Consider the following 57,671-nt stretch of genomic DNA (forward strand, 5'->3'; position numbering starts at 1 on the left):
GGAGAGAGATATGCATCCACTACGGTTGTTTCCCCTCTACTTACTAGTTTTATTAACGGACTTGCCTGATGGGAGAGGGACACCTGCGTAAAACCGATTTCTCTGGCAAGCTTCCCGAGTTTGAGTTCATGCTCAGGGTACCTGTATGCATGCATAAGTACGATTGCAGCCGAACGAATTCCGGCTTCAAAAGCCGTTTCAAGCTCTTTTTTTGCGTTTTCAAGGTCAAGAGGTACAAGCTCTATTCCGTCGGCTCCGACCCTTCCAGAAACTTCAATAACTCTTTCATAAAGCTGCTCCGGAAGTTCGATCTTCTGAGCAAAAATATCCGGACGGTTCTGGTACCCGATTCTCAAAGCATCTCCGAACCCCCTGTTTATAACAAGCACAGTTCGTTCCCCTTTCCACTCAAGCAGAGCATTTGTGCCGACTGTTGTTCCCATTTTCACGGATTCTACGATTTCAGCAGGCAGGGGTTCATTTCCGGGCAGCCCGAGAATCTGCCGGATCCCGTGCATGGCTGCATCTTTATAGTGACATGGATCGTCGGAAAGAAGCTTGTACGTGATCAGTTTTCCATCAGGGCTGCGGGCTACGATATCAGTAAACGTGCCTCCGCGGTCTATCCAGAACTGCCATCCGGCTTTGGGGGACATGAAGGGAATAATTGTAGAGGTGGTATTAATTGTTAATCAGGAGTTTGAGGTTTCAACCTGATTTCACTAAATTTGGAATTTATTTTTCAAAACGACTGCGAGAGATTTGTATTTTTGATAAGGAGATTCAAATAAAATAGAAAAGCTTTTGGAGTTAAAGTATAAAGAGAAAGAAAGCTTGGCAGAACTTATAATAAATTTGCCAAATGGCTTGCGATGCCTCAGGTTCCAGATTTATTTCTTGGGAAATAATTTGTTCTATTTTCACAGGTCGACATCAAAAATCTTCACCCAAGTTCAAAAGTCGTGACCCCGTAAACCTTTTCAAGGTTTATATCAGGTTCTTCCCGGCTGTACATCCGGATAGTTTTGAACATTACAGTCATTCCATATTTATTGGCAATTTCCATTGCTTTTTTATTTGGTTCCGGAACATCCAGATATATGGCTTCATTCGAAGCAGAAGCCTTGAGAGCCAGGAAGATTTTCTCTGCTATTATCGGGTCATCTGCGAAAAGAGGGCCTATCTTGTATCCGTTCTGGCATTTCCTTATAACGCCGTATCCTTTTAGCTTTCCAGCTTCAACGGCTGCAAAGGCATAAGAATCAGGTTGTTTAATCCAGTTTTCCAGAAAAGTAGACCTTGGAGCTGGAAACATTTCCCTGTCGTACTCCAGCAGGCTTTCAAACGGCACGTCTGAAATTTTCACAAGCCCATCCGGAACTTTTCCGCCACCTTTTCCTTCAAAACGCAGGTTGCTGTAAAAGGACTTGAACTTCATAAGTTCCTGGTACTTCTTTTCGTTTTCCACTACCCCATCAAGCCCGATATTCCTGTTTCCCAGATGTTCCAGGCATTTTTCAGTTAATTTAATCCCAACTCCTTTTTCCCTGAATTCGGGTTTAACCACATAGAGGCCAAGAAAACCGAAAGAATCATCATATGCGACAGCAGAGGCACAACCTATGGGCTCTCCTTCAATTTCTGCAATAAAAAAACCGTCAGGATCGGTTTCGTAGAAAATTTCCCCGTCATAGATTCCAGGGTTCCATCCTTCGCCGGCTGCCATTTGGATAGCGAATTCGGCCTCATCGCGTTTCATTTTCCGAATCTTTAGCCCTTGGATCTCCATATGACTTTTTCTCATGTATTATTGTACTTTTGGATTCTATTTATATCTCATTCATCAACTTATTTGAAAAAATTTATAAATTTACCTTGCAATGAATCACCATGCAAAAGTACCAGGGAATTATTGTTGATGCAGTTTCCAGGCGACAGTTCAAAGGTGAAATCACCGTTGAAAATGGGAAGATTCTCAGTATAGAGGAAAAGGAGCACGATAGTGAGCAGTATATCCTTCCAGGGCTTGTAGACGCCCACGTGCATATTGAGAGTTCGATGACCGTGCCTTCGGTTTTTGCCCGGATGGCGGTTGCAAGAGGTACGGTTGCAGTAGTTAGCGACCCTCATGAGATTGCAAACGTTATGGGAGAAGAAGGCATTGATTATATGCTTGAGGATGCCAGAAAAGTGCCTCTGAAGGCCTTTTTCGGAGTACCCTCATGTGTACCGGCTACTCCTTTTGAATCCGCTGGGGCGGTGCTGGACGCAGAGGCTGTTGACCGATTGCTGGCAAGAGAAGACCTTCACTACCTTTCGGAGATGATGAACTTCCCGGGTGTGATCCTTGAATTCCCTGATGTAATGGCAAAACTGGAGTCCGCTAAAAAGTACGGCAAAGTTATAGATGGACACGCTCCTGGTTTGAGGGGAGCCGACCTTCAGAAATACGTGTGTGCAGGAATTTCCACAGACCACGAATCTTTTACTTATGAAGAAGCAGTTGAGAAAATAAAGCTCGGTATGAAAATACTGATTCGAGAGGGAAGTTCAGCCCGGAATTTCGACACTATATACATTTTGATAGACGAATATCCCGAATCGGTTATGCTCTGCACCGACGACTCTCATCCTGATACTCTGATATATGAGGGGCATATCGACAAGCTTCTCAGGCGGGGACAGGAAAAAGGACTTGACATTTATAATCTCATAAGGGCAGCTGTGATCAATCCGGTGGAACACTATAGGCTTAACGTCGGGCTGCTGCGCGAGGGAGACCCTGCCGATTTTATTATTGTGGACGACATCAAGTCGTTCAATGTGCTGAAGACCTTTATTGACGGAAATTGTGTTTGCGATAACGGAAAAGTCCTTTTTTCAGTTGAAAAAACTCCTGCAAAAAACGTGTTCAACCGAGGCAAAATTTCGATTGGTGATGTAAAACTGTTCTTGCCTGCTTCTGAAAATAACGAGGAACAGATGGAAAAACAGATGAAAAAAATCCGGGTAATAGTCGCTCAGGACGGAGAACTGGTCACAGGCCAGGAATTGGCCCTTCCAAAGATAGAAAAAGGAAATCTGGTTTCGGACACTGACCGGGATATTTTGAAAATGGTTGTCCTGAGCAGGTATGCTGATGATCCTGTTCAGATTGGTTTCATAAAGAATATAGGCCTGAAAAATGGGGCTATTGCGAGCAGCATTGCCCACGACAGTCATAATATTATTGCAGTCGGAGCAACGGATGAGGACATCGTTAGAGCTGTCAACAGATTGGTGGAAAATCGAGGAGGGATCGTTGTTGGGACCGCAGAAAATCTTCTTGATCTCCCACTGGAGGTTTCAGGTCTCATGAGCACTCTGGACGGAAAAGAAGTAGCTGCAAGGTACGAGCAGTTAAATGAAGAAGCTAGGAAGTTGGGAACTTCGCTTACGTCGCCTTTTATGACACTTTCATTTATGTCGCTTCTGGTAATTCCTGAACTCAAATTGAGTGATAAAGGCCTGTTCAATGTGACAAAATTTGAATTTGTTGAGCTTTTTGCAGATGAATAAGCAAAGATGCAGGCAGAAAGTCCTAGCAGGGAGATCTTCTGCCTTTTTCAATTATTTCCTCTGCTTTTTCAGTTATTTCTTTTACTTACTCAGCTATTTCGGTCCTTTGTTTATTTTCTTCACTGCATAAACGTCTACTAAATATCATTTTTAACATTAATTTATCTTTTTAACATTAAACTTATTTTTCTATTGACTTTTTGCTTATATTAATATATGAGAAGGTGCAATAATAAATTGGGGTGAATTATTATGCACAAAAGCACGAAAATGGTGGGTTTTATCTTGGTAACAGCAGGGCTTGCTTATGCTATAAAAAAGATGATGCATAACAGAGAAGATTGCTCTGGTTGGCATAAAATAAAAGTGGAAGATGAAAAAAGAACTGGTTCAAGGTATGGTTCCAATCCAGTTAAATACTAAATTAACATAATATATTTACTTTTACTTTTTTAAAATCTATATATTTAGCATTTAGACTTAAATTTCATTGAGTAGCATAACTAAACATGTTTCTGTTTTTTGTAGAGAATCAGCATGTAAAGCAGCTTTGATTGAAATTACCTGAAGTACTAAGTTAAATAACAAAAGCGAGAAAACTTAGAGGAACTAATTGTTTTTTCTATTTTTTTAGTCTTGTCGATCCTTCTCTACAATTTTTAAAACGTCAACGTTTGAAGTAGTCTGAATCAAAAAGAACTGCTTGCTCACAGAAGCAGTTTTCCTGGCTGCGGTTTCCATGCAGAGCATGAGAATTTTTACGGCATCCTGGAAAGTGCTTTTCTTCGTCCAGTTGTCCTTGAAGCATTTATTGGTTACCTGCTTCGTGAAATCATTTCCGAGAACTATCAGGTTGCTTCCCTTTGCGTGTGAGGTTAAGGTTATTTCGGAGTCCCTTAGCTCGGCAATAGCGTAATTTCCGGCTGAGGCATAAAGTCTTCTTTTCTTAACTACCCCGCCTTCAATTGAGGAGACTTCTCCTATTAAAATGCCGTCTCTCTCCGAGATTTTGCTCTTGCAGTCAGTGACCGTTATGCCGACCCCGAATTCTCGAACTTTTTTTGCGAGTTCGTCATCTGTGACAATTATCCCGCTGTAAAGCTCCTTTTCAAGCTTTTCCCTATCCGGCTTCTCTCCTTCAAATGTTATTTCACGCAGGTCTCCAGTCATTACTGCACCGTTTTTCCCAATAAAAGCTATAACAAGGGTCATTTTTCAGGTTCCTGTATTTTGATATTTCTCGTCTCTTAATATTTCTCACTTTGACTTAGTTCAGTTTTTGAGTAAGATTTATCATTGTACAAATTAATGTCTACTCCATAAAAAGCTATCAATTAAATATTACATAAACTCAAGAGCGGTTAATTATATCCAATAATAATTGACATTTTGATTTTATTAAAGGTCAACTATATACAATTTTCAGTTCCAGTCCTATTATATATGAAATTATTCTTTTTAGATCAAGCAGAAAGAATATAAATTTTTAAACAATCAATATATTTACATTTGTACGTCTTTCAGGAGAAAAATATGGAAAATATACTGATTACCTTTAGGAATGTCTGGAAAACTTATCAGATGGGGGAAGTCCAGGTCAATGCCCTGAAAGATGTGAACGTGAAATTCAAGAAGGGAGAATTCGCCGCAATAATCGGGCCCTCAGGAAGTGGGAAATCCACAATGATGAACCTAGTGGGCTGCCTTGATACTCCTACAAAAGGTGAAATTTTCCTTAAAGGCCGGAATATAGCCCGGCTTGAAGAATCAGACCTTGCGGCCCTGAGAGGTAAGACAATTGGGTTTGTTTTTCAGCAGTACAACCTTATTCCTGGTATGACTGCACTCGAAAACGTGCTTTTACCTCTTGAAATCCAGGAAATTGACGATCGAATGGCAGAAAAAAGGGCAAAGAAATTGCTTACACTTTTAGGGCTCTCGGATAAAATTCAGTACAAACCCTCTCAACTTTCAGGCGGACAGCAACAGAGAGTTTCGATTGCAAGAGCTCTGGCCTGTAACCCTGAGGTTATCCTCGCAGACGAGCCAACAGGGGCTCTGGATAGCGTTACCGGAAAAGAATTGCTGGCAATTCTATACAGGCTCTGGAAAGAGGAAGGTAAAACAATAGTTATGGTTACGCACGATCTGCACCTTGCAAGGTATGCAAGAAGGCACATCGAACTAAAGGATGGAAGAATCATCAGGGATGATGTGAATGAAGAAAAACTTGACCCAGAAACTCATCACGAGATACCTGAAAGCGAAACCTGAAAGAAAAGCTATGGGGACGTTTTAATAAACAACTAAGATCATATCCAGACTAAGTCTTGGTTATTCATATTAATTCAAGATTACTCAGATTAACTTTAACATATCATGACAAATTATGATCATTTAGACTAAAATATAATTATTAAGGCTAAATTTAGGTCATTTGAGATTATTTCAGGCTATTTCAGTATAAACTGAGGTTATTTAAGATTATTTGATATTATTGGATCATTTCGTTAATCGGATTTATCTAAACTCTATTCGAACCATATATACCCGATAAAATCTTTTTGGACCTTCTTTAGAGGTATGAAATCAGTAAAATGAGGAATTTTAAATGGGTTTTAAACTTACAGGTTTTATTTGCTTGCTCTTACTGCTTGCTTCATGCGTTCAACCTGTCCTTGCAGAGGATAGTTCTGAAACTGAGAGCACTGAGGATGAGAGCACTGAGAATAAGAGCACTTCAAATATTGGTTCGGGTCTTGATAAAGGCTTAACTCTTGACCTGCTCAACCAGGACCCTGATCCGGTAAAACCAGGGGATGTCCTTGAAATCAGGCTCTCAATTCAGAATACTGGATATGAGGACCTGGATAATTGTGTTTTGGAGATCAAACCAGAATATCCTTTTAAGGCTATTGCCGGCGAGAAACTTGTACAAAATATAGGCACTTTGGGAAAGCGCTATGAGGACAACCGCCAAAAGGTCGTAAAATTCAAACTCGGGCTTGATAATAACATCAACGAAGGCAAATATCCTCTTAAAGTGTACGTTTACGCAGATGGAAATAAAAACAGGTTTTCCCTTACAAAAGATTTCGATATAGAAATTGATAGCGAATCAAATGCTGAAATTGAATATATCAGTGTCGAAAAAATGGTACCAGGGCAGAAAACCGATCTCGTTTTCGGCATAAAGAACGTGGGAAATTCTCCCCTGAAAAATGCGATGTTTTCCTGGGAATCTACTAATGACGTAATCCTGCCTGTGGGTTCAAGCAATGTTAAACACATTAACCTGATTGACATTGGAGACACTGAAAATGCCAGCTTTGAAGTCCTGACAAACGTCAATACAAAGCCAGGCCTGTATAAGCTGAATATGGTGCTCACTTATGATGATGTTGAAGAACTCCAGACTATCACTGAGGCAGGCACTGTAGAAAACCAGAAGCGAAAAGAGATTAAAAGCAAAGCTGGAATCTATATCGGAGGCACGACGGATTTTGATGTCGCGTTCATGGAAAGAAGCCAGACCGGTGCATACACTTTTTCAATCTCGAACATCGGAAACAATGCGGCAAATTCAGTGAAGATTTCTATCCCCCAACAGGCAAACTGGACTATTGCGGATGGCAGCAGTAACTCCGTAGTTCTCGGAAACCTGCAAAAGGGAGACTATACAACCGCTGATTTCAACCTGAAGCCGGCAAAGATCGGAGAAGATCTACCTATAAAATTTGAAATCAGCTACACCTCAAATGATGGAATCAGACAGGTTGAGGAAATAGAGCTCTCCCTTTATTCCTCAACTTTTACCCCATCAACCGAGGCTGGCATTTCGGAAGAGAGAAATTCGAGCTCACTGGCATATAAAGCCGGATTCGCTATGCTTGTCTTTGTAGCGTGCGGCGCCGTGATCTATAAAAAGCGTCAAAAGAAGTTAAAAATGGAAAGCGCTCAGGAAAATGAGCTTAATGAGATGAAAGCCGAGGATCGGGACAGGTAAATCGAAAGAATGCGGAAATGGGGTAACTGTTCCATGAAGCCGGGAAAGATTTTAAAAATCGCCTTTAGTATGGTCAAAGCCAATAAACTTAGGAGCTGGCTGACCATTATAGGAATAATAATAGGCATTGCCTCGGTAATGGCGATTGTCACTACAGGGGAGTACTTCGAGAAAGAGGTGACTGAAACTCTCGAAGGCTTCGGGGGCGATACTATTACAATCGTAGCTTCAACCCCTTTCGAGTTAATGAACGATGAAAACTTCATAGTAGAGTACTCGGAAAATTCTGAGGAAAATTCAGAAATTTCGCTCGAGAATTCGGAGACGAATGCAGAAGCCAAAGAGGACAAAGACGAAGTTAAGACCGAAACATCCGAGCCTGTCGAATTTGAACCGGTGACTGAGAGTCAACTCACAAGGATGGATGTATTTGCCCTGCGAAGTATTCCTGCTATCGAATATATCAATGTCAATGTTGAAAAGGATCCAGAACTAAAGCTCGGAGGCAAAAGTACCACTGTCTGGGTTACAGGCGTGGACCCTGCAGTCTGGTCAAAAATGACAAAAAAAGATTTAGAGCAGGGTAGAATGCTACAAGCCGGGGATAGGAACGTTGTTGTTCTTTCAAACGAGCTTGCAAAGGGGACTTTTGACAATGAAATTCGGCTCAACCAGATAATTCTGTTAAACGACAGGTCATACAGAGTCGTCGGGATTCTGGCAAAAGGTGGTGGGCTCCTTGGGGGCCTTACCGGACTTTTCGGGAGCAGTATCTACATGCCTTACCAGAATGCATATGACCTTTCTAGCAACGAGGATTCTTCTGAGACTGAAACGGATGTCTATAGCACAATAGAAGTGAAACTTTACAAAGGGGCTGATTACAATTCGACTCTTCAGGAAATCGAGAATAAATTGAGGATCTCAAGAAGAGTCAATGAAGATACCCAGGACTTCTATGTTAATTCCAACAAAGAAGTAATAGAAAGTACCAGAAAGATGATTAATGGTCTTACAATTTTCCTGGCATTTATTGCAGGGATTTCACTCCTTGTAGGTTCTACAGGGATTGCTAATACTATGTTTACATCTGTCCTCGAAAAAACGAAAGAGATCGGAATCATGAAAGCCATAGGAGCAAAAAATCGGGATATAATGCTGATCTTTCTTTGCAATTCCGCAATGATAAGCCTTGTAGGTGGAATTATAGGCATTCTCCTGGGTACAGTTGCAGTGCAGGCAGTGCTTTTCTTCATATCTATTAAAATGAACACTCCCTTCGAATTCGCCCTTAGCCTTAAAGCTACCTTTATTTCGACCTTCGTTTCCATTGTTGTAGGCTTGATTGCAGGTCTAGTGCCTGCAAAGAATGCCTCGGAACTGAAACCCGTGGATGCATTGAGATATGAATGAACTGTTAGAAAGAAGAATATCGCGAACCTCTCGCTGAATTCTTCGCCTTTCGGTTCAGTTTCAAGGGAGAAGTTTCCTGGTTCATCCCTCTCTTTTTTGAGAACAAGTCCCCAAGCCCCGAGTTCTACAGGTGTCAGATAACTATAAGATTTTGATCTTGAAGTGAGATTTTTGATATTGATTGCAGCATTGATGTCCTATCATTTTTTGTTTTACAATCAGAGCATTCCCTTCTCTAGCATCAAGAGTCAGGTTAGAGTTATAATATCCGCAAACGCTACAAAGTTTAGAAGAAGGCTCAAACACTTTCCGGATTTCGCCGGAAAGTGTAGAGGAAGGGAACTTCCAGCCTTAGAGTTAAATAGGCCATTTTACCTGAAAGGATCGTCTCAGAAAATATAGAGGGACAGGAAAGGAGATAATTGTAAATCAAGAACTATATTTCTTGAATAAATCCTAAGAATTATATGAAAAACTATATATAGGGTCTAAAATATGAGAGCCAGTGGATTAGGAGATAAAATGAACAGTATTAAATTATTTAAGAAAGTCACTGATAGTATCAGTATAATCTTTCTTTATATACTACTTCTGGCTCTAGTTATGGGAATGGTAAAGACCTTGCTGGATATCCGTTCCATTATTTTTGAGTCTCTTGAAAGTGGATTCAGCCACATAGTAACAAGTGTACTGACTGTCTTTATTGTAATTGACCTTTTCAAAGTTTTTGTTGATTACCAGGAGAATGACAGGATCAGGCTTACGGATCTCACAGATGCCACAATTTTTATAGTCCTGCGTGAAATTGCTGTAGGCCTCTATTCAAAGGAATTCGGGTATGAATTTATTATAAGTCTGGCGGCTTTACTGTTTGTACTCAGTATAATGAGAGTGCTTGCCATCAAATATTCCCCCGCAAAACCTAAGGGATCTGGATCTTCGACTGCTGTGCAGAGTGAAGGACAACCTGTAAAACAGGGCGTTAGCGCCATTTTAGATAAGTGCAAAACTGCTTCTGAAAGCAATTAATTCCTTTTTGAAAGCATTTGAACAATTTTCCTCTGTCTCTAGAAGACAGAAAAAATATTTTTTTCTTTTTAATTACACAGATAAAGACCAATTTGAAAATAATTTTTGGTTATGCAGACTAAGTAAAGTTAGCAAAATTAGTAAAGTTAGTAATTTGATAAAGTAAGTAATTTAATAAGGTAACTAAATTAGTAAAGTAACTAAATTAGTAAAGTAACTAAATCAGTAAAGTAACTAAATTAGCAAAATTCACAAAGTTCGGAAAATGAAAATGTATAAAGGGTAATCCTGAAATAAAAAAGTTTTAAATTATTCTTGAGTATGAGATGTTTTAATGAAAAAGAGTGCTCAAAATATCAGTACTGAAGAAAAAACGGTCAAAAAAGTGGCCAAGCCTGTTATCATGAAGATATACGATTGTCTTCTTGCCTCCTACGGTCCTCAGGGCTGGTGGCCTTTAATTGAACTTCGTGACGCCGGCGGGACAAATCCTACAAAAACCGGCTCTGTCCAGGGATATCACCCTGCAGATTATAGCTACCCGCAGACCAGAAACCAGCAGTTTGAGATTATCTGCGGAGCTCTGCTTACGCAAAATACGAGCTGGATACAGGTTGAAAAAGCTCTCCTGAACCTTAAACAGATAGATTCACTTTCCTCTGGATCTATTCATTCTCTTGACCCTGAAACCTTAAAAGAAGCTGTCAGGCCGGCAGGTTATTACAACCAGAAAGCAGTACGACTGAAAACTCTTGCCTGCTGGTTTTCGGAACTTGGAGGCCGGATTCCTGCTCGGGAAGAACTCCTTTCTTTAAAAGGCGTGGGCCCTGAAACTGCTGATTCGATCCTGCTCTATGCCTTCAAACAGCCTTCTTTTGTTGTTGATGCGTATACTAAAAGAATAGTAACAAACCTGGGCCTTGCTGATGAGAAGGCAAGTTATAATGAAATCAAAGCCCTGTTTGAAGAAAATTTGCCTGAAGACTTGGCTATCTACCAGGAATATCATGCTCTGCTCGTGGAGCATGCCAAAAGATATTATCAGAAAAAAAGCATTCAGGATAATGATATTTTACTAAAGGATATCTTATTAAATTAATATATAACCTTTAATTATATTTGACATCAGACGACACTCTATTAAACTTTTTATTGAGCTCATTCTAAAACCAATTTTATCCTCTGTAATATTCAGAAACTTTTTTCTAGCCAGAAAATCGAATTGATTATTTCAAATTCGGGATTAAGAGATAAATGATTTAGAGTTTTGGAATCGGTTCGTTATAATATTTACCTTAAAAAAGCTATATTTATACATAAGTTAAGTGTAAAGTTCAAGGAATATTCGCAAAAATTATTCAACCTTTAGTTCCATGTTTAGCTCTATGAACCGTTTCTGCAGAAATTCAATATCTTGGCTTACCAGATCTAACAATTTTTTAGATCCGCTTTTAGATCCATCGTGTGTTTGGATATATTTTTCAAAGATAGATCGCACCTCTGGTTCAGCTAGATGTTTATGACCATTTATTTCAGCTATCCTTCGAGTCTTTATTCGACTGATGACATTTTCATCATATGAAGCTAGTAGATCGTGAAGTGGTAAATAAAACAGATCTATGCTCTGTTCAATATGTTTAAGTTCTTCCTGTTTTTGTCTGATTTTATCTTCTGTTAAATAATTAATAAGATTTTTATAATTATAAATAACTGAATTTAAAATAATAACAGTTACTAGAAAAAATAACAATATAACCATAATTGTTCCTGAATCCATTCCTTTATATACCGCATATATAAGAAACAAAGCTTCAATTACAAACGTTAAACCATACAAGTATAGCATTTTTTTATAACTCTTTATGTCATTGTTAATATTTCTATGATAGATAGCCCGCAAGCCAGTCACAAATAATCACCACTCAAACAATAAAAAACATCTACTTGATGAGAAATAGTTTTAGTATTTTTAATAATGTGGATATTTTTCCCTTAATAACCATAGATATATATCAGGGTTATTTGAAATAGATATGCACTACAAGGAGACGCTTTCAAACTTTTTTAATAGACCTTCTTCTAAAAAGCTCACTTATATCATGAAGGCATCCACTGATCCAGTGTCTTGAAAATTTAGTCATTAGTCACATGTTGACTCTGAATCGCCATAATTAATGAGAAACTATCAAAGATTATGCTCAATAATTAAATTGCCATTGCACTAGCTAACTTTGTCTATTAGTGCGAAGTCATTTCCAGCACATCCTCGAGCCATTCACGAGTGGTTGTGTTTTTACTATGATAAATAAAACTTTACTTTAATTCCAATAAGGTAAATTAAGTTCTAACAATAAAGGCCTGAAACCTGTTAAGCTATAATCGTTTTTTTGGCTTTGGCGATTTAAGTTCCTCTAAGATAAGAACAAATTTATTTTAGTTGGCTATTTTGTGTGTTCGACCTCAGTACATTGACCTAGAGATATTTATGATACTAAAAAGAAGTTTATGATGATACTGTTTATAATAGTTTATTGTGGTGTTATGGACGAGATAGATACGACGGATGTGTATGTCTGTGCAGATCATAAAAAACGCTGAACAGCAAATGTATTGAAATCGATTATAGAGAAATATTCGAGAACAGCAAACTTGCGATTGTGGCTCAGAGCTAAACAATGACACTGCGAGAGTTGTGCTTAAAGTAGTCTCTCGGGCATCTGATAAGTCGTCGGCGACTGGCATTGAAACTGTACATATGCTATGTATTGTAAAAACGAAATGTAAGAAGTGTGAGAAAGAATATATTATGGAATTCACACAATCGATAGAGGAGCAAATACAAACTGAGTTCAGCGACTGCAAATATCGGATGTGCAAAACGTTTGATAAATACCTGAGCCGCATTGAAATTGATAAACGATATGAGCTAAAATATGTTCGCCGTGATTATACACTAGCTGCCGAGGGCGAGATTACACAGTTGGATACAACAACGGACTTACATTCAGAGCCTATCCCAAAATCTGTTTCATTCTAAGTCATCATGAGTTTTCAGATCAGAAACGATTAGGAAATAAATTCTACATTTTTGTACATATTAAAGAAAATAAATTTTACATTCTTGTACATATTGAGTAAAGATATAATTTTAGAAATTCTTTCGAACTCAAGTTTAAAATATTAATTGTTTAATTTTATAGAAATAAAACGGAGTTTTTCCATCATGCAGTCATCTTTGAAAATCGGAAATATAATGGACATACCTATCAAACTGGACACATCCTTCCTTCTGGCACTTCCGATATCTGCATATTTTTTCGCGATCAATTCACAACCATATGGTTTTGCGGGAGTTGAGCCAACTGTAGTTAGATATTCTCTTTCTACTCTTTCTGCCATCTTCCTTTTTGTCTCAGTACTTTTACATGAACTTGCACACTCTTATCTTGCAAAGCGTTATGGGGCTAAAATTGCCAGCATCACTCTCCTCCTCTTTGGAGGTGTAGCCTCTATGGAAATCCCGCAGAAACCTGAACAAGAAGCAAAGATAGCTTTTGCAGGGCCTTTAACGAGCCTCATAATAGGTTTTATCTGCCTGTTCACATACAATTACGTAATATCCTCTAACCCTGCGCTTTCTCAAAACCCCATATATCTTATAATCTGGGTTCTTGGATCAATGAACTTATTGCTTGGGATCTTTAATTTACTGCCTGCTTTTCCTATGGATGGGGGCAGGATACTCCGTTCATTTCTTGCCATAAAAATGTCTTATGTAAAGGCGACTCACAGTGCAGCTTCCATCGGGAAGTTTATTGCTATTCTCATGGCGATTTATGGAATTTATGTAGGTGATCTCTGGTTTCTCCTGATTGCTTTCTATATTTATGGCAGCGCATCTAATGAGGATCGATTTTACTCAGAATCAGGCAGATCTGTGTAATATTTAATTAGGAGTTAGTGGATTTTGTCTTAAGCCTGGAATATATGTGTTGAGATGGCTAAAGGTTAGCCTATGTACTCAAGGCCCAACTTCAAGCTTTATCAAGAGGTTATTAGAGGGCTTTTCGAATTTATTATTTGTTTTTTCTAGCCATGACTGAGTTTCGCGGCCCAGTTGCTGGAATGTTTGTGCATATAATATGCCAAAATTTAAGTTAAGTAATCAACATATTTTGTTATAAATTTAATAATAGTGCTATTGTTTGTTATATTAGATGATAAATATGGAAGGTTTGGATTGTAATAATCATTTTGTTCCTTTATTTCCTTTCGGCGCACCGAATCAATCGACGATCATTGCAAATGAGAAAGTAGTGATTAAGGACAAAGATGATAATGCTCTACTTTCTGGCAACGCAGAAGTTCGTCTCGATTTACTTCCACGTCCTCGAATTCGTGTGCATATTATTAATATAGAATTATCTGACCTTGAGGCAGTTAGATTATCCAAAAGAATATGGTCTGGCGAGTTATTTACGCTAGACTTGAATAATAAAAAACATGTTGAAGGATTTATAACATCTTTTCGCTCTTCATATAATGAAAATCACTCAATAATCTTTTCTTCATCTTCTGAGCCAATAATTGGACTTGGAGACGACGACACTCAGATGCAATACGCCGTTTTTCATTTATTTAACTTCAAGGAAACACTTGTAAATAATGGGAATCTTTCTAAGCATGTCCACTTAGAAGCTGATAACTGGGTAGTAGAGCTGAAATCTTTAGCAGATGATGTATTCGAAAAATTAAGAAGCGAAGGTGGCTATGGTCTAACGCATGTAGGTTGTTTGAGAAAGAAAGACGACACTCCTATTTCGGGTAAAGAAGTTAAAGAAATGCTTTATGCGCTAGAGCACTTTTTCTCTTTTGCAAAAGGAGCTTGGTGTAATCCTGTATGTGCAGTAGGGTTTAACTCTTCAGATAGAGTATGGGAATCATGGTCATCACCGAAAGTATCTGGTTTCTCTCAACTAGGCTCATGGTTTGATGGACAGCATTCTGAACAACTCGAGAATCTGTTCCCTGGTTTTATAAGTAAATGGAATGATGCAGACTGGAATGATACTCTCCATAAGGTTATATATTGGTATCTTATTGCCAATAATTCTAATATAGACGCTGGGATTGTTTTAACTCAAACTGCACTTGAAAGGTTATATTACCAGAAACTTAAGGAAAACGCTAAATCAAAGCCTAAAGATCCAGATAGGACTTCGTCGAAGCTGAATAATCTCTTTTGTGAGTTAAATCTTCCTATAGAACTTATTGAAGAGAATACACCTAGACTAAAGAAGTTAGCAGATGAAATTAATAAATATGTAGATGAACACATAACAGAAAAGAGAAAAAAGACAAAAATGGTGTGGAATGATGCTCCCAGTGCTTTAACTGGAATGCGTAACTATTTAGTTCACCCTGTAAATGAATATGATTCTGTAACTTTTGGGCCTGCTATCTATGACGCAAATAAGCTGGGACTGTGGTACCTTGAGCTTTCTTTGCTTAAAGAATGTGGATACTCAGGAACATATTATAATCGTTTAACTGAAAAGCTGATAGAGAATGCCGAAGAAGTTCCATGTAAAAGTAAGTTGTAGATCTATAAAGCGTTTTCGAAACCTGAAACCTCTATGCATCAATGAGTCTTTTACTTGTTCTGGGTGAAGAAATCCCACCAATTGCTTAGTCTCAGGATGTTTAGCGCATCTTTGAGGCAACACCAACCATATCAGAGTCTTTTGCTCTTTGGTATATGTAAACGATAAAACAGAATACTTCAGCTATTGAATTATTGGCGAAGTAGCCATACACGTCAATTTCATTGACGCATTCACTCTTTATTAGGGAAGTGAATCCTAAACTGCCCTTTCGGGAGAACAATCGGGCACGGCAATCCTTTAAGAAACTGCTAGCATTACCACGAGTAAAGCTAGTACTTTATTTCTTATCAAACTCTTCACCGATTTTGTTTATGTTAATCTTCTACATATATCTGCCTATACTTCGGTAATCTGCTCCGCCTCGAGGATATTGACTTCGCCGGTATAATTAGCAATACTTATATCATGATTTGCGATAAATATTCTTGAATAGTCATTGTCACTCGTTTAATATTAATTAGTAAGGACGGAGTATCGTGCCAAGATTTAAAGAAGAAAAGAAATGTGTCGCAGTCATACTCACCGCTCTTCCTGTAGAATATCTTGCGGTTCGTGATCATCTGACAGATATTGAGGAAAAAACACATCCACAAGGAACTATTTATGAATGTGGAATATTTTCAACTAATGGTCAGTTATGGAATGTCGCGATAGGAGAGATTGGCGAAGGCAATGAACAGGCAGCTTTGGAAGTAGAAAGGGCAGTTTCATATTTTGATCCGAGCATTATAATTTTCGTAGGAGTGGCTGGCGGAGTCAAGGATGATGTAAAACTTGGTGATGTGGTAGTTGCTAGTAAGGTTTATTGTTATGAATCAGGTAAAGCTGGGAATAACTTCAAAACAAGACCTCAAGTGAGTTCGCCAAATTATAAAGTGATTAATAGAGCGAAAGCCGAGGCTCGAAAGTACGACTGGTTACAATATCTTGACGGGATAATACCTGATCCACAACCTACTGTATTTGTCAAACCCATTGCTGCTGGTGGAAAAGTATTAAGTTCATCTTTATCTGAGGCTTATAAATTGATTAAGTCTGGTTATGGAGACACACTGGCTGTAGAGATGGATGGATATGGTTTTCTCAAAGCTGCTTATGCTAACCCACAAGTAGATGCACTGGTGATTCGTGGTATTTCTGATTTAATTGACAATAAGGATAGCGCAGACAAGGCTGGCTTTCAGAAAATAGCTTCTCGTCACGCGAGTGCATTTGCTTTTCAAATTTTAGCGAAGTTATGCATTGAAATACAAAAACACGTAGATAGAGCGTTTATATGGGATAAATCATTGATTAATAACGAAGTAGATATAACTAGAGATAAGAATTTAGTTAATGATGATTTCTTGGGATTTATTAATGACTGTAAATCTTATTCGACAGTTGATCACATATATGCAAACGAAGATTCTCAATACATTATAATATCAATCAATCTTGGGATAGGTGGTGTAAGGGAACTGGGTGAGGAATGGAAGAATACTATATCTGGTATAGAAGTAGAAGTTAGCAATAAAGGAAAGCGAGATGCTCTAAATTGTGAGGGTTTAGTCACTTTTAAAAAGTTGGATTCACTTACTTTATATCCAACTGAAAAAGGAAATGTGTTGCATAACACTAAAAAATTTGATCTTCTTGTAGGTGAAACGAAAACACTAGTAGCTGCATGGGGTTTTTCGGGAACAGCTATTGAAGGATCTGCTGGATTCAGTAAAGGTGATTTTGTAGATAAAACTCCACCTATTGAAGTGATAATCTATTATGGGGATAAAACTGTAAGAAAAAGATTAGAAGAAGAGGATATTGATAAGCTCATAAGAGAGTTTGAAGAGCAAAACCATAGACTTAGTTGAGATGATAATCACTAAAATATCATCATATGTTGGTAGGATTTTCTTCCATCCACCTTCGACTAAGTTTCACGACCCAGTTTCAGGGATATTTAGGTACATCCTCAATGTGACAACATTGTCACATCGGTAATCATCCGACTCAGGGATATTAGCTTGACTGGCAGTTTACACCAAGTATATCCTCAAAACCAGCTACATTGGCTCTACATAACGTACAGTAGAGCTTGGCAGCCTCATAGATTATTGTCAATAGCCTTCTGGGGTAAGTGGTTTAGATTCGATCTCTGTTCCCCAATTCTATTAATAAATTATCACGCCTTTTGCCTTCTATATAGTACTCTGCCGCGAGCACTGATGCAATCACTAGTATCAGTGCATCGTTCTGTTCTGGCTCTATTTCCACTGTATAGATTTCCCAGATAGTACCCGATGACCACACTTTTGCAATTCGTTTTCCGTTTGACTTAATTTTAAAATCTACACCATAAATAAGAACTACCATTTACTTTCATTTCAGGTGCATCTGGAATTTCGATATTCCAATCAGAAAGACTAAGATGAAGTAGACCTCTTTTCTTTATTGTTGCAGATAGTTACCATCCTTTTGTTTGATATAAGTTGTCTCTCTAAGAGAGAAAAACTTACTAGGGAATCTTTTAAAAGGACATTTCTCTGTGCATCGAGTAAATTCCCTCCTCCATCATAGAAAACTGTCTCACCCGTTTCATTTTCAATCCAGGATTTACTGGAGAGAAACTTACTTTTTATTCTGTAAGTGGTGTGCTTGCATTTAGTTCCTTTTCCTGACACGGTACCCATCTTCTTTAGAATGTTGATGTATATTAATACCTTTAATTTTCAGTGTACTTAAAAACAAAATAGTAGGTCTGTGCATAGTAAACTCTATAAAATATTATACAATGTATATGTTTTATTTTATAAACAGTTATTAAAATTTTAAGGATGACCTTGAGACATTTGACACAACTCGACTGTGGTTACTTAAACTCAAGCCAGAAAAAACATTACATGAAGCTTGCCATCAACCTATTGTCCTTAATCTCACTGCAATCGATGACCTTTGGGCCAGTAAATCTAAAAAAGTCATCTTCGGGCTGTCAAAAAAACCCTTCATTTTATAAACATTTTAAATTAATAATATCGCTAACTCAAATGTAGTATCACAAAAAAGCAGCTATTCAAAATGTCTATTTCTTAAAATTATCTAAGATTAAAAAAGGTTTTTGGGAAAAAGAATCTAGCTACCTGCGAAACTTCAAATGAAATTATATCTGTACGGAAGTTTTCGCTGTATGTTATTTCTTTATCCGATTTGGACACCTATGATTTGGTGTGCAAATACTTAACTAAGCGGCTAAATATCAGTTTAATCCTTAGATATTCAGTCCAATTTATAATTTCTCAGTTAGTCCTTTTTGTCGTCGTGCGGTGTTTTGTGATTACTATTTATTTAATATCTGCTCGAAAGGCAGCAAGCTCATTATACGAGCTTTATTTCATACCAGTCCGAGAGTTCTGCATCAAGAACTCCTTCATGGACCATCTTCTCGATCTCGTTTTCAACCTGTCCGTAAGTGAACTTATAGTCGTGTGAGATTGCGGAGATGACATCCGGACTATGGCAGAATCTGTTCGGAAACGCCTCATTGAATATTGCTACGTTTTCGAGGATCAAATTCCTTAGTCTTTCCATTTTTTATCACCTCTTTTTTATTGTGTTTAGTTTTTCATTCGGGTTCGATTTCTCTTTTCCTCAACCACTATATTTACACGCCAAGTATATAGATATTTCCCTAATACACTATATAGTTAGAGTATCTTTAGACGCTAAACCATATCTATATAGTAAAAGTTGACAGGCCGAAATTTATCACCTGGATGTTTCAGAACTGAGAGTTTTAAAAATGGACTTTTCAAAATTGAAAATTTCGTCTTTGAAATTTTCATGATTGAATATTTTAAATCTGTTTAGAAAGAAAAGAGAAATGAAAAAGATGGGGCTTTACTGTAAATCTTCAACGTAGGCCATCCTCCTAGAAGTGCTTAAGCGTTACCTATCAGGCATGCAGCATACTTTCCCTTGTCTGTTATGACAATAATATTATTTCTACCCCTTTTTTCAACACGTATGTAACCGTTATGTTTTAACTCATCAAGGAGGCCTCTATTTATTCTGACAAGTATATTACTGGATGTCCTTTGTTTTCCACCTATATTCTCGTTAAGATCCTCAAAGCCTTGAAGCCTATTGTCTTTGATCATTTTAATTATGTCATTAGTTGTCATTTTTTCTTTTTTGTGGAGTTCCGTGAGGAACACGCTTCTTGCTCCAGTAGGAGTGTCAATAGTAAAATTAGTCAAAATGTAATACCTTAACTTATTAACAATGGACAGGCCATGTTCCAACAATTCTTCTTCATTTTTTGAATAGCCTCCATCGGCATATACGTAGTAAACTTTAACATCGTGATGCATGGCAGCAAAAGTCGATGCGACTGCGGTCAATTTTCCCGATGCACTCATATTAACATAGACAAGATTATTCTCTTTTTTCTCCTGGACGATCAAGTTACTTATAGTCGACAAAAGAGGAAGCGGATCAGACATCTCACTTCCCACAGTAATAACCTCTATGTTCTTCTCTTCAAGGCGCTTTTTGACTTCCTGTAAAAAGTATTCACGGCACTTTGAACTGAACTCTTTACTTATGGGTTTAGTATGTAAAAGATAGACTTTATTAGCCCTCATTTTGTCAAATGGCCTGACAGCCATATCGATTTCAGAGGCAAGAGGTATAATGTGTACAATTTCTTCCATGATATCACTATATTAACACTCTCATATATTAACGATATTAAAAATATTAACGTTATTTACGTAGAAATAGTTATATCTGGCTCGTAGAATAAGAATTCAGTTTAATAAGAAACCGCATGAATAGCTTTACGCTCGGCCTTTGTCGACGAAATGAAGCGGTTACAGGTCTATAATACCCAATGATGAATTATTTTTGTCATATTATTGTTGTCACTCCGAGAACCAGGTCTAAATAACATAGTCAGCTTTGCCACTGCAAACCTTGCCAATTTACCCGCCGGCAGCAAAAACGAGGTAATAACTTGAATAAAAATAGTAATTTAATAGATAAAGAGAATATATCTATACAAAAAAAAGGCATTGCATACAAATGGGTTGCACTGTTCAATGTGACCTTAGCATCATTAATGGGCTCTATCAACGGCAGCATCATCCTGATCTCGCTGCCTGCGATATTCAAGGGCATCCAGATGGACCCGACGGATCCTGGTGCATTTCAGTATCTTCTGTGGCTCCTTATGGGCTTTGGTCTGATCACGGCTACACTGCTCCTCACTATTGGTCGGCTGGCGGACATGTATGGTCGGGTAAAACTGTTCCGGCTGGGCTTCCTTATATTCGCCATCGGCTCAATTCTGCTTTATCTGACACCTGGCACAGGCAACACTGGTGCACTGGAGCTAATTATTTTCAGGCTTATACAGGCTGTGGGTAGCGCATTCACCATAGCTAACAGCTCAGCCATTCTCACTGACGCGTTTCCTGTCAGTGAGAGGGGAAAGGCACTGGGCATAAATATGGTAGCCTTTATGTCCGGCCAGTTTATTGGCTTACTACTTGGTGGCATACTGGCGACGTACAACTGGCGCTATGTGTTCCTTGTCAATATTCCCTTTGCTATCCTTGGAACGGTGTGGTCTTATTGGAAAATGAAGGATATATCATTCAGGGCTTCTAAGACCAGTCTTGATATTGTGGGAAATTTACTCTTTGTCGGCGGGCTGACCTCGCTTCTGATCGGTGTCACTTATGCCCTGATGCCTTACGAGCATGATGGTATCACCGATGCGATGGGCTGGAACAACCCATGGGTAATGGCAGCCTTAAGTATCGGAATCATATTGTTGGTCGCCTTCCCATTCATCGAGAGCAAGATGAAGAACCCTATGTTCAAGCTGGAGTTCTTTAAGATCAGAGCCTTTACCTATGGTTGTCTTGCCAGTTTCACTTCAGCTATTGCCCGAGGCGGTGCCATGTTCATGCTTATTCTTCTGCTGCAAGGGATCTGGCTGCCGCTCCAAGGTTATCGCTTTGAGGACACGCCTTTATGGGCAGGTATCTATATGCTTCCCATGACTCTTGGCTTTATGATCATGGGACCGATCTCCGGGATGCTCTCGGACAAGTATGGACCTCGATGGATCGCCACTGCTGGAATGAGCATCGTAGCGCTGGTGTTTCTTGGGCTCGCTCTGCTTCCCTATAACTTCGACTACTGGGAGCTAGGAATATTGATCTTCTTCATGGGCATTGGCAACGGTATGTTCGCCTCTCCTAATAGCTCCTCGATAATGAATTCTGTGCCGCCTCAAAACCGGGGTATCGCGTCAGGCATGCTATCCACACTATCTAACTCGGCCAGTACGCTGAGCATGTCCATATTCTTCACCATCGTGATTGTAGGTATCCAAAAATCGTTTCCAGATGCGGTATACAGCTCGTTTGCCAGCCTTGGATCTGCACAAATTGCTCCTGCTTTGCAACAACTAGCGAATCAGCTAGCATTAATGTCGCCTACAAATGCGTTGTTCTCTGCCTTTCTAGGCTATAACCCAATGAGCTCGATTCTGAACTCTATAGATCCGAGTATCGTCAGCTCAATACCTCAACAAATCTTGACCACACTGACAAGCAACTACTGGTTCCCACAGACACTGCAGCAGGCGTTCATGCCAGCGCTGCGTATTTCGTTCATAATCGGGGCTGTACTCTGCAGTATAGCAGCAGTGCTATCGGCAATGAGAGGACAACGGTACGTGTACGAGGCTTACAACCCAGTCGGCGATGTGAGCAAAGCTGATATTACGGAAGGAAAAGAAAGGGCACTCTAATATCTGACATCTATCTGGCATCTGGCATACTGTCCAATCTAGATCTCAAAAAATTTCTTAGACAGTATTGTCAATAAGGTCTTTGTACTGTGCCTGATAAATACCTGTCTTAAGAATGAATGCTGACTCAAAGTGCTGTCAGCATTTTAGTCTTTGGACAGGCATACTCTTGAGATACGTTTTTGAACAAACTTTCTATAGAAAGATTATTGTCAAGTCTTTGACAAAATCTTTGATCATGTAAATTCGAAAGGTGCTGAAGTCTACTTACAGAAATTCGAGACAATGATAATAATTTTAAGAGAAATTACTCATCGATGGATTTAAATCGGAACAGTGTTTTTGGAAAGTAAACTTAGATTAATAAATCCATTAGTTATTTTAATAGTAATTTTAAAAAGATAATGGGAGGAATTCACCATTCAGACATTTTTTGAAAAAGTTGGTGTATTCATTCACAACAATCATTTTTCCATACTCCTGGTAGCTTTCCTGTTCATAATACTATCAATACAGGGAGCACAGCTTATTGAGATGAAATCAGGAACAGAAACCTTTGTTGGGAAAGATTCTCCTCTCTACCAAGATTACGATCACCTTTATCAAAAAATATTCCAGACGCAATCTATTGTGGTAATGGTAGAGGGCAACGAGGTAAAGAGTGCTGACCTGATGAAGGCTGTAGACAGGTTAGAACACCAGATCCAGGCAACGAATGGAGTGACTGAGACTACAAGCCCTGCTTCACTGATCAAAACAATCAATTACCAAATGACAGGGAGGTATGAACTTCCTGATACTGATGAAGAAATAAAAGCTATAGTAGATGGAAACCCTAAGGTTTTCGGACAGATTATTCCTGACAATACTCATATGATGATTTCGGTAGTCATGGCTGGTTCGGCTAGCGAAAAAACACAGGAAGACATCCTTACTGCCACTGAAGGTGCAGTTTCTTTTGCGGACTTTCCACCTTCTTATAATATTATTGTTACTGGCGATCCGGCATTCGGTATTTCCATGAACTATGAGATGAGCTCAAGTATGGGTATACTGCTGGGGCTTTCAGCCGTTTTCATGATTATTGTACTGCTTCTCGTATTCAGGCACGTCCGCTGGTGCCTTCTCCCTCTGCCGATAGTTCTTCTTGGTATTGTTTACACCTTCGGAGCTATGGGTTATATAGGAATTCCTATGTCCATGGTTTCCATGGCTGCATTCCCTATCCTTATAGGCGTAGGGATTGACTATGCCATTCAGTTCCATAACCGACTTGAAGAGGAGCTGCAAGAAAAAGGGAACAAAACAACGGCAGTTATAGAAACCGTAAAGCATACTGGGCCTGCAGTTCTCACAGCTTTAGCAATGACAGCCCTTGGATTTTTCTCCCTTTTTACATCCACCGTGCCAATGATCCAGGATTTTGGAAAATTGCTAATGATAGGCGTTTTAATGTGTTACTTCTCCTCTATCTTCGTGGGGGTTATAACGATTTCTTTATTTGATAAATACTCGGATAAAAACCCCCTGAGAAAAATAGCAAATAAGATAAAACCTGCAAATCCGGAAAGGAAAAGAGAGATTGAGAAAAAGGAAAAAGCTGAGGACGGAAGTGAAGGCGACCGTCTAATAGGGAGAGTTCTCAAGAAAACCACTGATCTAACTATCAAATATGATGTTATCGTATTGGGAGTTGCACTCTTGCTCTGTTTTGGCGGCCTTTACCTCGACCGGTCCGTACCTATTCAGACTGACGTTGAAACCTTTGTGCCTCAGGACATGCCTTCACTTGTGGATCTTCGCCACATGGGAAATATCATGGGCAATAGCGATGAATTAAATCTTATCATCAAGGTTAAGGATACAGCTAATCCGGATGTCCTTAAGTGGATTGACCAGTTTTCCAAACATGAAGTAGCGACCAATAGCCACATTTACAGCGCTTCGAGTATCGTGTCACTGGTAAAGGAAAGAAATGGTGGGGTAATTCCCGATACCAGTCAGGAAATAGAGAATATTTACTCCGAAATTCCGGAGACACAGAAAGACCGCTATATGTACGGGAAGAATATGCTTCTCCTGAACTTTGATATAGGGAATGCGGTTTCGGACATAAAGGTAACAGGTATCGAGGAACTCACGAATATTGTCAAGCAGGATATGCAATGGATGCCGGCTCCAGCAGGCACTGATGTCACGATTACCGGAAATTCTGTTGTATATATAGAGGTTATCTCTGCTCTTACCAGCGGAAGAATAGCAATGACTTTCCTTGGCCTGATTCTTGTGCTCGGAGGGCTTCTTGTTGTATACAGAGACTGGGTCAAAGCCCTGGTTCCTGTAATCCCAATGTTAATAGTTATTGGCTGGTCAGGAGGAGTCATGAGCTTTCTTAATATCAGCTATACTCCCCTCACAGCAACCCTGGGAGCTCTGATACTGGGAGTTGGGTCCGAATATGCTATCCTCATGATGGAACGTTACTTTGAAGAAAAGGACAAAGGAGCAAGTCCTTTAGAGGCTATCGAGATGACCAGTTCCAAAATAGGAAGTGCAATTGTTGCTTCAGGAGCCACTACAGTATTCGGGTTTATGGCCTTGCTTGCTTCTCCTTTCCCTATAATAACTGACTTCGGTACAGTTACAGTTATCGATGTCTTGCTGGCTCTCCTAGCAACATTTGTAGTCTTTCCTCCGCTTATTATTACTTTTGATACCTGGCGAGATCGAAGAAAAGGTCTCAGGACGGCAAAGACAGAGACAAAAAAACAAACTTCGGAGACCAAGATATGATACAAGTGCCCATAAAACTAAGGCAAAAAATAATTAGAAAAACAGCTATACTTGCGTTAATCCTGTTAATATTGTCAGTGACCTCATTTCCAGCCCTCGGAGATGACGAAAATGACGAAACAAACTTCCTTATTCCGGAGCATGGGTACACTGTAGACTACTACAGGAGTTACGGGGAGCCAGATATCAACGCTTCAATTACAGGAAATCCCGAGCTCAACAGGGGAGATACTGCAGACCTGCAGATAAAAATCGCGAATGATGGAGTGATAGATGGTTTCCAGAGACTTAACGTAAACCAGAATAAGATTCCAGACTCTGCTGAGGAAACGATTGCACTAGAAGAGATGGGAGAAGAAAAAGAATGTACAACAGCAAAAAATATTGAAGCTACTCTTCAGTCGGGAACTGAGTACATTGAAATCGAGCCTACAGCCAGTTTTCAGAGTTTGGAAGAACTTGAAACCGGACACACGGCAACCCTAAACTACACTCTAAAAATCGACGACAACATACCTGCTGGGAATTATGAACTTTTTCTGCCTGTGAAATATCAATATCAGGCAAACGTCCTAACTGTAACTTCGAATGCAATAAACCTGGGAATCATGGATATGGATTATACCAGAGATTACAAAACGAAAAACCAAACTCTCAGAATCCCGGTTTCCATAAAGAGTGAACCTAAATTTGAAGTGACCAATGTCTCTGGAAGCCTTATGCAGGGAGAGAGCAAAGTCATTGAAGTTACCTATAAAAACACCAGAGAAAACGTAGCAAAGGATGCCTTGGCCCGGATAATTGTTATGAGTCCCCTGAGTACTGAAAAGTCTACAGTAAGACTCGGGGATATAGGTCCAGGGGAGAGCAAGACTGCTAAATTCCAAATTTTGGCAAGCCAGAAAGCCGTTGTGAAAAATTACGGCATAAATAGCGAAATAAAGTATATTGATGAGGATGGGGAAACTTCCTTTTCAGAAAATATGAAAGTGAACTTACCCCTTGAAGCCTCAGAGAAGAAATTTAGCATGAAGGGTGTAGCAATCATACTAATTTTCCTTATCGCCTTTTATCAGATAGTAAATGTGCACCGGAAAAGAAACAAGAACAACGAGAATACTTCAGGTGATAAGAATGATTAAAAAAGGGAGTATCGCTGCAATTGCAACCGTTTTTATGATGTTGCTTGCAACTGTGCCTGTAGAGGCAGCCATATCTGAAAATTTTGATCTTGATGACAACTACTACACAGTCTATGGAGGACCTCAGATCGAAGCCAGTGTGATTGGAGATAACGAGTACTCCAGAGGAGATACGGTTACCTTGAACTTTGGACTTGTTAACAAAGGAGTTATCAGCGGTTTTGAATCTGAAAAGGACGCTGACACTGCCGTTGATACTGTTCTTCAACAGTCTGAAATGAAGTACGAAACTCAGGCTGTGACAGCTGTTGGGATTCTTGCAACTCTTGAATCTGACAATCCATATATAAAAGTAAAATCTGGTCCTCAACAGGCAGGTACCCTTGAGCAGGGTAAACAGGGAGCAAGCCCTACTAAGTTCACCATTGAAATTAGTAAAAAAACTCCTGCAGGTACATATCCCTTGAACCTGAATCTTTCGTACAAATACCAGAACAACGTGCAGGTAAGTGGAGATGAGTACGATACTTCCACTGGTCTGGTGACTAATCAGGGAGTAGGTATCTGGTACGAAAACTCAACCGAGAACCAGACCGTATTTGTGCAGGTAAAGAATGAACCTTACTTTGAGGTCACAAATGTAACAGGCAACCTTTACCCTGATGAAGGTGGTATGCTTGAAGTGACCTATAAGAATGTAGGTGAAGAACCTGCAAATGATGCAACTGTAAGAGTCAGTGCAAGCGACCCCTTCAGCACAACCGACGACCAGGCTTACCTCGGAAACCTGAAACCTGGAGAAAGTGCTGTAGCAGTCTTTGATATGGATGTGGACGAGACCGCAACCCCGAAACCTTACTCATTAAACAGCGAAGTCCTCTATGAAGATACAGAAGGTCACGACCAAATTTCCGATAGTGTTAAAATAAACACTGAAGTCTTGCCTGCTGAAAAGAAGCTTCCGGGATACCAGCTTGGAACAGGAATTACATTCATAGCTCTTGCAGCTCTGTTTGTAGTCTTCAGGAAAAGGAAACAGGATTGAAGTTAAGTTTTGAGTTACAGGATACAGAAAACCTGAAAGTAGCCTTTTAACAGGGCTACTATTTTTTTGGAGATGACTGAAATCATTTTTCTGTCAAATCATTTTTCTGTCAAATCATTTTTCTGTCAAATCATTTTTCTGTCAAATCATCATTCTGTTACATATTAATTATCTAAAGCGTTCTATCTCATACAGTTCCAATATATCCGCATCACTTCACATTTCCACCAATCCATAGCTGTTTTTTGATTTCAGGAAACTGTTTAAATATTTTTCCTGCTGTAGTACTTATTATAGTTTGCATGGTTTTTGAAGAAAAGAAAATCAAGATAATATGCTATAAGAGATAATATAGACCAAAGATATATCCACGGAGTCAGAGGAAAATCTATAGAAGCAGAGAAAAGGGATAGAGGTAGGGAGCAAATAGGAGTTACATAAGAGTTACAATCATTATTAATTTGCCTCATTAACAAACAGGACAATGCCTGGCTTCAGAGTTTGGGGTTTTAGAAGTCAGGCGGTTTGAAATCCAGGTATTTCTTTTTAATTCTTATCTCCAGAACATGAGACTTAAATGGGTAAAGTCTGAAGAGAAGATGAGGGAGAATAAAAGTGGAGAGATTTGTTTCTCAGAATCCTGATCCTGTACTGAGGATCAATGGTGATGAAAGAGTTATTTATTCGAATAAGGCAGGTGAGCTCTTCCTTCATGAATGGAACATAAGAGTAGGGGAGAAAGTACCTATATCCATTGGAAACCTTTCAAAAAGAGTAATTTCCCGAAAGTATCCCGAAAAAATACAAATCAAGGTTGGAAAAAGAATTTATCTGGCCTCATTTTACCCTCTCGAAGAAGATAAACAGGTGGAAGTCTATGGATTTGACATAACTGACTATAATAAACTAAAAGAAAAACTTCAGATCAAAGAGAAACAGTATGATGCATTAAACCAGATGGGAAGAATAGCTCTCAGGCGTGAAAGCCTGCAAGCTTTCATGGATGAAAGTGCAAATCTGACTGCAAAATCTCTTGATATCGAATATAGTAATATCCTTGAATATCTACCTGATGGAAATTTCCTGCTCAGGGCAGGAACAGGCTGGAAGCCGGGTCTTGTAGGAGAAGCCATTATCAATGGGAGTAATAAATACCAGGCAGGGTACACTTTATTTTCAAAAATCCCGGTAATCGTAAGAGATTTCAAAAAGGAAGAACGATTTGAGGCTCCAACTCTCCTGAAAGAGCACGATATAGCCAGTGGAGTAAGTGTTGTTATAGGCAAAATAGAAAAACCCTTTGGGGTATTGAGTGTTCACTCAAAAAAACCGAGAAGATTTACTACAGATGACACGTATTTCCTTAGCTCGGTAGCTTTCCTTATTTCTGAAGTAATCGAGCGGAGACGTGCTGAAGAAGAATTGCGCCAGTATAAGGAAAGACTTGAGGAGCTTGTTAAAGAAAGGACTTCCGAACTTGTAAGAACAAATGAAAGGCTTATTGAGGAGATCTCAGGGCGTAAGCGGGTAGAGAAAGACCTTCAGAACAATGTGTATTTTCTGGAGACCTTCCTTGATGCCATACCTTCTCCGGTATTTTACAGAAATCTCGAGGGAATCTATCAAGGCTGCAACGAAATGTTTGCCCATATACTTGGTTTTCCCAAAGAAAGAGTAATAGGACACTCGATGTTTGAGTTCAGGGATCAGTTTTCAAAAGCTATCGAAATCTCTACTTTTTATGACAGGCTACTTCTTGAGGAAGGCAAAAGCATATCTCACGAATTGAAAGTCAGGTCCGCCATAGATGGAAATGAAAGGGATTTTCTTGTCCACAGGGCTACTTACAGCAATATATCAGGAGAGATAATCGGGATAGTCGGTGTGATGCTTGATATTACCGAACGTAAAAAAGCCGAGCAGGCCCTTACCGACTATGCAGCTGAACTTGAGCGGTCTAATAAACGTAAAGAGGAGCTGGAAATGGTAATTAATAGTAGTCCTGTAATCGTTTTTTTATGGAAATATGAGGAGGGCTGGCCGATTGAATTTGTTTCTGAGAATGTTACCAGATTGGGGTATGAGGTGAAGGATTTTACCTCAAAAGGGCTTCTTTATAGAGATATCGTGTATCTCGAAGATCTGGAAAAAGTAGCTGACGAGCTTAATATGTATGTTGAAGCCGGCTACTCGGATTATACCTCGGAATATAGGATTTTCACAAAATCCGGGGAGATCCGCTGGGTTGACGAAAGGACGGTTATCCAGCGCGATGAGAATGGGGAAATCCATCTTCAGGGCATCATCTTGGACATAACCGAACATAAAAAAGCCGAGAATGCGCTTCTCCAGATGGAGGAAATTCGCAAAAAAGAAATTCATCACCGCATCAAGAATAATTTGCAGGTAATCTCCTCCCTCCTGAGCCTCCAGGCCGAGCATTTCAGTGACAAGAAGGTAAGGGAATCTTTTCAGGACAGCCAGAACCGAGTTATATCGATGTCTCTAATTCATGAAGAGCTATATAAAACTGGCGAAATCGGGAATTTTGAAACCTTTGATTTTAAAGCGTACCTCCAGAAACTTGCAAATGAACTTTTCAGATCATATCTGGTAGGCAATCAGGATATTCACTTAAAACTGGACATAGAAAGTATTTTTCTTGGAATGGACACCGGAATTCCATTGGGAATTATCATTAATGAACTTGTATCCAACTCATTAAAACACGCTTTTCCTGCAGGACGAAAAGGAGAAATCCAGATTAAGCTCCATAAGATAGAGGACAAAAAAATCATGGGTGAGGATAGAGATACCGGCAGGCGCGAAAGCTCTGAATTTTTGCTGGTTGTCTCGGACAACGGAGTGGGAATTCCAGATAACATAGATTTCAGGCATACCTCCTCTCTCGGGTTTCAGCTTGTAAGTATACTTGTAGACCAGATAGAAGGTAGTATTGAGCTTGTAAGAGGAGCAGGGACAGAATTCAGGATAAAATTCAGGGAAGATATCTATTAATAAAGTTCTTATTATTTGCCATAAACGTTATTATATCAATCTGTAAGCTCGGACAGAATGATCTAGATTCTTTTGTTAATTCTGTGTTTTGTTTCAAGAACTTTATGATTAATTCTGAGTGGATAAGGGTTCTTTCTCGCAATAAGAAGTACCATCGATAATGATAACATTAAAATCGGAATATGCAATCTGATCCTTTGATAATATAATTTAAAGGAAAAGACAAAGAATTTTAACTCTTTTCGTTATTTTTACTTCTTATTCAGTTAATTTAAATAATATTAAAGCTTTATTTATTAAATGGGAATATATAATAAACAATCTTATGAAATCATGGATGGAGTAAGTATTAAGAATCGCGTTTTTCCACTGCGTTTCTTATCATGGTTCGTACCATTGTTTTATTGAGCTTTAAATGGGGAGAGCTTTTATTCAATAAATGCACGGAAACTCAGGTTATATGCGAAACTCATATCTTTTCAGGCTTTTTTGTAATGAAAGCCTGTAAGACTTTTAATAAGCAGACCTTTACGAAATCAAAAATTTCACAGCGAACATTATAAAATAATTGATCAAAGGAAAATTCTCAAAACCTGCTCTGGTAATCGAGAATCCGTGCGTCACTATCAGACTTATTAGTTAAAGTCAGGTAAGAGCATGAGATCAACAAAATCTATTTGCCCTGAATGCAAAAAAATAATTACGGCCTCAATTTTTGAGGAAAATGGAAAAATAATTATTGAAAAAAACTGTTCCGAGCATGGAAACTTCAGGGACATATACTGGTCAGATGCTGAACTCTACAGAAGGTTCGAAAATTATTCATATGTTGGAACCGGAGTTTCGTGTTTCCAAACTGACAATTCTACAAATTGTCCTTTTGATTGCGGGCTCTGTCCTGCTCATGAAACTGGAACTTTGCTTGCAAATATTGATGTCACCAATAGATGCAACCTTGCATGCCCAATCTGTTTTGCAAACGCAAGAGAGAAAGGCGCTATCTATGAGCCTGACTTTGAGGAAATCCGGAAGATGATGGAAACGCTCAGAAAAGAAAGACCCGTTCCCTGCCCTGCCATTCAGTTTTCAGGTGGAGAACCAACAATAAGGAACGATCTTCCTGAGATCATTGAACTGGCAGAAGAGCTGGGTTTCTTGCAGATTCAGCTTGCAAGTAATGGAATTCGCCTTGCAAAAAGCCCCGAATACTGTAAAAAGCTTAAGGAGGCCGGGCTACAAACTATTTATCTTTCTTTTGACGGAACTACTCCAGACCCATATATCAAAACTCGGGGTTTTAACGCCTTTCCTTTAAAGAAAAAAGCCATTGAGAACTGCAGGGATTTTGGACCGGATAGCATTGTGCTTGTGCCTACTCTTGTAAAAGGTATAAACGATTCCCAGGTCGGAGACATCCTCCGTTTTGCAGCCGAATATCCTGACATTATAAAAGGAGTAAACTTCCAGCCTATTGCATTTACAGGAAGAGTTGACCAGTCCCAGCGAGAGGAGCAAAGGATTACTATACCCGATGTGCTGAAGCTTGTAGAAGAACAAACAAATGGAGAAATCCCCTGTAATGCTTGGTATCCTGTTCCTTCTGTGGTCCCCATAAGCCGTTTTTTATCAGCCGTGAAGAAAGTTCCGTTCCCGGAGTTTACAGTCCATCAGCACTGCGGGGCTGGAACTTATCTGTTCTTTGAAGAAGGACATTTTATCCCGATTACAAATTTTATTAATGTTGATGGCTTTTTTGAGTTCTTAGATAAAATAACCTCCGGGATAAATGGGAAAGGAAGCCGAGTCCTAACTCTTGCAAAAGTCATAAGGGAAATACCAGGATATATTGATGAAAGCAGGGGGCCAAAATCGATAAATATAACTCGCATGATTCTCGATGTACTTAAATCCGGGGATAAAGAAAACACAGCTCGTTTCCATAGAAACGCCCTGTTTATAGGAGTAATGCACTTTCAGGATCTCTATAATATAGACCTTGAAAGGATCAAAAAATGCGGAGTTCATTATTCTACACCAGATGGTAGGATAATTCCTTTCTGCACATACAACACGCTTTATAGGGATTCGGTTGAACTTAAATTCTCAATACCTTATACTAAAGAATAAATCGGATAGCAGTAATGTAAACACAGAGGAAGAATAAGAGTCAGCGGGAAGAATAAGAGTCAGTGATTGGAATCAAAGATGAGAAAAGTGCTACAAATCATCGAATGGTTGTTAAAATAATGACCAAGAAGGTTATCAAAAAAGGGTTATCAAAAAAAGGTTATCAAAAAAAGGTTATCAAAAAAAGGTTATCAAAAAAAGGTTATCAAAAAAAGGTTATCTAAAATCGTATGCTAAGAAGCCTTTCAGATTTTTAAGTGATCCATAAGGCCTGGTCCAAATTTAATGTAGTTTAGTTCTGTACTCATTTAAGTGATTACCTATTTAATCAATTTACTTAGTTAAGTTACCTTAGTCAAGTTTAGTCAAGTTACTACTTATTTAAATTACATATTTATTTAAAAGTTACTACTTATTTAAATTACATATTTATTTAAGTTACATATCTTCTTTGTACGTCTTCTTTATACATCGGGACTCGACCCTATGGACCATTCATAATTATGTAAGTAATGCTATAATAAAACAACGATATAAATTTAATTTTTAGCAGTACTGCTAAAAAGGTGCACCCTAATTTTAGGTTTGAGTTCAGGCTGAATGCAAACTGCAGGCAGGCTATTAAAAAAGGTTACAGATAAATCTCCGGCAAATTGCCCTTGATAGAGGGCAGACCTGCCTGATAAAGTGAAATAATTACTTGATCCAATTACTGGTACGGGCTGACCAGGCAGATTTCTAAGGGTTAACACATTCCCAGGGCTGTGAAAAGCTTCTTTAAATCCGCCTTTGACCTCTCAACAAAAACCCCTCTCGTTCCCGAAATCATGACGGTCCAGTCACCGCCGCTGTACATCCAGTTTTGCTGAGGTACCCAGTTCATCTTGTAGAGCTGCGTGTAAGCACTGGACAATGCATCAAACATCAGATTTACGGCTCCGCAGAATTTGGCGGTCATCTCGGCCATTTCTTTTGGCATTTCATCCTTGGATTTGTATTCCACAAGCTTTCCCTCTGGATTGAAAATCCCTGCTGCCATTACCCCATCAAACTTCAGAAGTTCATCTAATGATAGATTACACTCTTTTCCGTTCACTTACTAACCCCCAATTAAATTCGGTACATACCAATCAACTGTTTATACCGGTGGACTTATACAGGTAAGCTGTTCGCTAAATTTAATGATCTCCACGGCTTCCGTTTTCATCCTTCGAATTACTTTTTATACTTCGAATTATTTTTTTATATTATCTACAGGCTTTCCCCCTTGCCTGTGCATGAAATCAGTTAAGCGATATTGTCCCTTCAAGTTTGGTTTTTGCATAAAGGAGTAAAAAGGCATTGGCATGATATTATATAAAAATATCAAATTAAAAAAATAAAATTGAAAACTTAATTTAAGATTTCTAATGAGTTATAATTCTCTCAGGTTAGATAAATTCACGAGAACTCCAGTTTCAATTTCCTTTTCCTCTTCTCTTAGCTGATAAGACCCTGTTATCAAGTTCTTCTCTTATAATTCGGGTAAACCAAAAATAGATCTGCCATCAGACCGATATACAAAAGGGGACTATATGGAGGCATTTGTAGGTACAAGCGGCTGGTATTATGATTGGAATAGAAAGAAAAATCTTGATTGGTTTATCCAGAATTCCGGACTGAATAGTGTCGAACTCAATGCCAGTTTTTATAGATTTCCTTCACCTGACCAGGTTGAAGGCTGGAACAGAAAAGGAACGGGACTCCGATGGAGCATAAAGGTACACAGATCCATAACTCACTGGCGCCAGCTCAGTGAAAGTTCCCTGGAAATTCTGGAAAATTTCCTTGAACTCTTCAAACCCATGGATCATCTAATTGATTTTTATCTTTTTCAGGTGCCTCCAAAGTTCGATGATGTCGGAAGGGTACTCAGGTTTGCAGAAGCCACAAAGCTTGGGAAAAGGTTCGCCCTGGAGATCAGGAATAAAGAGTTGCTCGGAAATGAGGAGGCATGCTCAGAGCTTATGAAGAAAATCATCCTGGCATCCGTAGACTCGCCAGACTATAGGAACCGGATTTTCCCCGGAAAAACTGTGTATATGAGGATGCACGGAAGGGACAGATGGTATAGTTACGATTATTCTCAGGTAGAAATTAGCGAAACTCTCAGGAAAATCCGTGAATCCGGGCCTGAAAAAACTTACATTTATTTCAATAATGACCATAATATGCTGGAAAATGCAAGAATGACATTGAAAGTCTTCTCTGGTTTGTAAACCTTGAATTATCCTATTAATTCAAAAGAACCTGAATTTTCAGGCAAGAAAAATTTGATCCAATGGCGATAACTCTCATTTTTCTTTCTGACTGAGTAAACTCTATTTAAATTGTTAACCTTTATTATGAATAAATTATTATATTAAGAGGTATATTCAAGTCTAATGTGGAGATTCTGAGGAGTTAAAAATCAGGTGCCTCGAAATCAAAAACGAATTTTTGAGAATCCAACCAACAACAAAGAAATCATATTACCCAGAATTCCCTATATATATAAAAAAGAAGTGAAATATATGTTCTGGAGTAAGGACTATATTGTAGAAAGGCTGAGCAAAATCCCTAGAACCCTGGAAGACATCTCAATAGAAGTTTTTGAAGGTGTGTCCCCAACAAATGATTTTTTGCAAAAAGCTGGCCTTTCAAGCGAGAACTGCATAGATGCATCCTACGTCTGCAGAGACTCCCACACAAATGCGGGCATAGAGCAGGTAGGTATGGAAAAGGAACTCATGTACCCCTATGTAGACGACTCTATTTCGAATGAATTTGCAGTTCAGTCTACTCAGTACCAGCTTATGCTGCCTTATGAAATTCTCGACAATAATATAAGGAAAGAATACAGGATATTTCAGCCCGAGGAACTGAAAGCAAGGTTCCCTATAGCTTATAAGCAGATAACGGAAATTAAACAACAGTCTGAGAGCGAAAAACAGGAGTTTGTCTCTGCTGATTACCGTTTCGAAAACGAAAGTTTCCTGCGGTATATAAACACGCCTAAAATCATCGTTACCAACAACTCTCGCCTGCAGGCTTCGTACGATCCTACCGGAAAGCATGTTTTTGCAAACGGAGTTGGCGTCGTTCTTGGAGATCCCACACTCTATCTCTATGTTACTGCTGTACTCAACTCTTCTATAGCAAGGGCTTTCCCTGAAATCTGGAGCCGTGAAGGCGTACAGAGCAGAGGCAAACTTAATTCACAAATGCTGAAAAGGTTCCCAATCGCGTTCCCTAAAAAGGAGACTACCGAGAAAGTTATAAGCACAATCTCCCGTTACCTGATTTACCTGAACAGGCAAAAACAGATGGCAAGAGCCTATGCGATACCCGGTTACCAGGAGCTCATCGACTTTTATAAGAGAATTTCAGATCTTCTGATTCTGGATACATACATTACAAATGAACTTGACCCGAAGCTTCTTGACGTCCTTGCTGAAAACATCACTGCTTCCGATGGAGGATTTGAATACAGCGCTGACATAAATCTCCTGATCGGGCTGCAGGAAATAAAGAAGAATATTCTGAGTTCTCCAGATTTTGGAGATTGCAGATTCAGTAACAAGTTCACAAACATCCTGGCAACTCTGAAAAACAGCACTGTCTGGTAAGAGAAAAAACTCAGCCATCCCCTGTAGTTATTCTCTTTCCAGATATTTTGACTTTTTATCTTCCGGATCTTTGACTTTCTTATTTTCCTAGATATTTTGACTTTTCGTTTTTCGGATATCCTGATGTTTTTATTTTCTGATTATCTTGGTTTTTCCAACTCCCGGAAGCTTATTGTTTGTCAGCTGTTATAAATTTTAAGCATGAATTAGAAAAACTTTGGTAAAATATCTATTGAACAAGCTTATTTAATATAGAAGCGTTTTGGAATATTTAGAGTTGAAATAATTAGATTTCCAGATAAAGAGGTATATTATATTGCTTTTTATTCAGAAGGGGTGAACTATGACTGATTTCGAGAATGACTCAGGAAAAGAAGAAGTTCCTGCCGAAAATAACTCTATTGAAACTAAAGATAAGAATCCAGAAAATGAAGCGGAAAAAGAAGTGGAAATAAAAGCGAAAAACCACAGAGCTCTGCTTGAAAGATATGAGCAGCGGCTGAAAGATCTGGATCCGGAACTTATCACCCCTGAAGATGAAATTGCCTTACAGGAAGCTTTTATTCACGCAAAGGAGGCTTTTGAGCCTGAGGAACTGGTAAGCTGGTTTATAATTAAAGCCGAACCTTTCTATAGATCCGGGTCCTGGAAAGTGCTCTTACATCTGTACGAAGAATTGCTAGGTATTGTGGAAAAGAAACTTGGTCCTGATAGTCCGGAAACCGCATCTGTAATGAACGGGCTTGCAGGAATCTACCGCTATCTTGGAAATTATGAAGAAGCCCTCAGGCTTTTTTCAAGGGCCTTAAAAATCCGTGAAAGTCTTCCCGACCAGCCCAGATCTGAAACCGGGGATACACTCAGTGAGCTTGGCATTCTTTATTCTCTGATAGAGCAGGGCGAAGAAGCCCTTTCATTTTATAAGCAGGCACTTGAGATCCAGAAACAATTCCTGAGCCCAAAAAATCTCGGCGCTGTAAGAACCCTGAACAGGATGGCTTTTTTTTATAAAGAGTTGGAAAAACCCGAGATGTCTGAAGATTGCTTCAGGCAGGCTCTAGAACTTCTTGAAAAGCTTCAGGAGCAGGAGCCGGAAAACCGTGTGGTTATGGGGTATAGAGCCGGAACCCTGAATAACCTGGGCGTCCTGCTATCGGAGATGGGCAAGGTTGACGATGCTGAGAACAGGTACGGGCAGGCTTTAGAGCTTCAGGATAAGGTGTACGGCCCTGAACACCCGCAGGTGGCCCAGACCCTGAACAACCTTGCTCTTCTCTATTTCCAGACTACAAGGTATGAAAAAGCCATGATCCTCTATACAAGATCTCTGGAAATCATGGAAAAATTCGGAAAAACCGAACATATAGGTTTTGCTACGACCCTTAACAATCTCGCAGGCGTCTATGTCCAAAAGGGTCGCCACGAAAAGGCCCTGGAACTCTATAAGCGAGCCCTTGAAATCCGGGAACGCGTTATTGGCCCTGATAGCCCTGATGTTGCCAAGACCTTAAATAATCTGGGTGAATTGTACAGGATCCTCGGTCAGCACAAAAAAGCCCTTCCTCTCTACACCCGTGCTCTCAAGATCTACGAAACAACCCTCGGCTCGTCTCATCCCGATGTCGGCACAACCCTGAACAACCTCGCAGGCCTCCATGAAAGCATGGGCGAATATGAAACCGCAATTGAACTCTACGAAAAAGCCCTCGATATAATTGAAAAGGAATATGGACCGGATCATCCCTATTTCAAGATCACAAGGAATAATTTACTGGGCCTGTATGAGAAAATGGAGAGAAGCTGGCGAAGATGAGTTCAAAGAGTAAAGAAACAGGATCCGGCACTTAAATGACAAATATCTCTGGCCAGGAGTTAAATAGACAGTTTTTCAATACTTTCCTATCATTTTCGCAATCGCTCTGTGTATCCCATGTATGCTGAAGCCACTTCCGAGGTACATCATAGGACAGTGTCCGGTCATGCATTCAAGTTTCAATTTCTGGCAGGTTTCTATAGCTTTATCGGTTTCGGTTGTCCAGTGGAGCCAGATTTTGTTTGCGCCTTTTTCCATGAGAAGAGGAATTAGATCCCCGGGCTCGGTTTTTGTTATTCCGATAACTGCACGGTCTATGCCTGAAGGGAGAGAGGAGACATCTTTCAAGGAATCGGGATCAGATTTTCCAGAAAGGTCTACAAGATAGACGTTCTTGCCACGGTTTTTGAGTTCGGTGGCAGCCCATTTCATGGCTGGCTTTGTGCGATCAGTAATTATTGCAAAAGTTTTTGCGTCCCAGAATTTTTCCAAATCTGAACTTGTGGAGTCCATATTGAATTCACCTTTTCTCATATTCTGAATTAAAATATATCACTTGAGTTATAAGTAGGTTGTAATCTTCTGTTCCTTATAGCTGGTTCTTTGAAAACCTGATGCAAAAACAGATTTTACCTTAAACGCCTGAAACAAACCGGAAAATGAAGAATAAAAAATAAAAAGGCGCAGAGATGGATAAGATTCTGCGCTATTATCTATTTATCCTGTTTACTGTCCCTGAAGCTTCTGTCCGGCCGCCTGGAGTGCTCCACCGAGTGCCTTTACAAGTTCACAGTTCTGGGAGCACTTGGAGGCACAGGTACAGTATTTAGGGGTGTTTTCCGCCATCCACTGCCCGAGGAATCCAAAGGCTTTGAGCTGATCTTCATTTGCTGTCTGTACGAAGTTGTTTATATCTTGTAATCCCACGATTTATCACCGAGATTAGGAGGGTTGTGTATAGTTATATACCTGAGCGTCATAATTATATACAAAAATTAGAATGTATAGAAAAATGACCTTAAATTAACAACCTTTAATAACCATTGAATAATCCCTTCAATTATCAGTCTTAACGAATAAGATTAATAGGTTCTTCAATTCCAGCTGTAGTAAATATATTTAATAGCGCCTTTAATTAACAGTATTCTAATCAACGGTAATTGTTGGCCCTGATACAACAAATTTTAACTAAAAGAATTTAAATTGCTTATATTTCAGTTTCTAATAAGTTTCCGAGGCAAATGAAAAATGGAGACAGCTAACGAAAATTCCGAAATTTATTACCGAGAGGAACTACACTCTATTAAGGAGGAAGTAACATCCCTGCGAAATGACTTCTCACGGTTTTTGCAGCGGGCAAACCAGCAGCATATTGAAGGAATTATTGGGGAAATGAGAAAGAGCTTCATGAAGCCCATGGTAGACTACCTTTGTGAGGATGCAAGTGAGAGGATGCATGCACGGATGACAGCAGAATGTGGAATGAGAGAATTTTGTGAAAAAGCTTTTCGGGAACTCTTTCAAGAAACCGCAGAGCTTGTTGGGAGAGGCAAAGTAGAAGCTGAAACCATAAAACTGTACCGGAACAGACTGGAAGAGTTAAAAAAGGAAGCAAAAAGCCCCAATTGCAGCAAATGTTTTTCGGAAGCTACGAATCTTTTTGAAAAACAGGTCAAGCTCATGCGTTCGCTTCAGATTTATGAAGACAGGGAAGAAGATAAAAAAATAGATATTAGCGGAATTGAGCCTGAAAAACTGGTCACTGAGGTCTGTGAGCCGGTAGCAAACCGACAGCGTCTCCTGATGCTCAAAGCGCTTTCAGGGGAAAGCAAAACATTTTCAGAACTTTCCAAGCTCACAGGTCTGCGCGGCGGAAATCTGCTCTTTCACCTTCAGAAATTGCTTGAAACAGGCATGGTTTTACAGAGAAGTGAGCGGGGAGATTATATTATTACAAGAAAAGGTTACTCTACTCTACAGGGACTTTCCAGAATCTATTCCGAAATTGAGAAGGAATAAAGAAGTAGAAGCAGTCAAAAAGCAATAATAATCAATAAAATAATCGATAAAATTGATATAAAGCCAGGAAAACTGGCTTAAATCAAACAAATTACTTTATTTGTCACTTCAGCCGTCATTTCCTATCGCATTAACCGGGCAGGCATCTAACGCTTCTTCACAAAGTTCTATTTCCTCGTCATTTTCAGGTTGTTTATATACATAGGCATTAGAGTCGTCTTCATTCATTTTGAAATTTTCAGGTGCAGTATCCACACACAGATGACAAGCTATACAGCTGTAGTCGCAATAATAAGGTCCTGGAATATTCTCAGCAACTTTATCTGAATTATCGGCTATAATTTACTCCCCCATTGTGTTTATTTCACAATATGAGTAATTAAGAGGATTTTTATATATAGATTAACATTCAAAAAAGATTCTATTCATCAAAAAAGATTCTATTCAAAATCCTATTCGGTGACTATAGCTTCACCGGGAGCGCTTCTACAGATTAAAACTCTCAATTTCCGAGAAACTGAATCCTCACTAGCAGAATTACAGGAGAGTTTCTGGGAATTATAATGACTGACGACTACTCTCAAATATACTCTGAGCAGTTACCTTATCAGTTACCTTATTTATCTAATAGATTTCTTTTTTATAATTAATATTCAAAACCAAATAAAGGGGAGTAATTATGGGAATAAATATAGGAAATCAGGATACTGCAGATCTGCCTAAGAAAGTCAAGTTGCCCGGACCTGAGATTTCCGGTAGGAGTCACATTGAAGAACTCATTGCAAAACGGAGGTCCGTACGAAGATATACAGACAACAAACTCTCCGAGTCAGTAATTTCTCGCTTGCTCTGGGCTGCTCAGGGTATAAGTTCCGATGACGGCTTAAGGACTTCTCCTTCTGCAGGCGCGCTTTACCCGCTTGAAATTCATGTCGTTATCGGAGGAGGTAGCGAGCTTGAACCTGGGATTTACAGGTACATTCCTGAAGGCCATGCCCTTGTCCGGGAAATCGCAGGCGATGTGAGAGAGAAGCTTTCAAAAGCTGCTCTCTTCCAGCCCATGATCGGGAGCGCTCCCGTTTCACTTGTAATCTCCGCGGTTTATCCGAGGATAACAAGCAAATACGGCAGTCGGGGTCTTCGTTATGCCCATATGGAAGCAGGGCACGCTGCACAGAATATATGTCTTTTGGGAGTGGAACTAGGGATAGGAACTTGTACAGTAGGAGCTTTTGACGATGATGAAGTAAAAAGAGTGCTTAAACTGCCATCAAACGAAGAGCCGCTCTATATCCTACCTCTGGGCTACGTATAAATCCTTTTACACACCAGGTTTCTTTATAGAGATTATAAAGATACAAAACTCCTTTTCAAATGCAAAACTGCTAGCCCGAAAGGAGAAAAGAGACTTCAAAAGGGACCTAAGAAAAGATTCAAAGGTTCCTTTTGGTTTCAGGGCTCATTTCAGCGTTCTCTCGGGTTAGCTTGTCTTCAGAATAACTATAAATAGCAAGCTCGCCTGTGGAGAACCTCACATTCCTGATATCCTCATCAGAAATTTCTTCTATGTATTTGACCAGAGCTCTCAGACTGTTCTGATGGGCACAGACCAGCACATTTTTCCCTGCTTTTACGACAGGCAGGATTTTTTCCTCAAAATAAGGCACTGCACGTTCGTACACGGCTTTGAGACTTTCTCCTTCAGGTGGACCGGGTTCAAAGTTCCACCGCCAGGAGGCAAGTTTTTCTGCTCCGTATTTTTCTACCATCTTCTGCTTTTTTCTTCCCTGAAGCTTCCCGTAATAGCGCTCGTTTAAAGAAGGCGTGAAATAAATCGGGATAAGTTTTTTATCGAGTTTTTCAGGATATGAGTACCAGTCCGTTTTCCCTGGATTTCCTCCATCTCCTGTCCCTTCATGAACAATAACTCCTGTCTTCTTCTGCCCGGACAATATTATGAGAAGAGTTTCCTGAGTCCGGACAAGGTTTGAAGCAAAAGCAAGATCTAATTCGAATTTTTCAAGCTCTGCTGCACACTCAAGAGCCTCTTCAATCCCTTTCTTGCTAAGAGAAACATCCACCCAGCCTGCAAGCCTGTCTTCAGGCTTTAAGCCAGGTTCTCCGTGCCGGACAAGTATAAGGTGACCCATAAAATTATACTCCATATAATTAGCTTCTATATCCAGAAGCCAATAGATATATTCAGATGCCAGTAAGCACCCGGGTTTTATTACTTCTTCGGTGCAGGCCTGAAATCAAGCCGGATATCATAGAGAAGATGCCAGAGGTCACCTTTTTTTGTCATTCTTTCCGCATCAATTTTAGCTCCCTGCCCCTTGATATCGAACGTGATTTTCCGCTTCCCGAATGTGACTTTCCCGAGCCTGCTTTCCATTCTGCTGTAGTCAAGGGCATCGGCAAGCCGGACAAGGGCAGCTACTTTCAGGGTGAGATCCTGAAGATCCTCAGGCATTTTCCCGAAGTCCTTTCCTTTAAGTTTCTCAAGTTTGTCGTTTCCAATCCTCTTTTTGTGCAGGAAAGCCGTCCAGGAAATAACGGGCCACAGCCTTTCAGGTATTTCTGAAGGCGGGTGCAGAAGCAGGATGAGTCTTCCTGCTTTGTGATGGTTTTCGAAATCCGTAGCCACACCTGTATCATGAACAAGTGCAGCTGTCTCAACAAGGTTTCTCATCTCAGGGTGCAGCCCATGGATAGAATTAAGGATATCAAAAAGCTCAAGCGCATTCCTTGCCACGTTGTCGGCGTGGCTGCGTTCAATTCCATAGATATGGTAAAGATCTTCTAGAGGCAAAGGCTCGGGAAGTACTCCTCCCGCGGGCTGACCAGCCTCCGAAGATCCATCATCTGAATTCACATTGAACTCCTTTCCTATTTGTCTTTCACTAATGTTATAATTTTACTGGCTTAAACTTATTTTCTATTCATTTTCAATATATACTGCATATTCTCTTAGATAAATTATAAATAAAGTAAATATTTACACTTAATTATCTTCAAATCAACTTTAGTTTTTAACCAAGTAATAATCACAGAAAGAGTATAAACTCGGAAAACACCGATACAAGGAAAGAAATAACTTCCCTCTGTACCTTATCATTATCAGATTTTCAGCCCTCTTGAGCGAACGAAGTGAGCGAAAAGGGCACCGTCCTCCCGAGACGGGACTCGGGTAACTCAATCATTATATATAATTCCAGACTTTTAATAAACAATGATCAAAATCAGCTTCAAGCAGGGAACACTTCTTATAGAAGGTAATTTAAGAGTTCCCAATTCCGTTTGGGATGAGAGGAGCGGAAATTTCAGGGCTCTTGCTTTGTATTACAGAGACATAATAAATTATCTGAAAAATTCTAAAGCTCAGTTTAAAGATGAAGTGCTTGATCTCCTTCCATGTCCTGATTTAGCAGCAGCATATGAAGCGTCTGGAAAGAAACTTAAGTTAAGGGATTACCAAGCCGAAGCTCTTGTATCCTGGGGAGAGAATAACAGATGGGGAGTGCTTGTCCTGCCAACAGGAAGCGGAAAAACTCTTGTTGGAATCCGGGCAATTGCAGGCTGCAATACCCCTGCCCTCGTAGTTGTCCCGACGCTTGACCTGCTTGAACAATGGAAAAAACAGCTTGAAGAAGCCTTTTTAATGGAAATCGGAAAGCTTGGAGGCGGGGAGAAGAAAATTCTTCCAATAACCGTTTCCACATACGATTCTGCTTATATTCACGCCGAAACCCTTGGGAACAGGTTCGGCCTCCTTATTTTTGATGAAGTCCATCATCTTCCCGCAGCCGGATACCGGAGCATTGCCGAGTTTTCTGCAGCGCCTTACAGGCTTGGGCTGACAGCAACTTATGAACGGGAAGATGAGTTGCACTCGGAATTAAACAGGCTTGTAGGAGGGAAGGTGTATGAAAAGCATATCTCGGAACTTGCAGGCAGCCATCTTGCCCCTTACCGGATCAAACGGATAGCTGCTGCACTTACGGATGAGGAAAGGAAAGAATACGACGAATATTATTCGATTTATACAGATTATCTCCGAAAAACCGGGATGGTTCTTCGGGGGCCGAAGGATTTTCAGAAACTGGTCATGAGAAGCGGGAGAGATCCTGAAGCCAGAAAAGCCCTTCTTGCAAGAAATACAGCGAGAGAACTTGCTTTCAACACCGAATCTAAAATTGAAAAGTTAAAAGAGATCCTGAACGCACACCGGGAGGACAGAGTCTTCATTTTTACGGAACATAACCGGCTTGTCCACCGAATTTCCAGAGAATTTCTTATCCCTGCGATTACTTACAGGACGCCTGCAAAAGAAAGGAATTCCATCCTCGAAAAGTTTAGGAAAGGAATATACAGGGCTGTAGTTACTTCAAAGGTGCTTGACGAGGGTATTGACGTCCCTGAAGCAAATATAGGGATTATAGCAAGCGGTACAGGGAGCAAATTAGCATATATCCAGCGCCTGGGAAGGATCCTCCGGAAGAAAGAAGGAAAAGAAGCCATACTCTATGAGATTATAACCGAAGAGACAACTGAAGCCGGAACTGCCAGGAGAAGAAAAGAAGCTGTTTCAATTCGAAAAGGTTCTGGAAAATCAGCACAGGAAAATCATATGAAGAGGGAATCAGGAAAGGAAAGCCAGATGAAGAAAGAAAAAAGCTCAGGAGGCGGCTCGCCTGCTCACGTCTGACCTTCTTGTAACCCATATATCAGGAGGGAAGATAAAGCCTGTATACGCAGCATTTGATCCCGAAAACCTGGAACTCGCAAGGCTTCTGATAGAAACTTTTGAGCACCATATCGGAAAAACCTATGGGGATCTTCTGGCTGAACTTGACGGTTACGAGGAAATGAATTACCGTTTTATCAGGGGGCTTTCCCAGCTACTTGGAAGGCGTACTGTTATAGAAACGGATGCTGCTGTTGACCCATCTCTGGCTAGGGAAACGGTTTTTGAAACTTGCGGAGGTATGGCCCTTTCTCCTGCCGAGAGAAAAGAAGCGCTACAAATAGCCGCAAAAAAGCTTTCAATTTCGGTAAAGGAACTTGAGAAGGCACTCTGGGCTGACCTTGAGGAAAATCAGGTCATCAAAAGTTTCGTCCCTCTCTCTCCCGCCGAACTCCTGAAACAGTACAATATTTCCCTGACTCAGACCCTGCTCTTCAGAGCAGTTGACCTCGATATCTGGATAAAAGGCGATTTTCAAAAGCTTTTATGGAAAATTCTTCGTTCGGGGCTTATGTATTCCCTGGAAGACACTGAAGAGGAAAGAGAAAAAATCGATAGAGAAATCGATAGAGAAATCGATAGAGAAAAAGAAGGAAAGGAAGGAAAAACCAGAGAAAACTACGATGAATTAAAAGCCATCCACCTGCATCTTGATGGGCCTGCCTCTCTTTTTCGGATCTCAGAACGCTATGGAAACTCCTTTGCAAGAATCTTTCCCGTCCTGTTAAGGTCAAAAGGCTGGAGGCTTAAAGCAGGCATTCTTCACAAAGGCTACCAGGGGAAGCGCATCCTGAATTTCACCCTTGCCGACTCGGAAAAGTTTTTCGAAATTGCTCCTGAAGCAGCCCTGTATCCGGAGACCCTTTCGCCGGAGCTTCAAATTAAAGAAGGAAATGAAAGATATGAAGCCGGAGAAGAAGAAAGAGCAGAAGGAGAAAAAGCAGAAGAAGAAACAATAGAATATTTGGAAAAAGAAACCGGGATTCAGGAAATCGATGTCGAGGAAGCTGCCTATGATAGCACGCTTGAAAAGATGTTTGGCAGCCTAAGTTTGGGAAGCTGGAAGATAAAAAGGGAGCCAACAATTCTTAAAGCAGGAAAATACGCTTTTATTCCTGATTTTTCTCTACAAAGGGACGGAATAAGAGTATATCTGGAAATTGTAGGCTTCTGGACTCCTGAATACCTTGAAAAGAAGATCGATAAACTCAAACAGGTAAAGGAACCTGTAATTCTCCTGATTGACCGAAAACTCAAATGCTCTGAAAAAGATTTTCCTTCACAGGATGTAATCTTCTTTGACAAAAAAATCCCGGCAAACGAAGTCATGCAGATCCTTAGAAAGTATGAGGAAAAAAAGCTTTTAGAAGACCGGTCAAGACTGGAGGAAATGGAATTTCCGATTTCAGGAGAACTGGTAAACCTTGAGAAAATTGCAGCCGGGAAAGGAGTCCTGCCAGACGCCTTAAAGGAAGTGGTTGCAGATAGGCTCGCAAAGGTCAGAGAACTGGAAAAAACCGGAGAATCAGGAAAAGCCGAAGAATTCCGAGAAATTGATGACCTGGGGAAATATCAGGACTACGTGCTCCTTGAAAACTACTTAATTCACAGGAAGCTGCTTGAGAGAATAGATAGTGAACTTGAAAAACCGGGGGAAGTAGAAACATACGCCGACGCAGTAAAAGTCTTTGAAGATTTCGAGCTTGACCGCAGCCTTTACTATCCTGTGCTTGATTACTTGCGATATAAGGTAATCTGGACAGGACTGAGTGAAGAGAGTGCAAAGGTGAGGAAAACAGGTGCTTGAATAAATCTGCAAGGGCTTAAACAGGAGATCAAACAGGAATTATTAAGTAAACGGGAACTTGAATAGGTGTTTTTAGAGTAACTAACAGGTTGAAAATGTTTTAGGTGAAATTGTGGACAAACTTAATAGGTTAACTGAACTTATTTCCCCCATCCTTAACTTCTCTAGACTTCATTCCTTCAAGATAATATTCGTTTCAGTTTACTCGGTGTATTCCACATTCTTTTTTACAGGCTTGAAAAGTTTCATAAACTCATGTACGTCCTGCGGAAAATCCGTACTTATGGGAAGTCCGATTTCTTTTGCGTCACCTGCCGAGAGAGGAGTGCTGTGGATCATCTCTCCACTGACCAGTTTTTCGACCACTTCATCGAGCCTGCTTTCCCCGGCGGGGTCTGGCTGGATTTTGCCTTCAAGGAGCTCTTTTGCGACATCCCGAGTGAGTTTGAGGGCTTTTCTTGAGATATCACCCATAACAAGGGTGGTGTCATCGGCTTTTTCTTTTTTCAGATCTGCGGCATAGATCCAAGAAGGGGCGGGATAAGTTCCATGTAAGAAGTCTCCTATCTGGGGATCTATTGGCCCGATAACTGCATCTTTGTCCATCACGATTTCGTTTGCAGCGAGGGCGATAATCGTGCCTCCTGACATCGAATAGTGTGGAATAATGACCTTTGTGTTTTTCGGGTGCCGGTGGAGGGCACGTGCGATTTGGATACTGGAATGGAGCTGCCCTCCAGGCGTATGAAGAATCAGCTCAAGAGGGTAATCCCTGTACTGTCTAATCCAGCGCAGTATCTGCTCGGCGTCTTCCTCATCAATGTACTGGTAAGCAGGCAGCCCGAAAAGAGAGATCGCCTCCCGCCTGTGAATCATAGTAAGCACCTTGCAGCCGTGGCTTTTTTCCATAGCTTTCAGTTTTGCCATCCGCCGCAGTCGGATTTGTTTTAACTGCGACTGCGGGTAGATTACTGCATAGAGAAACAGAAGTATAAACAAAAGGGACATCAAATCCCAGAGACTAATTGTTGTGCTGTCAAGCGTAACCAGAATATCCCCCCGAAAACCTCCAACGGACGCCTTTAAAGCGAATTTCCGTTTCAATCTCCTTCTTTGACCACTTAAAAGGTAAGATAAAATCGGAATTGAAGTAATCCCAGGCTTAATCCCCAATCTAAATTGTCGTGCAAGTTTTTAATTTTTGGCTCCAGCTGCATAAAAAGGTTTTCTTGTAGGAAGAAAAGAAAGAACTTTTCGCGACTTTATGGAGAAATTATCCTGAGCCCGATTATCCCTGAGAAAATCAAAATAATGCAGAAAAACCTGGCAAAGTCCATTGGCTCATTAAAGAGCAGGGCGCCAAGAATAGTGGTGCCTATAATCCCGATTCCGGTCCAGACTGCATAACCTGTCCCTATTGGCAGAGTTTTCAGGGCCTGGGATAGGAAATAAAAGCTAAGAAGCATGCAAGCGACAGTAAAAACGCTGGGATACAGCCTCGTGAAACCTTCTGTATATTTTAGCCCTATTGCCCAGGCGGCCTCAAAAAGACCGGCAATAAAAAGAAAGAACCATTCCATTTTTGCTCCACATCCTGATTATGTAATTTATGGAATTCCCATGAAGATAGCAATTAAAAGGTCTTAAAAGCTTTTTTCTTCTTATAACCTTGCCTTCTAGAAACTTAGGGAACTCTGGAAAAGGGTTAGTTTCTCAAAAAGTACAAATAAGGGTGAGCTTAGAGCTAAGAAGCCAGAAAAAAATCAGAAATTGAGAATCAGAACTGAAAATCTGAACTACAAATCAAAGATAAAATCTGAATTGAAAAAAGTATTGAAGATTAGAACTAAAAATTAGAACTGAAATCCGAAATAAATAGACAATAAGCCTTTAACCCATGTGGAATAATATTTCAGTATGGCAGCCCCGAAGTACCTGAAACGTTACTTCAAGGTGCAGAAAGATGAAATGCCTGCTCTCTTTAAGATAACCGAACGAATTCCGGCCCAGTTTGATCCAGGCATGCAGCTTGAAGAACTCCGGGAAATTCATGAGAAAGAAATCGAAGAATACCGAAAACTCAGGGAAAATCTCGAACTCGAAGCCACGGAAGCTCTTGCCTATAAAAACGCAGCTGAGAGGTTGACACTGTTTACCGAAAGCTTTCTGAAAATTCCAAAGGCCAGTCCCTCCCTTCTTGATCTTAAGGTTGAGCTTGCGGACAGAATGCTTTCGAACTGCCAGTGCTGCGGGTGGCGCTGCGAGGTTGATAGGAAAACTGGCGAAAAAGGTTTCTGCAGGCTGGCCGACACTTCCAATTACGCCTCTGAGTTCTTGCATATGGGAGAAGAGCCTGAGCTTGTACCCTCCCACACGATCTTTTTTACGGGCTGTACTTTTGCCTGTGTTTACTGCCAGAACTGGGAGATTTCAACCTGTCCTGAAGCCGGAACCCTAATCGAACCCAGGAAACTTGCAAAGCTGATTGACATTCGGAGAATGCATGGGGCTAGAAATGTGAATTTCGTTACCCCTACTCCACACGCGCATACTGTGCTGAAGATAGTCCGGGATATCTCCGTAAACACACCTGTAATCTGGAATTCTAATATGTATCATTCACCAGAAATTGCTGAAATCCTCGAAGGGGTTGTGGATGTCTACCTTGGTGATTTCAAATACGGAAACAATAAATGCGCCCAGAAATACTCCAAAGTAAAAAATTACCTGGAAATCGTGCAGCCCAATTTCGAATTCGCCTACAAAACCGCAGAGATCCTCCTTCGACATCTGGTCCTTCCGGGCCACCTGGAATGTTGCACAAGGCCGATTTCCGAATGGGTTGCAAAACATATCCCGCAAATCAGGTTTAACCTCATGTTCCAGTACAGGCCATGTTACCGGGCTATGGAGTATCCTGAAATTGGACGCTCTCTGACTCCGGAAGAAGAGGTTAAGGCGATCGAAATTGTAAAAGAGGCAGGAATTGAGGACTTACTGGTCTGATCATATGGTGGAAAGGACTGTGCTGTTTTGAGAAGTAAAGGATATATGATTTTACAGGCAATATATTCATAAAGAGTGAAATAATATATTTATAAGTGAGTTTACAAATTATTATCCATGGGGAGGGGAAGCGGAGTCTGTAAATTTTTAGTAATAATTTTCACTTTTAGTCTGCTGTTACAGGGGGTTTGTGCAGCAGAATCAGCAAATAATATTTCAAATGATACAATAGCAGAGATTAATGGTTCAATCAATGGTTCAATCAATGGTTCAATCAATGGTTCAATCAATGGTACAATAAATAGTACAATAAACGACGAAAAAAATAACACAATAATTGACATAATAAGCGGTACTGTAAATGTCACGATAGATGGTACTCTAAAGAACACACAAATGTTTTCATGGGTTCTTCTATTACCACTTTTTTTTGGGTGCTTTCTTTTTTTAGGCTGGGTGTGCAGATATTTCCCTGAAATGACTTCTGGCTTTGTTTTGTTTATGTTGCTACTGTTATTAGCTGTGATATTGTTAATAGGATTTACTAGAAACAATTTAGTACTTTTATTGACGCCGTTAATACTCCTGCCTTTATTATACGAGTTATATCATGAGATTAAAGAAATAGACTATAAAAATAGAAAATTAAATTTTGTTTTATTATTACATGTGATATTGTTAATAGAGTTTACTATATTATTAATAGGATTTACCAAACACACTTTAGTACTCGAATACATTCTAGTACTCGGATACATTTTAGTGATTTTACTTATTACTTCATTAATACGCTTGCTATTATTATACGTGGTTTATAATGATAAGAAAATAGAAGATAAACGTGGAAAACTAAAAAAAGATGATGATAGAAAAATAGAAAATAATTTCCTTTACAAGGCAAGAGTTATTAATATAATTGGTTCAGTGCTTATATGGCCTTCCATACTGATTTATTTTTATTACCATAATATACAATATGTTACCTTTTATGGAATTGAGGATTTAAAGTTCCCTGTCTATATAATAACTGCCTCGCTCATTGGTATTGTCTCTTACAGCCTTTTAAGCATTGAAGATGACTTCAGTCACCTTTTTTCGGAGTACGAGAAATTAAGCAAAGTCTGGTCATACCTCAGGAGATTCCTTATTGCACCTTTTATAGCGATCATAGGTTTTTACTTGTTGATTTACCTCCTGAACATAAATATGGCAGGGGATTATATAAAGAATATAAATAATTTTTTTGTATTCGTATTTTCTTTTATTGTTGGTGCATTCACAAAAACAATAGAAGAATGGATATATGCGTGGGTTCAAAAGCTTCTCCCAGGGGATAAAAAGATTGAGTTTGAATCCAGAATCCAAAATGAGGTTAAAGAAACTGACTTTGTCAAAAAACTAGGCCTTGACGACGATGTTGCATATCGGCTATACAATATAAAAATACGAAAAATCGAAGAACTTGCAGATTGTGAACCTAAGACTCTATCTAAGAAACTAAACCATGATATCCAAAACCCAGAAGAAAATGATCTTTCTTCTGGAAAATCAGATTATTCATGTAATTATTCACTTGAACAAATTAAACTGTATATAAAGAAAGCACAAGACTACAGGGAAAAGGATAAATCAAAATTAATCGGGGAACTAGAAGAGTTATGTGGACATTTAGAGATGGGAATTAAAAATTTCAAAAAGAACACAGAAGAATTAAAATTAAAAGAGATAATAGAAGATTCCGAGGATAAAGAAAATAGTATTAACTCTAATTCGACAGACCCTACCAATAAATATAATATTAACCCAAATTCGACAGATCCTCATAATTGATACAGGATTTGCTTACAAAAACATGTTGTTTCGACGTTGGACTTTTGGAGTATAAAATATTCAAATTAGCCAAACATCTATAAAATATGATTGGAAGGACTGAAGCATAAATGTATTTTATATTAAAAACTATAAGTCTGTTGAATTAATGCATTAAATAAGTTTGGTGAATCCTATCGATCCAGATAAGCGCGAAACCTGAAGTATTTTACTAAATTCTAACCTGGTTACCTTTAATTAGGAATCTATTCCTTCTTATTATGGGTTCATTTGCCGTTTTTCAGTTCAGCGATTTAATTTTCAGTTCAGCGATTTAAGTTCGAAATATTATTGCATGATATTTATACTCATAATACATTGATTGTACATAACGCATCTCAAAATCATGTCTACGTGCAATTTTTTGGATTTTATAGGGATTATGGGCAAAACCGTAAATGTTTCTTGGACGTTTTCTTAAAGTTGCCAATATTGAGGTCTGAAAATCGCAACCAATTCGATATAAAGCTTTTAAAAGCCCTGCATTTGGTGCAAATAACCCTAATTTCCATAAAGGATATAAACGAGGATCCAGTATGTCAAAAAACACTATTTTACCATCTTTATTGAGATGCTCTGATGATTTAACAATAAATTCGTCAATTTCTTGAAATGTTAAGTACTGGATTACTCCGGCTGCAGTTATTCGATCAAAGGTTGAGTCCAGGTTTTCCCATATCGTTTTATGATCAGCAAGGACAAGGTCAATGTTATTACATTTTCTTTCCCTAATCCTTTTGCTTGCTTCACCAAGCATGGAAAGGGAAAAATCCACTCCTACAAGTTGTTCATATTCCAGAGCATAGTAAGCCAGGAGTTCTGCGGAGCCGCACCCGAAGTCAAGAAGCGTTTTGCCTCCGTCAAGGTGGAATAGCTTTTCCTTTGCTTCCATAAAAAGAAACTCTTCAGACGAATATCTATGCCCTCCGTGGGTCTTATCTTTAAAAAAATCTTCCCAGGTATTCTTTGACTTCGTATGTGTTTTTTCCATTCCGTCTCTACTTTCTACTTCCATACCCCTTCTCCCAGTATTATTTTTAAAATCATACTTTGATAACTATCTTGTAAACAATTTATAGTTGGTAATAAAATAACTAGGAATTTCTAAATTATTTTAATCTAAATAGTAAAAATAGTGTGTCTGCTTTCTTGCATAATATATCCCAGGTCTCTTATTTTAAGACCAGTACACTATTTCTTCACCCACCCTTAATACTTCTATTTGATAATTCGATATATATTTGAGCCTTCAAAAAATAATATCAATGAGGAATTACGCTATTAAAAGCTACGAAACTCACAATTTAATATTTTATTTTAAAAAAGAGTAGCAGAACAAGAGAAAAAACTGGATTAAGCTTGCAGAAGAGTGATTTAACCAGAACTACCCTGCTGAGATATTTGAAACTTTCACTGATGCTGTAATTTGTCGGGTTATGTTTTATTTCGTTTTATTCAGTGCCGAGTCTCAATTGCTGTCGCTGATAATTATTCCAGCATCCACTTCCATACCGATTTAACCGTGATTATTTTCATTTCGTCTTTGGATTCAACTTTTACAGTCTCTTCATCGTCCATTGTTAGAATAAGTCCCTCCTTAAGGCCATACTCATCCATGGCTTCCGTAAGTCCAAGAGTTTCTCTTTCCCTTGCGGTCGGGTTCCCGAAGCAAACCGAGATCTGAACTGCTGACGATATTTTCTGGCTATTTTTTTCCTTTATAACGAAATCACACTCCTTTTTGTTTTGAAAATAGAATACTTGTTTTTCTCTTCTTAGCAGTTCAAGTAATACAAGATTCTCAAATCTCAGTCCAAGGCTATCCGGGTAATCTGGGTATACTGCCTTGAAAAGACCTGTATCACCTGCATAAATCTTGCATGGAGTGTCTTTTTTATATCCGCTTTCCTGGAGGCTGTTGATTTTTGGGATACGGTACAGCAAGAAAATGTCTTCAAGATAGTCCAGATAGGTGTTTATAAGCTCTTCACTCTCGATTCCACTTACTTTTTTCAAGGTATCGACGGAATACTCCGAAGCCATGTTCGAAATCAGAAATATGGCAAGCTTTTTTAACTTCTGAATATCGTACCCGGCTGCAGCCGCTTTTTGCATCCCTTCTTCAAAATATTCTTTAGAAAACCTTATATCATCGTTTTTTATTACATCCGGAAAACCGCCTTTTTCAAAATACTGCAAAAACATACATAATAATTCATCACTTCTGGAAGGCGTCAGAAAATCCGTTTCTAGTGTTCCGTTACCTTTAATTCTCAGGTATTCTCTAAAAGAGAACGGGAAAAGCTTTAAGATTTTATATCTCCCTGCAAACCTGGAAGAAAACTCATTTATCAATTTTGATTTAGATGAAGTTAGAAAAATTTCTGCCCCTTGCTTGTGAAGCCTGTCAATCCAGTTTTCCCATCCCGGAAGATTATGGATTTCATCAAAAAAGTAAAAAATCCGGCTTGATCTATTTTCTCCAGTTTCCTTTTTTTGAATTTCGGCTACAATTTCCTCAATAGCCTGCAAACCTACAGATCCAATCCCCTGCAGCCGGCTGTCTTCAAAATTAATATAAAACTTTACTCCATCCAGATTACTGGCAATCTGACTCATTAAGGAAGTTTTACCTGCATGAGGAGGTCCTGAGATAAGTTTAATCTCACTGCCTTCTTCGGAACAGCAGGGAAAAATCTCACGTGGAATTAAATCTGAGAAATTTTGAAAAAAGGTCTGGTGATTGAGTATCAGGGGGAGAAGTTCTAGTTTTTGCATATTATCAAGATAATTTGCGAGATGGAACTATATAGTTTTTCTGGCACTGATAAGTACTCTCGTACAATAATAATCCCGAAGCATAATAATAATTAATTACAAAAAGCGATGAGCGCCTGCAAGTTCGTGAGCTTACAACTTTCACAGACAGGAGACATCTTCTATATTCACCGTATAAATGTGTTAATTGAGTAATACTGGAATAAATTAATAGAAACATATAAATAACAGAGCCAATATGATCCCCTTATAAGTAAGAATCGTGTCAGCAGGTAAAGGTCCGCTTTTTCTCAGGGCTCTCTAAAATTATTATTCTTTTTTTGGTTCATAAACTGTTTTTGTCTTCCCGCAGCGCATGCATACGAAATACTTTTCTCTCACATTTGAAGCATAAATGTTCAAGCCGCCACTTCTTTTCCATTTATGCAGACCTATAAAACATAAAATAATTTTTCTTTTAGGTTTCCCGAAAACCTTATATAGAGCTCTGGAGTCCAATAACTTCACTCCTGTCTGACCTTCTGGAATTTAATAGGAAATCGTTTATATGAATAATATAAAACTATATTTCATCTGATATAGGGGTTCTTATCCCTCTGTGCTAACGAAACCTTCTACAATAATAAACCGGTAATCGTTTGCATAAGGTCAATTTCACAAATTTCAGTCAATTCTTTTATTTGGATCTTTTATTCTTAATAGGATTCATTATCAGTATTAATTATTCTTTATGGGATTTCTGCCTAATTTTTAAATTCCAATTATCCAAACAAGATAAAGATAATTAATTGAGCTTGTTTCATCTTCTTCAACACTCAAAAAAAGAAATAAATTAAATTAATTCTGAAGGAAAAAATCTAAGATTTAAACTTAGTAAATAGCCTCGAAATCGTACTGAGATTCCTACAAAAGGTAAGTGCAATTGCTGATTCATAAGAAAAACAAACGTTGTTTAAGAAAAACAAATCTAGAAATTTATTATATTTAAACAGTATCTATTTAAGAGACGTAATTAAATATTCTCGATGATCACCAATATATGTAGTTATTGGAAACGTTATCGTTATATTCTAGTCCGTCCCATTATATATGTACGCTTTCCTCTGCGTACTCGTTATATAGCCACCAGCTCAAGACAAAATGAACTCACGGGATTTGTCCATATTATCTCGAAAAGGTGGCTATTATGATTATTTTCCAATCTCTTCAGTAACAGCTATCACAAACATTTTTTGAGTTTTTAGGTTGGTGGGGCTATAAAGCCACAAAGGTATGAATTTATCTTTTTGTATGAATTTATCTCTTTATGACTCCTTATTCCCAGACTTTTTTCTTTTGACTTTTTGAACATGAGCTCCCAAAACTAGCTTTATATCCAAAATTGATAAGAGTTTCAGAACTATTTCCCGTGAGCAGAAGCTCATTGACTACTCTTAATTCCACATTTGGAGAAGCAGTTTTGAGTTATGGAATAGGCTCCATTTGTAAATTCAGTAGAAAATTATGTTGAATTTCTGTGAAAGTGCTATGAGTATTAATGAAATGTTTATGTTGAAATCTTGCCATGCAATCATTATATTTTCCTCCGTTCATATTATATTTTTATACTTTTCTTTGCTTCCTATTAGTCAGTTTACATATAAATGTCGAAGTTTTCTTTTAATATAGCGACTATTATTTTCAGATTTATATTAAAACGTGGTAATATTAACATACTCACTCCCCTTTTAAAGCTATTGTCTTCCTCGGAAATGTTTACATAGACACCAATTTAAGACAAAGTGAATCCTAAGGATACTATCTTAAACTGGCGTCTACGATGTTTATTTACTCGCCTAGTCTGCTTAGAACCAGTCGTTGAAAATTACTTTAAACTTCTGGGACAGAAGGATCACAAAGTTCTCGATATACATTATAATTCCCTCCACTATTTAGTGTGCTTTTATGCTTTTTTGCATCTCGTTACACAGTCACCGGTTCAAGACGGAGTGAATGCACGGGATTTGTCCATATTATCTCGAAAAGGTGGCTATATAATACATTTCCAACCTGCTTAGAACCAGTCGTTGAAAATTACTTTGAACTTCTGGGACAGTAAAATTACAAAGTTCTCTATATACATCAATTTCCCTCCGATCTTCAATTAACATTCATTATTCTCTTTGGATACTTTTTGAATAGACACCAGTTCAAGACAAAGTGAATTCACGGAATTTGTCTACTTTATCTCTAAGGCGGCTATTAAAATCATTTTTCCGGAACTGTTTTGTTATGTGAAACTGTTTTATAAATGATACTACCAACAATTAAATTTCTTAATATCTTTTGGGAGCCCATCTTAATTTTAAGACTGACACACCTAAATTTTAATTGCTAGTGAGTATATTAAACATATAGTTTTAATTTATATAAAGCATATAGAATAAATTTTACTTACCATTAAATAGTCCTAGAAAATCTGGGCGAATTTGACGGGGAAATATGAAAATACTTTTTTATTTAATCCATATTGTAGATGTATCTAAAGAATGCTGATAAAAAAGCTTTTAAATTTTTAATTTTCCCCTTTAAACCTAAAATAGAAATTATTATAAAAAAATAAGTTCAATTCATCTATAGAATCTATTTATAATCCATAAAAGGCAATAATTTACTTAAATAAGTAGAAATATTATTTTGGATTCAAAACTATAACATTTCATATTTTTAACTTAAATGAGTAGTTTTTTTCTAAAAATATAAAAGCCAGATTTATTCAAAGAATGCATATTTGAGGATTTCTTAACTTTCTGCACCTCAACCTTCCTGAAGAAGAGAAATTTTCCATTAAATTCCTGACATCTCAATTAATTCTCTCGTCCACTTCAACTTCTTTTTCTTAACCGTGTTTGCTCTCGAATCATCAAAATCAAATCCAGTAAGTTTGACAGTTTTTATCCTGAACTCCATTGCAAAAAATAAGTATCGGTCTCCCTGACGGGGTTCTCCAAAATTGTAGACCTTATCAAAAGTTCTTGCTTGGTAGTTGCAATAAATCGTTTTAGCGAGGCATATATTTTTCAAGCTTATCGATATTGTCCCCATACGCATGAATAAGGACTATTGAGCCTATCTCGCAGGCTATGATTCCTTTTTCAATATCAGCTTCAGGGTTAATCAAGATCGGTACAGATGACTTCAGGTATTATGCCCACATCCATGAGAACTGCGGCTGCTCCATTGGCTGCAATCACCATAAAATCCAAAAAATCGATTTCCAAAGATCGCCCCTGAGCTTGGGTGTATTTCCGCATACCAGCCTAGGTAAATCATTGATTAATATAAAAAAGGTACTTGCAAAAAAGTGACAAAATCGAGACCTATCGGAAGGCCAGTAAATAACATTC

Annotated in this window: 44 protein-coding genes and 1 pseudogene (1 of these 45 only partly in view); 26 read left to right on the plus strand and 19 right to left on the minus strand. The window is 39.0% G+C overall.

Features of this window, described 5'->3' with window-relative positions:
- A protein-coding gene (locus tag BP549_RS06720) for a hydantoinase B/oxoprolinase family protein (RefSeq protein WP_292379261.1) crosses the window boundary here: on the minus strand, window positions 1-656 show its start. 3,118 nt of this gene lie to the left of the window's left edge; only the first 656 of its 3,774 coding nucleotides appear in the window; its start codon is at window positions 654-656; its stop codon lies beyond the left edge, outside the window.
- A 287-nt stretch (window positions 657-943) separates the two neighbouring features.
- Window positions 944-1,759, minus strand: coding sequence for a GNAT family N-acetyltransferase (locus BP549_RS06725; protein ID WP_292379263.1), 816 nt, complete (start codon window positions 1,757-1,759; stop codon window positions 944-946).
- A 131-nt stretch (window positions 1,760-1,890) separates the two neighbouring features.
- Here BP549_RS06725 and ade point away from each other — a divergent pair, with 131 nt between their 5' ends.
- Window positions 1,891-3,558 (plus strand): adenine deaminase, encoded by a 1,668-nt coding sequence (gene ade, locus BP549_RS06730; protein WP_292379266.1) that lies wholly within the window; start codon window positions 1,891-1,893, stop codon window positions 3,556-3,558.
- Between the two features lie 285 nt (window positions 3,559-3,843).
- The gene (locus tag BP549_RS06735) at window positions 3,844-3,981 is read left to right on the plus strand and encodes a hypothetical protein (RefSeq protein ID WP_292375538.1); all 138 of its coding nucleotides are present in this window, start codon (window positions 3,844-3,846) and stop codon (window positions 3,979-3,981) included.
- Window positions 3,982-4,188: 207 nt separating this feature from the next.
- On the opposite strand, the gene BP549_RS06740 is transcribed toward BP549_RS06735, so the two are convergent.
- Complete coding sequence (locus tag BP549_RS06740) at window positions 4,189-4,770, minus strand: DUF2121 domain-containing protein (RefSeq protein WP_292379268.1); 582 nt, start codon at window positions 4,768-4,770, stop codon at window positions 4,189-4,191.
- Between the two features lie 321 nt (window positions 4,771-5,091).
- On the opposite strand from BP549_RS06740, the gene BP549_RS06745 reads away from it, so the two are divergent.
- From BP549_RS06745 to BP549_RS06755, 3 genes are all read left to right on the plus strand, one after another.
- A complete protein-coding gene (locus BP549_RS06745; RefSeq protein ID WP_292379270.1) occupies window positions 5,092-5,832 on the plus strand; it encodes an ABC transporter ATP-binding protein in 741 nt (246 codons plus the stop codon).
- Between the two features lie 337 nt (window positions 5,833-6,169).
- Window positions 6,170-7,564, plus strand: a complete 1,395-nt coding sequence (locus BP549_RS06750) for a COG1361 S-layer family protein (protein ID WP_292379271.1) — start codon at window positions 6,170-6,172, stop codon at window positions 7,562-7,564.
- 33 nt (window positions 7,565-7,597) lie between these two features.
- Window positions 7,598-8,977, plus strand: coding sequence for an ABC transporter permease (locus BP549_RS06755; RefSeq protein WP_292379272.1), 1,380 nt, complete (start codon window positions 7,598-7,600; stop codon window positions 8,975-8,977).
- Between the two features lie 133 nt (window positions 8,978-9,110).
- Here BP549_RS06755 and BP549_RS15870 read toward each other — a convergent pair.
- Window positions 9,111-9,280: pseudogene (locus BP549_RS15870) on the minus strand (zinc ribbon domain-containing protein); the annotation flags it as partial.
- Between the two features lie 219 nt (window positions 9,281-9,499).
- On the opposite strand from BP549_RS15870, the gene BP549_RS06760 reads away from it, so the two are divergent.
- Both BP549_RS06760 and BP549_RS06765 read left to right on the plus strand, forming a co-directional pair.
- Entirely contained in the window at window positions 9,500-10,006 is a 507-nt protein-coding gene (locus BP549_RS06760; protein WP_292379274.1) for a phosphate-starvation-inducible PsiE family protein, read from the plus strand.
- A 334-nt stretch (window positions 10,007-10,340) separates the two neighbouring features.
- Window positions 10,341-11,105 carry an endonuclease III domain-containing protein gene (locus tag BP549_RS06765; RefSeq protein ID WP_292379276.1) on the plus strand — a complete coding sequence of 255 codons (765 nt, stop codon included), beginning with the start codon at window positions 10,341-10,343 and terminating at the stop codon, window positions 11,103-11,105.
- Window positions 11,106-11,360: 255 nt separating this feature from the next.
- Here the strand turns inward: BP549_RS06765 and BP549_RS06770 are convergent, their stop codons facing one another.
- Complete coding sequence (locus BP549_RS06770; protein ID WP_292379277.1) at window positions 11,361-11,915, minus strand: hypothetical protein; 555 nt, start codon at window positions 11,913-11,915, stop codon at window positions 11,361-11,363.
- A 1,314-nt stretch (window positions 11,916-13,229) separates the two neighbouring features.
- On the opposite strand from BP549_RS06770, the gene BP549_RS06775 reads away from it, so the two are divergent.
- From BP549_RS06775 to BP549_RS06785, 3 genes are all read left to right on the plus strand, one after another.
- Complete coding sequence (locus tag BP549_RS06775; RefSeq protein WP_292379280.1) at window positions 13,230-13,949, plus strand: site-2 protease family protein; 720 nt, start codon at window positions 13,230-13,232, stop codon at window positions 13,947-13,949.
- A gap of 274 nt (window positions 13,950-14,223) precedes the next feature.
- Window positions 14,224-15,609, plus strand: coding sequence for a hypothetical protein (locus BP549_RS06780; protein ID WP_292379282.1), 1,386 nt, complete (start codon window positions 14,224-14,226; stop codon window positions 15,607-15,609).
- A 539-nt stretch (window positions 15,610-16,148) separates the two neighbouring features.
- Window positions 16,149-17,525, plus strand: coding sequence for a 5'-methylthioadenosine/S-adenosylhomocysteine nucleosidase (locus BP549_RS06785; RefSeq protein WP_292379284.1), 1,377 nt, complete (start codon window positions 16,149-16,151; stop codon window positions 17,523-17,525).
- A gap of 271 nt (window positions 17,526-17,796) precedes the next feature.
- On the opposite strand, the gene BP549_RS06790 is transcribed toward BP549_RS06785, so the two are convergent.
- The 3 genes from BP549_RS06790 to BP549_RS06800 all read right to left on the minus strand — a co-directional run bounded on the left by BP549_RS06790 (window position 17,797) and on the right by BP549_RS06800 (window position 20,363).
- Entirely contained in the window at window positions 17,797-18,027 is a 231-nt protein-coding gene (locus BP549_RS06790) for a hypothetical protein (RefSeq protein WP_292379286.1), read from the minus strand.
- A 999-nt stretch (window positions 18,028-19,026) separates the two neighbouring features.
- The gene (locus tag BP549_RS06795; RefSeq protein WP_292379288.1) at window positions 19,027-19,239 is read right to left on the minus strand and encodes a hypothetical protein; all 213 of its coding nucleotides are present in this window, start codon (window positions 19,237-19,239) and stop codon (window positions 19,027-19,029) included.
- Between the two features lie 350 nt (window positions 19,240-19,589).
- Entirely contained in the window at window positions 19,590-20,363 is a 774-nt protein-coding gene (locus BP549_RS06800) for a DUF6293 family protein (protein WP_292379291.1), read from the minus strand.
- Window positions 20,364-20,665: 302 nt separating this feature from the next.
- Here BP549_RS06800 and BP549_RS06805 point away from each other — a divergent pair, with 302 nt between their 5' ends.
- The 7 genes from BP549_RS06805 to BP549_RS06835 all read left to right on the plus strand — a co-directional run bounded on the left by BP549_RS06805 (window position 20,666) and on the right by BP549_RS06835 (window position 32,823).
- Window positions 20,666-22,474, plus strand: coding sequence for an MFS transporter (locus BP549_RS06805; protein ID WP_292375560.1), 1,809 nt, complete (start codon window positions 20,666-20,668; stop codon window positions 22,472-22,474).
- A gap of 420 nt (window positions 22,475-22,894) precedes the next feature.
- Entirely contained in the window at window positions 22,895-25,267 is a 2,373-nt protein-coding gene (locus BP549_RS06810; RefSeq protein WP_292379615.1) for an efflux RND transporter permease subunit, read from the plus strand.
- 77 nt (window positions 25,268-25,344) lie between these two features.
- Window positions 25,345-26,409, plus strand: a complete 1,065-nt coding sequence (locus BP549_RS06815; RefSeq protein WP_292379292.1) for a COG1361 S-layer family protein — start codon at window positions 25,345-25,347, stop codon at window positions 26,407-26,409.
- Window positions 26,402-27,454: a COG1361 S-layer family protein gene (locus BP549_RS06820; RefSeq protein WP_292379295.1), complete on the plus strand. Its 1,053-nt coding sequence runs from the start codon at window positions 26,402-26,404 to the stop codon at window positions 27,452-27,454. Before BP549_RS06815 ends, BP549_RS06820 begins: the two co-directional genes overlap by 8 nt.
- A 615-nt stretch (window positions 27,455-28,069) precedes the next feature.
- Window positions 28,070-30,472, plus strand: a complete 2,403-nt coding sequence (locus BP549_RS06825) for a histidine kinase dimerization/phosphoacceptor domain -containing protein (protein WP_292379297.1) — start codon at window positions 28,070-28,072, stop codon at window positions 30,470-30,472.
- A gap of 657 nt (window positions 30,473-31,129) precedes the next feature.
- Window positions 31,130-32,599 carry a tetraether lipid synthase Tes gene (tes, locus tag BP549_RS06830; protein WP_292379298.1) on the plus strand — a complete coding sequence of 490 codons (1,470 nt, stop codon included), beginning with the start codon at window positions 31,130-31,132 and terminating at the stop codon, window positions 32,597-32,599.
- A 62-nt stretch (window positions 32,600-32,661) separates the two neighbouring features.
- The gene (locus tag BP549_RS06835; protein WP_292379301.1) at window positions 32,662-32,823 is read left to right on the plus strand and encodes a hypothetical protein; all 162 of its coding nucleotides are present in this window, start codon (window positions 32,662-32,664) and stop codon (window positions 32,821-32,823) included.
- Between the two features lie 521 nt (window positions 32,824-33,344).
- Here BP549_RS06835 and BP549_RS06840 read toward each other — a convergent pair.
- The gene (locus BP549_RS06840; protein WP_292373609.1) at window positions 33,345-33,695 is read right to left on the minus strand and encodes a DUF2173 family protein; all 351 of its coding nucleotides are present in this window, start codon (window positions 33,693-33,695) and stop codon (window positions 33,345-33,347) included.
- Window positions 33,696-34,173: 478 nt separating this feature from the next.
- On the opposite strand from BP549_RS06840, the gene BP549_RS06845 reads away from it, so the two are divergent.
- From BP549_RS06845 to BP549_RS06855, 3 genes are all read left to right on the plus strand, one after another.
- Window positions 34,174-34,857, plus strand: coding sequence for a DUF72 domain-containing protein (locus BP549_RS06845; RefSeq protein ID WP_292379302.1), 684 nt, complete (start codon window positions 34,174-34,176; stop codon window positions 34,855-34,857).
- 294 nt (window positions 34,858-35,151) lie between these two features.
- A complete protein-coding gene (locus tag BP549_RS06850) occupies window positions 35,152-36,246 on the plus strand; it encodes a hypothetical protein (RefSeq protein WP_292379304.1) in 1,095 nt (364 codons plus the stop codon).
- 343 nt (window positions 36,247-36,589) lie between these two features.
- The gene (locus tag BP549_RS06855) at window positions 36,590-38,059 is read left to right on the plus strand and encodes a tetratricopeptide repeat protein (RefSeq protein ID WP_292379306.1); all 1,470 of its coding nucleotides are present in this window, start codon (window positions 36,590-36,592) and stop codon (window positions 38,057-38,059) included.
- Window positions 38,060-38,134: 75 nt separating this feature from the next.
- On the opposite strand, the gene BP549_RS06860 is transcribed toward BP549_RS06855, so the two are convergent.
- Together BP549_RS06860 and BP549_RS06865 are read right to left on the minus strand one after the other, a co-directional pair.
- Window positions 38,135-38,572: a CoA-binding protein gene (locus BP549_RS06860; protein WP_292379309.1), complete on the minus strand. Its 438-nt coding sequence runs from the start codon at window positions 38,570-38,572 to the stop codon at window positions 38,135-38,137.
- A gap of 213 nt (window positions 38,573-38,785) precedes the next feature.
- Window positions 38,786-38,986: a hypothetical protein gene (locus BP549_RS06865; RefSeq protein WP_292379311.1), complete on the minus strand. Its 201-nt coding sequence runs from the start codon at window positions 38,984-38,986 to the stop codon at window positions 38,786-38,788.
- A gap of 321 nt (window positions 38,987-39,307) precedes the next feature.
- On the opposite strand from BP549_RS06865, the gene BP549_RS06870 reads away from it, so the two are divergent.
- Window positions 39,308-40,078 (plus strand): winged helix-turn-helix domain-containing protein, encoded by a 771-nt coding sequence (locus tag BP549_RS06870; protein WP_292379313.1) that lies wholly within the window; start codon window positions 39,308-39,310, stop codon window positions 40,076-40,078.
- A 108-nt stretch (window positions 40,079-40,186) separates the two neighbouring features.
- Here BP549_RS06870 and BP549_RS06875 read toward each other — a convergent pair whose 3' ends face one another.
- The gene (locus BP549_RS06875; RefSeq protein ID WP_394339071.1) at window positions 40,187-40,420 is read right to left on the minus strand and encodes a ferredoxin; all 234 of its coding nucleotides are present in this window, start codon (window positions 40,418-40,420) and stop codon (window positions 40,187-40,189) included.
- A 337-nt stretch (window positions 40,421-40,757) separates the two neighbouring features.
- Between BP549_RS06875 and BP549_RS06880 the strand changes: the two genes are divergently transcribed.
- Window positions 40,758-41,393 carry a SagB/ThcOx family dehydrogenase gene (locus BP549_RS06880; RefSeq protein ID WP_292379316.1) on the plus strand — a complete coding sequence of 212 codons (636 nt, stop codon included), beginning with the start codon at window positions 40,758-40,760 and terminating at the stop codon, window positions 41,391-41,393.
- A gap of 118 nt (window positions 41,394-41,511) precedes the next feature.
- Here the strand turns inward: BP549_RS06880 and BP549_RS06885 are convergent, their stop codons facing one another.
- Both BP549_RS06885 and BP549_RS06890 read right to left on the minus strand, forming a co-directional pair.
- Window positions 41,512-42,228 carry a histidine phosphatase family protein gene (locus tag BP549_RS06885; RefSeq protein WP_292379318.1) on the minus strand — a complete coding sequence of 239 codons (717 nt, stop codon included), beginning with the start codon at window positions 42,226-42,228 and terminating at the stop codon, window positions 41,512-41,514.
- Window positions 42,229-42,308: 80 nt separating this feature from the next.
- Window positions 42,309-42,953, minus strand: a complete 645-nt coding sequence (locus BP549_RS06890) for an HD domain-containing protein (RefSeq protein WP_292379319.1) — start codon at window positions 42,951-42,953, stop codon at window positions 42,309-42,311.
- A 357-nt stretch (window positions 42,954-43,310) separates the two neighbouring features.
- Between BP549_RS06890 and BP549_RS06895 the strand changes: the two genes are divergently transcribed.
- Window positions 43,311-44,786 carry a DEAD/DEAH box helicase gene (locus tag BP549_RS06895; RefSeq protein WP_292379321.1) on the plus strand — a complete coding sequence of 492 codons (1,476 nt, stop codon included), beginning with the start codon at window positions 43,311-43,313 and terminating at the stop codon, window positions 44,784-44,786.
- A gap of 31 nt (window positions 44,787-44,817) precedes the next feature.
- The gene (locus BP549_RS06900; protein ID WP_292379617.1) at window positions 44,818-46,632 is read left to right on the plus strand and encodes a DUF790 family protein; all 1,815 of its coding nucleotides are present in this window, start codon (window positions 44,818-44,820) and stop codon (window positions 46,630-46,632) included.
- Window positions 46,633-46,833: 201 nt separating this feature from the next.
- Here BP549_RS06900 and BP549_RS06905 read toward each other — a convergent pair whose 3' ends face one another.
- Both BP549_RS06905 and sugE read right to left on the minus strand, forming a co-directional pair.
- Window positions 46,834-47,736 carry an SDH family Clp fold serine proteinase gene (locus tag BP549_RS06905; RefSeq protein ID WP_292379323.1) on the minus strand — a complete coding sequence of 301 codons (903 nt, stop codon included), beginning with the start codon at window positions 47,734-47,736 and terminating at the stop codon, window positions 46,834-46,836.
- 158 nt (window positions 47,737-47,894) lie between these two features.
- On the minus strand, window positions 47,895-48,212 hold the full coding sequence (gene sugE / locus BP549_RS06910; protein WP_292373588.1) for a quaternary ammonium compound efflux SMR transporter SugE: 318 nt from the start codon (window positions 48,210-48,212) through the stop codon (window positions 47,895-47,897).
- 337 nt (window positions 48,213-48,549) lie between these two features.
- Between sugE and BP549_RS06915 the strand changes: the two genes are divergently transcribed.
- Both BP549_RS06915 and BP549_RS06920 read left to right on the plus strand, forming a co-directional pair.
- Window positions 48,550-49,638, plus strand: a complete 1,089-nt coding sequence (locus tag BP549_RS06915; protein WP_292379325.1) for a radical SAM protein — start codon at window positions 48,550-48,552, stop codon at window positions 49,636-49,638.
- A 117-nt stretch (window positions 49,639-49,755) separates the two neighbouring features.
- A complete protein-coding gene (locus tag BP549_RS06920; protein WP_292379327.1) occupies window positions 49,756-51,468 on the plus strand; it encodes a hypothetical protein in 1,713 nt (570 codons plus the stop codon).
- A 313-nt stretch (window positions 51,469-51,781) separates the two neighbouring features.
- Here the strand turns inward: BP549_RS06920 and BP549_RS06925 are convergent, their stop codons facing one another.
- The 3 genes from BP549_RS06925 to BP549_RS06935 form a co-directional block, all read right to left on the minus strand.
- Window positions 51,782-52,522, minus strand: a complete 741-nt coding sequence (locus tag BP549_RS06925) for a class I SAM-dependent methyltransferase (RefSeq protein WP_292373584.1) — start codon at window positions 52,520-52,522, stop codon at window positions 51,782-51,784.
- 473 nt (window positions 52,523-52,995) lie between these two features.
- On the minus strand, window positions 52,996-54,285 hold the full coding sequence (locus BP549_RS06930) for an ATP-binding protein (protein ID WP_292379329.1): 1,290 nt from the start codon (window positions 54,283-54,285) through the stop codon (window positions 52,996-52,998).
- A gap of 2,826 nt (window positions 54,286-57,111) precedes the next feature.
- The gene (locus BP549_RS06935; RefSeq protein WP_292373581.1) at window positions 57,112-57,348 is read right to left on the minus strand and encodes a hypothetical protein; all 237 of its coding nucleotides are present in this window, start codon (window positions 57,346-57,348) and stop codon (window positions 57,112-57,114) included.
- Window positions 57,349-57,671: the final 323 nt, after the last annotated feature.

The organism is Methanosarcina sp. UBA289 (genome assembly GCA_002496565.1).
GTDB lineage: Archaea > Halobacteriota > Methanosarcinia > Methanosarcinales > Methanosarcinaceae > Methanosarcina.

Bases quoted from the DNA above. Each gene is read 5' to 3' on its own strand.
- BP549_RS06780 (WP_292379282.1), top strand. From the start codon at position 14,224: ATGATAAATATGGAAGGTTTGGATTGTAATAATCATTTTGTTCCTTTA.
- BP549_RS06820 (WP_292379295.1), top strand. From the start codon at position 26,402: ATGATTAAAAAAGGGAGTATCGCTGCAATTGCAACCGTTTTTATGATG.
- BP549_RS06740 (WP_292379268.1), bottom strand. From the start codon at position 4,770: ATGACCCTTGTTATAGCTTTTATTGGGAAAAACGGTGCAGTAATGACT.
- tes (WP_292379298.1), top strand. From the start codon at position 31,130: ATGAGATCAACAAAATCTATTTGCCCTGAATGCAAAAAAATAATTACG.
- BP549_RS06880 (WP_292379316.1), top strand. From the start codon at position 40,758: ATGGGAATAAATATAGGAAATCAGGATACTGCAGATCTGCCTAAGAAA.
- BP549_RS06915 (WP_292379325.1), top strand. From the start codon at position 48,550: ATGGCAGCCCCGAAGTACCTGAAACGTTACTTCAAGGTGCAGAAAGAT.
- BP549_RS06860 (WP_292379309.1), bottom strand. From the start codon at position 38,572: ATGGACTCCACAAGTTCAGATTTGGAAAAATTCTGGGACGCAAAAACT.
- BP549_RS06755 (WP_292379272.1), top strand. From the start codon at position 7,598: ATGAAGCCGGGAAAGATTTTAAAAATCGCCTTTAGTATGGTCAAAGCC.
- BP549_RS06895 (WP_292379321.1), top strand. From the start codon at position 43,311: ATGATCAAAATCAGCTTCAAGCAGGGAACACTTCTTATAGAAGGTAAT.
- BP549_RS06775 (WP_292379280.1), top strand. From the start codon at position 13,230: ATGCAGTCATCTTTGAAAATCGGAAATATAATGGACATACCTATCAAA.
- BP549_RS06760 (WP_292379274.1), top strand. From the start codon at position 9,500: ATGAACAGTATTAAATTATTTAAGAAAGTCACTGATAGTATCAGTATA.
- BP549_RS06800 (WP_292379291.1), bottom strand. From the start codon at position 20,363: ATGGAAGAAATTGTACACATTATACCTCTTGCCTCTGAAATCGATATG.
- BP549_RS06790 (WP_292379286.1), bottom strand. From the start codon at position 18,027: ATGGTAGTTCTTATTTATGGTGTAGATTTTAAAATTAAGTCAAACGGA.
- BP549_RS06870 (WP_292379313.1), top strand. From the start codon at position 39,308: ATGGAGACAGCTAACGAAAATTCCGAAATTTATTACCGAGAGGAACTA.
- BP549_RS06795 (WP_292379288.1), bottom strand. From the start codon at position 19,239: ATGGAAAGACTAAGGAATTTGATCCTCGAAAACGTAGCAATATTCAAT.
- BP549_RS06855 (WP_292379306.1), top strand. From the start codon at position 36,590: ATGACTGATTTCGAGAATGACTCAGGAAAAGAAGAAGTTCCTGCCGAA.
- BP549_RS06930 (WP_292379329.1), bottom strand. From the start codon at position 54,285: ATGCAAAAACTAGAACTTCTCCCCCTGATACTCAATCACCAGACCTTT.
- BP549_RS06745 (WP_292379270.1), top strand. From the start codon at position 5,092: ATGGAAAATATACTGATTACCTTTAGGAATGTCTGGAAAACTTATCAG.
- BP549_RS06850 (WP_292379304.1), top strand. From the start codon at position 35,152: ATGTTCTGGAGTAAGGACTATATTGTAGAAAGGCTGAGCAAAATCCCT.
- BP549_RS06750 (WP_292379271.1), top strand. From the start codon at position 6,170: ATGGGTTTTAAACTTACAGGTTTTATTTGCTTGCTCTTACTGCTTGCT.
- BP549_RS06845 (WP_292379302.1), top strand. From the start codon at position 34,174: ATGGAGGCATTTGTAGGTACAAGCGGCTGGTATTATGATTGGAATAGA.
- BP549_RS06725 (WP_292379263.1), bottom strand. From the start codon at position 1,759: ATGAAACGCGATGAGGCCGAATTCGCTATCCAAATGGCAGCCGGCGAA.
- BP549_RS06885 (WP_292379318.1), bottom strand. From the start codon at position 42,228: ATGGGTCACCTTATACTTGTCCGGCACGGAGAACCTGGCTTAAAGCCT.
- sugE (WP_292373588.1), bottom strand. From the start codon at position 48,212: ATGGAATGGTTCTTTCTTTTTATTGCCGGTCTTTTTGAGGCCGCCTGG.
- BP549_RS06925 (WP_292373584.1), bottom strand. From the start codon at position 52,522: ATGGAAGTAGAAAGTAGAGACGGAATGGAAAAAACACATACGAAGTCA.
- BP549_RS06765 (WP_292379276.1), top strand. From the start codon at position 10,341: ATGAAAAAGAGTGCTCAAAATATCAGTACTGAAGAAAAAACGGTCAAA.
- ade (WP_292379266.1), top strand. From the start codon at position 1,891: ATGCAAAAGTACCAGGGAATTATTGTTGATGCAGTTTCCAGGCGACAG.
- BP549_RS06920 (WP_292379327.1), top strand. From the start codon at position 49,756: ATGGGGAGGGGAAGCGGAGTCTGTAAATTTTTAGTAATAATTTTCACT.